The 55112-nt window shown below is 70.7% G+C and carries 53 protein-coding genes (1 of these 53 only partly in view); 27 read left to right on the top strand and 26 right to left on the bottom strand.

Translation table 11 applies throughout. The features are described 5' to 3' along the window. Window positions 1-985, bottom strand: the 5' portion of a protein-coding gene (locus ACX12L_RS15075) for an aldehyde dehydrogenase family protein (RefSeq protein ID WP_459263339.1). 473 nt of this gene lie to the left of the window's left edge; the window shows 985 of its 1458 coding nt (coding positions 1-985); its start codon is at window positions 983-985; its stop codon lies beyond the left edge, outside the window. Window positions 986-995: 10 nt separating this feature from the next. Then, window positions 996-2180 (bottom strand): iron-containing alcohol dehydrogenase family protein, encoded by a 1185-nt coding sequence (locus ACX12L_RS15070; protein ID WP_459263338.1) that lies wholly within the window; start codon window positions 2178-2180, stop codon window positions 996-998. 157 nt (window positions 2181-2337) lie between these two features. Between ACX12L_RS15070 and ACX12L_RS15065 the strand changes: the two genes are divergently transcribed. Further along, window positions 2338-3087, top strand: coding sequence for an IclR family transcriptional regulator (locus ACX12L_RS15065; RefSeq protein ID WP_459263337.1), 750 nt, complete (start codon window positions 2338-2340; stop codon window positions 3085-3087). Between the two features lie 8 nt (window positions 3088-3095). Then, window positions 3096-4139 (top strand): NAD(P)H-dependent flavin oxidoreductase, encoded by a 1044-nt coding sequence (locus tag ACX12L_RS15060; protein WP_459263336.1) that lies wholly within the window; start codon window positions 3096-3098, stop codon window positions 4137-4139. 330 nt (window positions 4140-4469) lie between these two features. Here the strand turns inward: ACX12L_RS15060 and ACX12L_RS15055 are convergent, their stop codons facing one another. Continuing rightward, entirely contained in the window at window positions 4470-4754 is a 285-nt protein-coding gene (locus ACX12L_RS15055; RefSeq protein ID WP_459263335.1) for a hypothetical protein, read from the bottom strand. Between the two features lie 55 nt (window positions 4755-4809). Next, complete coding sequence (locus ACX12L_RS15050; RefSeq protein ID WP_459263334.1) at window positions 4810-6345, bottom strand: YifB family Mg chelatase-like AAA ATPase; 1536 nt, start codon at window positions 6343-6345, stop codon at window positions 4810-4812. Between the two features lie 137 nt (window positions 6346-6482). Between ACX12L_RS15050 and ACX12L_RS15045 the strand changes: the two genes are divergently transcribed. Genes ACX12L_RS15045 through amt form a run of 3 tightly spaced genes read left to right on the top strand, consistent with a single transcriptional unit; the run spans window position 6483 to window position 8953 of the window. Further along, a complete protein-coding gene (locus tag ACX12L_RS15045) occupies window positions 6483-7214 on the top strand; it encodes a TorF family putative porin (protein WP_459263333.1) in 732 nt (243 codons plus the stop codon). 19 nt (window positions 7215-7233) lie between these two features. Then, on the top strand, window positions 7234-7572 hold the full coding sequence (locus tag ACX12L_RS15040) for a P-II family nitrogen regulator (protein WP_459263332.1): 339 nt from the start codon (window positions 7234-7236) through the stop codon (window positions 7570-7572). A gap of 22 nt (window positions 7573-7594) precedes the next feature. Further along, window positions 7595-8953: an ammonium transporter gene (gene amt, locus ACX12L_RS15035; RefSeq protein ID WP_459263331.1), complete on the top strand. Its 1359-nt coding sequence runs from the start codon at window positions 7595-7597 to the stop codon at window positions 8951-8953. An 18-nt stretch (window positions 8954-8971) separates the two neighbouring features. Here the strand turns inward: amt and ACX12L_RS15030 are convergent, their stop codons facing one another. Continuing rightward, window positions 8972-9892 carry a LysR family transcriptional regulator gene (locus ACX12L_RS15030; protein WP_459263330.1) on the bottom strand — a complete coding sequence of 307 codons (921 nt, stop codon included), beginning with the start codon at window positions 9890-9892 and terminating at the stop codon, window positions 8972-8974. Window positions 9893-10014: 122 nt separating this feature from the next. On the opposite strand from ACX12L_RS15030, the gene ACX12L_RS15025 reads away from it, so the two are divergent. Further along, entirely contained in the window at window positions 10015-11085 is a 1071-nt protein-coding gene (locus tag ACX12L_RS15025) for a YeiH family protein (RefSeq protein WP_459263329.1), read from the top strand. Window positions 11086-11444: 359 nt separating this feature from the next. Continuing rightward, the gene (locus ACX12L_RS15020; protein WP_459263328.1) at window positions 11445-12323 is read left to right on the top strand and encodes a LysR substrate-binding domain-containing protein; all 879 of its coding nucleotides are present in this window, start codon (window positions 11445-11447) and stop codon (window positions 12321-12323) included. A 73-nt stretch (window positions 12324-12396) separates the two neighbouring features. Here ACX12L_RS15020 and ACX12L_RS15015 read toward each other — a convergent pair whose 3' ends face one another. The 10 genes from ACX12L_RS15015 to ACX12L_RS14970 form a co-directional block, all read right to left on the bottom strand. Next, entirely contained in the window at window positions 12397-13272 is an 876-nt protein-coding gene (locus ACX12L_RS15015) for an NAD(P)-dependent oxidoreductase (RefSeq protein WP_459263327.1), read from the bottom strand. After that, the gene (locus ACX12L_RS15010; protein WP_459263326.1) at window positions 13269-14708 is read right to left on the bottom strand and encodes an NAD-dependent succinate-semialdehyde dehydrogenase; all 1440 of its coding nucleotides are present in this window, start codon (window positions 14706-14708) and stop codon (window positions 13269-13271) included. The genes ACX12L_RS15015 and ACX12L_RS15010 overlap by 4 nt, the downstream gene beginning before the upstream one ends. Before the next feature lie 8 nt (window positions 14709-14716). Beyond that, complete coding sequence (locus ACX12L_RS15005; protein ID WP_459263325.1) at window positions 14717-15697, bottom strand: Bug family tripartite tricarboxylate transporter substrate binding protein; 981 nt, start codon at window positions 15695-15697, stop codon at window positions 14717-14719. Window positions 15698-15728: 31 nt separating this feature from the next. Then, window positions 15729-16514, bottom strand: a complete 786-nt coding sequence (locus ACX12L_RS15000) for an N-acyl homoserine lactonase family protein (RefSeq protein ID WP_459263324.1) — start codon at window positions 16512-16514, stop codon at window positions 15729-15731. A 10-nt stretch (window positions 16515-16524) separates the two neighbouring features. Further along, window positions 16525-17751: an ABC transporter substrate-binding protein gene (locus ACX12L_RS14995; RefSeq protein WP_459263323.1), complete on the bottom strand. Its 1227-nt coding sequence runs from the start codon at window positions 17749-17751 to the stop codon at window positions 16525-16527. A gap of 161 nt (window positions 17752-17912) precedes the next feature. Next, a complete protein-coding gene (locus tag ACX12L_RS14990; protein ID WP_459263322.1) occupies window positions 17913-18803 on the bottom strand; it encodes an NAD(P)-dependent oxidoreductase in 891 nt (296 codons plus the stop codon). Beyond that, window positions 18800-19660, bottom strand: a complete 861-nt coding sequence (locus ACX12L_RS14985) for an alpha/beta fold hydrolase (RefSeq protein ID WP_459263321.1) — start codon at window positions 19658-19660, stop codon at window positions 18800-18802. The genes ACX12L_RS14990 and ACX12L_RS14985 overlap by 4 nt, the downstream gene beginning before the upstream one ends. Then, window positions 19650-20000, bottom strand: coding sequence for a hypothetical protein (locus ACX12L_RS14980; RefSeq protein ID WP_459263320.1), 351 nt, complete (start codon window positions 19998-20000; stop codon window positions 19650-19652). The genes ACX12L_RS14985 and ACX12L_RS14980 overlap by 11 nt, the downstream gene beginning before the upstream one ends. Before the next feature lie 82 nt (window positions 20001-20082). Continuing rightward, a complete protein-coding gene (locus ACX12L_RS14975) occupies window positions 20083-21150 on the bottom strand; it encodes an AbrB family transcriptional regulator (RefSeq protein ID WP_459263319.1) in 1068 nt (355 codons plus the stop codon). A 2-nt stretch (window positions 21151-21152) separates the two neighbouring features. Beyond that, window positions 21153-22502, bottom strand: a complete 1350-nt coding sequence (locus ACX12L_RS14970) for an MmgE/PrpD family protein (protein WP_459263318.1) — start codon at window positions 22500-22502, stop codon at window positions 21153-21155. A 154-nt stretch (window positions 22503-22656) separates the two neighbouring features. Between ACX12L_RS14970 and ACX12L_RS14965 the strand changes: the two genes are divergently transcribed. The 8 genes from ACX12L_RS14965 to ACX12L_RS14930 all read left to right on the top strand — a co-directional run bounded on the left by ACX12L_RS14965 (window position 22657) and on the right by ACX12L_RS14930 (window position 32208). Further along, window positions 22657-23811 (top strand): acyl-CoA dehydrogenase family protein, encoded by a 1155-nt coding sequence (locus tag ACX12L_RS14965; protein WP_459263317.1) that lies wholly within the window; start codon window positions 22657-22659, stop codon window positions 23809-23811. A gap of 23 nt (window positions 23812-23834) precedes the next feature. After that, window positions 23835-24809: a Bug family tripartite tricarboxylate transporter substrate binding protein gene (locus tag ACX12L_RS14960; protein WP_459263316.1), complete on the top strand. Its 975-nt coding sequence runs from the start codon at window positions 23835-23837 to the stop codon at window positions 24807-24809. Further along, window positions 24806-26881, top strand: coding sequence for an acetate--CoA ligase family protein (locus ACX12L_RS14955; RefSeq protein WP_459263315.1), 2076 nt, complete (start codon window positions 24806-24808; stop codon window positions 26879-26881). Before ACX12L_RS14960 ends, ACX12L_RS14955 begins: the two co-directional genes overlap by 4 nt. A 73-nt stretch (window positions 26882-26954) precedes the next feature. Further along, window positions 26955-28064 (top strand): glycolate oxidase subunit GlcE, encoded by a 1110-nt coding sequence (gene glcE, locus ACX12L_RS14950; RefSeq protein WP_459263314.1) that lies wholly within the window; start codon window positions 26955-26957, stop codon window positions 28062-28064. 2 nt (window positions 28065-28066) lie between these two features. Next, a complete protein-coding gene (locus ACX12L_RS14945) occupies window positions 28067-28840 on the top strand; it encodes a YoaK family protein (protein WP_459263313.1) in 774 nt (257 codons plus the stop codon). A 31-nt stretch (window positions 28841-28871) separates the two neighbouring features. After that, window positions 28872-30110 carry a glycolate oxidase subunit GlcF gene (glcF, locus tag ACX12L_RS14940; RefSeq protein WP_459263312.1) on the top strand — a complete coding sequence of 413 codons (1239 nt, stop codon included), beginning with the start codon at window positions 28872-28874 and terminating at the stop codon, window positions 30108-30110. 62 nt (window positions 30111-30172) lie between these two features. Further along, complete coding sequence (locus ACX12L_RS14935; protein WP_459263311.1) at window positions 30173-31015, top strand: ProQ/FINO family protein; 843 nt, start codon at window positions 30173-30175, stop codon at window positions 31013-31015. Window positions 31016-31032: 17 nt separating this feature from the next. Further along, window positions 31033-32208: an MFS transporter gene (locus tag ACX12L_RS14930; protein ID WP_459263310.1), complete on the top strand. Its 1176-nt coding sequence runs from the start codon at window positions 31033-31035 to the stop codon at window positions 32206-32208. Between the two features lie 3 nt (window positions 32209-32211). Here the strand turns inward: ACX12L_RS14930 and ACX12L_RS14925 are convergent, their stop codons facing one another. Beyond that, complete coding sequence (locus tag ACX12L_RS14925; RefSeq protein ID WP_459263309.1) at window positions 32212-33096, bottom strand: DMT family transporter; 885 nt, start codon at window positions 33094-33096, stop codon at window positions 32212-32214. 55 nt (window positions 33097-33151) lie between these two features. Next, window positions 33152-34429: a lysophospholipid transporter LplT gene (gene lplT, locus ACX12L_RS14920; RefSeq protein ID WP_459263308.1), complete on the bottom strand. Its 1278-nt coding sequence runs from the start codon at window positions 34427-34429 to the stop codon at window positions 33152-33154. A 140-nt stretch (window positions 34430-34569) separates the two neighbouring features. Between lplT and alr the strand changes: the two genes are divergently transcribed. Both alr and ACX12L_RS14910 read left to right on the top strand, forming a co-directional pair. After that, window positions 34570-35664, top strand: a complete 1095-nt coding sequence (gene alr, locus ACX12L_RS14915) for an alanine racemase (RefSeq protein ID WP_459263307.1) — start codon at window positions 34570-34572, stop codon at window positions 35662-35664. A 150-nt stretch (window positions 35665-35814) separates the two neighbouring features. Continuing rightward, the gene (locus tag ACX12L_RS14910) at window positions 35815-36834 is read left to right on the top strand and encodes a cytochrome-c peroxidase (protein ID WP_459263306.1); all 1020 of its coding nucleotides are present in this window, start codon (window positions 35815-35817) and stop codon (window positions 36832-36834) included. 78 nt (window positions 36835-36912) lie between these two features. Here the strand turns inward: ACX12L_RS14910 and ACX12L_RS14905 are convergent, their stop codons facing one another. Next, window positions 36913-37539, bottom strand: a complete 627-nt coding sequence (locus tag ACX12L_RS14905) for a glutathione S-transferase family protein (RefSeq protein WP_459263305.1) — start codon at window positions 37537-37539, stop codon at window positions 36913-36915. A 150-nt stretch (window positions 37540-37689) separates the two neighbouring features. Here ACX12L_RS14905 and radA point away from each other — a divergent pair, with 150 nt between their 5' ends. Beyond that, on the top strand, window positions 37690-39072 hold the full coding sequence (gene radA, locus ACX12L_RS14900) for a DNA repair protein RadA (protein WP_459263304.1): 1383 nt from the start codon (window positions 37690-37692) through the stop codon (window positions 39070-39072). 3 nt (window positions 39073-39075) lie between these two features. Here radA and ACX12L_RS14895 read toward each other — a convergent pair whose 3' ends face one another. Together ACX12L_RS14895 and ACX12L_RS14890 are read right to left on the bottom strand one after the other, a co-directional pair. Further along, window positions 39076-40062: a Bug family tripartite tricarboxylate transporter substrate binding protein gene (locus ACX12L_RS14895; RefSeq protein ID WP_459263303.1), complete on the bottom strand. Its 987-nt coding sequence runs from the start codon at window positions 40060-40062 to the stop codon at window positions 39076-39078. 24 nt (window positions 40063-40086) lie between these two features. Continuing rightward, complete coding sequence (locus ACX12L_RS14890; RefSeq protein WP_459263302.1) at window positions 40087-41511, bottom strand: amidase; 1425 nt, start codon at window positions 41509-41511, stop codon at window positions 40087-40089. A gap of 165 nt (window positions 41512-41676) precedes the next feature. Between ACX12L_RS14890 and ACX12L_RS14885 the strand changes: the two genes are divergently transcribed. From ACX12L_RS14885 to ACX12L_RS14855, 7 genes are all read left to right on the top strand, one after another. Continuing rightward, window positions 41677-42093 carry a glycerate kinase gene (locus ACX12L_RS14885; protein WP_459263301.1) on the top strand — a complete coding sequence of 139 codons (417 nt, stop codon included), beginning with the start codon at window positions 41677-41679 and terminating at the stop codon, window positions 42091-42093. A 44-nt stretch (window positions 42094-42137) separates the two neighbouring features. Beyond that, entirely contained in the window at window positions 42138-43076 is a 939-nt protein-coding gene (locus ACX12L_RS14880) for a branched-chain amino acid transaminase (RefSeq protein WP_013517213.1), read from the top strand. A 7-nt stretch (window positions 43077-43083) separates the two neighbouring features. After that, window positions 43084-43290 carry a zinc-finger domain-containing protein gene (locus ACX12L_RS14875; protein WP_013517214.1) on the top strand — a complete coding sequence of 69 codons (207 nt, stop codon included), beginning with the start codon at window positions 43084-43086 and terminating at the stop codon, window positions 43288-43290. 74 nt (window positions 43291-43364) lie between these two features. Next, window positions 43365-44717, top strand: coding sequence for an O-antigen ligase family protein (locus tag ACX12L_RS14870; RefSeq protein WP_013517215.1), 1353 nt, complete (start codon window positions 43365-43367; stop codon window positions 44715-44717). Next, window positions 44710-45825 carry a glycosyltransferase gene (locus ACX12L_RS14865; protein WP_013517216.1) on the top strand — a complete coding sequence of 372 codons (1116 nt, stop codon included), beginning with the start codon at window positions 44710-44712 and terminating at the stop codon, window positions 45823-45825. The genes ACX12L_RS14870 and ACX12L_RS14865 overlap by 8 nt, the downstream gene beginning before the upstream one ends. Next, entirely contained in the window at window positions 45822-46868 is a 1047-nt protein-coding gene (locus ACX12L_RS14860; protein ID WP_459263300.1) for a glycosyltransferase family 2 protein, read from the top strand. The genes ACX12L_RS14865 and ACX12L_RS14860 overlap by 4 nt, the downstream gene beginning before the upstream one ends. Further along, a complete protein-coding gene (locus ACX12L_RS14855) occupies window positions 46865-47839 on the top strand; it encodes a glycosyltransferase family 32 protein (RefSeq protein ID WP_013517218.1) in 975 nt (324 codons plus the stop codon). The genes ACX12L_RS14860 and ACX12L_RS14855 overlap by 4 nt, the downstream gene beginning before the upstream one ends. Window positions 47840-47907: 68 nt before the next feature. On the opposite strand, the gene ACX12L_RS14850 is transcribed toward ACX12L_RS14855, so the two are convergent. After that, complete coding sequence (locus ACX12L_RS14850) at window positions 47908-48972, bottom strand: NAD(P)H-dependent flavin oxidoreductase (protein WP_459263299.1); 1065 nt, start codon at window positions 48970-48972, stop codon at window positions 47908-47910. Beyond that, entirely contained in the window at window positions 48969-49835 is an 867-nt protein-coding gene (locus ACX12L_RS14845) for a LysR substrate-binding domain-containing protein (protein ID WP_459263298.1), read from the bottom strand. The genes ACX12L_RS14850 and ACX12L_RS14845 overlap by 4 nt, the downstream gene beginning before the upstream one ends. 55 nt (window positions 49836-49890) lie before the next feature. On the opposite strand from ACX12L_RS14845, the gene ACX12L_RS14840 reads away from it, so the two are divergent. Next, a complete protein-coding gene (locus tag ACX12L_RS14840) occupies window positions 49891-51120 on the top strand; it encodes a YbfB/YjiJ family MFS transporter (RefSeq protein WP_013517221.1) in 1230 nt (409 codons plus the stop codon). Between the two features lie 3 nt (window positions 51121-51123). Here ACX12L_RS14840 and ACX12L_RS14835 read toward each other — a convergent pair whose 3' ends face one another. The 4 genes from ACX12L_RS14835 to ACX12L_RS14820 form a co-directional block, all read right to left on the bottom strand. Continuing rightward, the gene (locus ACX12L_RS14835; RefSeq protein WP_013517222.1) at window positions 51124-51843 is read right to left on the bottom strand and encodes an MOSC domain-containing protein; all 720 of its coding nucleotides are present in this window, start codon (window positions 51841-51843) and stop codon (window positions 51124-51126) included. Further along, entirely contained in the window at window positions 51840-52406 is a 567-nt protein-coding gene (locus ACX12L_RS14830; RefSeq protein ID WP_459263297.1) for a redoxin domain-containing protein, read from the bottom strand. The genes ACX12L_RS14835 and ACX12L_RS14830 overlap by 4 nt, the downstream gene beginning before the upstream one ends. 82 nt (window positions 52407-52488) lie before the next feature. Next, a complete protein-coding gene (locus ACX12L_RS14825) occupies window positions 52489-52956 on the bottom strand; it encodes a MaoC family dehydratase (protein WP_459263296.1) in 468 nt (155 codons plus the stop codon). A 17-nt stretch (window positions 52957-52973) separates the two neighbouring features. Next, entirely contained in the window at window positions 52974-53945 is a 972-nt protein-coding gene (locus tag ACX12L_RS14820) for a tripartite tricarboxylate transporter substrate binding protein (protein ID WP_459263295.1), read from the bottom strand. Between the two features lie 153 nt (window positions 53946-54098). Here ACX12L_RS14820 and ACX12L_RS14815 point away from each other — a divergent pair, with 153 nt between their 5' ends. Next, window positions 54099-55028, top strand: coding sequence for a LysR substrate-binding domain-containing protein (locus ACX12L_RS14815; protein WP_459263354.1), 930 nt, complete (start codon window positions 54099-54101; stop codon window positions 55026-55028). Window positions 55029-55112 lie beyond the last annotated feature (84 nt).

Genomic DNA, 55112 nt, shown 5'->3' with positions numbered 1-55112 from the left:
GACCCATCTCCGTGGCGGGATCCTCGGGCGATCCGATGCGGATGGCATCGAGCCGCTGCTGCAGGCGGTCCAGGAACTCTTCACGGATGGATTGCTGCACCAGCAGCCGCGTGCAGGCAATGCACACCTGGCCCGAATTCTTGATGATGTCGCCCGCAGCCACCGCTACGGCTTTGTCCAGTGGCGCGTCCTCGAACACGATCAGCGGGGATTTGCCGCCGAGTTCCAACGTCACGCGCTTGACGTCGCTGGCTGTGGAGGCCAGGATGCGCGCGCCCGTGACCGTTCCGCCGGTGAATGACACACGGGACACCCGCGGATGCGTGACCAGCCGTTCGCCGACCGTGGCGCCCGGGCCGTTGACCACGTTGACGACGCCTGGGGGAAAGCCCGCTTCCTCGAACAACCGTGCCAAGGCCATAGTGGACAGTGGTGTCACCTCCGACGGCTTGAGGATCACCGTGTTGCCTGCCGCCAGCGCCGGCCCGAGCTTGTTGACGGTGAGCGTCATCGGGTAGTTCCAGGGCATGATCAGTGCACACACGCCCAGCGGCTCGCGGATGGTGAAGTTGAGCACGTCGGTATTGCCGACGGGAATCGTTTCGCCGCGCACGGCCGGGATGATGCCGGCGAAGTACTCCAGCGATGCAGGCATCGACTTGAGCGAATCCAGCGAGTGCGTGATGGGCTTGCCCACGTTCAGCGTCTCTATCCAGGCGATCTTTTCTCGGTCGCGCTCGAACAGCGTCGCCAGGCGGCGCAGCAGCCGGCCGCGTTCTGCCGGCGTGGTTTTGCGCCAGTACTTCTCATAGGCTTCGTGGGCCGCGTGCACGGCGGCATCCACATCGGCCTCGCCAGCCTCGTGTACCTGGGCCAACATTTGAGCCGTGGCCGGGTTGAGTGTGTCGAAGATGTGGCCCTCGGCACCTGCGCACCAGCGGTCGCCAATAAGCAGTTCATAGGGTCGAGAGTCGATGACGTTCATGGAAATCTCCTTATGCAGCCATCTGCAGATACAGCGACTGGATGTCCTCGAGCGTGAGAACACGCGGGTTCAGTGGTGTCGAAGCGCTTTGCAGCGCCTGGGAGGCCAACAGCTCAGCGTCTTGCCGCGACAGGTGCAAGTCAGTGAAGCGCAAAGGGATCTGCGCCAGTCCGGCCAGGGATTCCACGGCTTCGATCAGTGCCCGGGCATCGCTGCGCTCATCGCCCGTGTTGGCAATGCCCAGTGCTCGCGCTGCTTCGGCATAGGGCAAGGCCGCGGCCTCGGCCGTATAGCGCGACACCACGCTGAACACCGGCCCCAGCACCTCGGCATGGGCCATGTGTACGCGCGATTCAAGCGGGGTACACATGCTATGCACCGCGTCGACCTTGCTCAGACCTATCGCCACACCCGCCAGGTAGGCGCCCATCTGCATGTCAGCCCGGGCCCGCAGGCTGTCCGGAGCGCGCAGAGTGGCGGGTAGCGCTTGCATGCACAGCCGCAAGGCATGCATCGCCATGGCCTTTCCGACCGGCGAGGGATCGGTGTTGATCCACGCGCCTAGCGCGTGCAGCACGGCGTCGAAACCGCCTTGCGCCGTAGGCCGAAATGGCAGGCTCAGCGTCAACTCCGGCTGCAGCGCGACCAGCGCAGGTCGTGTGCGCACGGAGCGGTACAGACGCTTGCGTCCGTCGTCACCCTGGATCAGCGCGGCCGAGCTGCTTTCGCTGCCGGTTCCCGAGGTGGTGGGAACGGCAAGAAACAGCGGATCGTCAGCTGCAGCGGCGGCACCCAGCCAGGCCAGGCCACGTTCCGTTTGCAATTCCTCCACCTCCAGGCCACTGGCCAAGCAGGCCAGTGCCATCTTGGCCACATCCATGGCACTGCCGCCCCCTACCACAACCATGCTGGCGCAGTGCCGCTCGCGTGCCATGCGCAGTGCCTCGCGCACCTGCGCCAGCGTGGGGTTGGACATCACGCCGTCGTAGATCTCCCATCGCAACCCGGGTACAGCCGCAAGCACCGCTTGCACGACGGAACCAACAGCGCGCCAGACCACGGCATCGGTGACGATCAGGGGGTGGCGAAGGCGTGAACCGGCAGCCTGGACGGCGCGAGACAGCGCAGCAGTGCCCCAGTAACTGGTACCCGGCCACATGATCGAGCCATTGTTGGAATGGTCAGGGCTTGGCATGGATTGAGGTCGTTTTCGGTTTTATAATTTGCACAACGAATTATTAATTCGTATAATGAATTAATCATAGAAAGGTGGCATATTCATGTCAAGAGCTTCTGCGTCTGCACGCGGCCATGACCCGTCCGCAGAGTCGGCCGAACCTGATCGGCAATTCGTGACGGCGCTGGCGCGAGGGCTGGAAATCCTGCGCTGCTTCGATGCCGATCGGCGCATGCTGGGCACTACCGAGATCGCCCACTTGACGGGGCTGGCGCAGCCCACCGTCTGGCGGCTGTGCCACACCTTGCAGAAGATGGGTTTTCTGGCCAGCGTGCCTGGCAAGGAAAAACTGCAGCTGGGCGTTGCAGCCATCGCACTGGGTGGCGCGGCACTTGCGGGGCAGGAGGCGCTGGAGGTGATCCGTCCAATGCTGCAATCGATGGCGGATCGCTACCAGGCAGCAGTCGCATTGGGTCGCCGGGATGGAAACGACATCGTCTACCTGCTGCGCTGCCAGGCTGATTCGCCGCTGCTGATGAACCTGCGCGTGGGCTCACGCATACCGCTCTTCCATAGCGCGATTGGCTGGGCCTATCTGGCCTGCTGCACACCCGAGGATCGCGCTGATCTGCTCTCTCAAGCCAGTGGGAGTGACAAGGCAGGAGATGCCGCCAAGCGACAAGCCATGGAGCAGGCTCTGGGGCTGTACCCGGAGCGCGGCTTCGTGCTCCATGAGCGTCTGCGGCACCAGATCATTACGGTGGCAGCACCGATTGAGTTACCCGCTGGCGAGCGCTATGTGGTTAGCTGTGGTGGTCCCGCCTCGCTCCTGCCGCAGCCACTCATGCTGGATGAAGTGGGGCCCCTGCTGGCCCAGCTTGCCCGGAAACTGCAACCAGTCCTGCTGATGGGACGGCATATATGAGTGCGGGCATGAGGGAAAGCGCGTGTCACGCTTCGTGCGCCGAAGCGAAGTCGGCAATCCCGTTGCAATGGCCCACGCGTATCACCGAACTGCTGGGCATTCGCTGGCCTCTGCTGCTGGGCGGAATGATGTGGCTGTCCGATGCACGGCTGGTCGCTGCCATGGTGCGCGCCGGCGGCATGGGCTTCATCACCGCGCGCAGTTCGCGCACAGACGAGGCATTCCGGCAGGAACTGCGGGAGTGCCGTGCGCTGACGGGGGGCCAGGCCTTTGGTGTCAACCTCACGCTTTCGCGCCGTGCGGCGCACAACGACGGGATGCTGGCGCGCCTCAACATTGCATTGGAAGAAGGCGTGCGCATTTTCGAGACGGCTGGCCTGCCGCCAACGCCGCTGCTGCCTGCCATTCGCGAAGCCCGCGCGGTCGTGATCCACAAATGCGCCCATGTTCGCCATGCGGCAGCGGCGCAGAACATGGGCGTGGACGCGGTCACACTGGTGGGTATGGAGGAAGGCGGCCATCCGGGCAGCAACCCCTTGCCGACCTTCCTCAACGGAGCTTACGCGTTGGAGCAGTTGCGTATTCCGATGGCATTGGGAGGTGGCATCGGCCATGGCCGGCAGATTGCCGCCGCGTTGGCGCTGGGGGCGGATGCGGTGGTGATGGGCAGCGTATTCACCCCTGCGCTGGAAACGCCTGCCCACGATGCTTACAAACAACGCGTGGTTGCCGCTGATGCGCATGGCACGCGGGCCGTCCTCGGCAGCCTGGGAGACACCTGGCGCGTGCTCGACAACGATAACGCCCGCAAGGTTGTCGCGCTGGAACAGGCGGGCGCGCGTAGCTATCCGGAATTTGGCGACTTGATCAGCGGCGAGCGCACGCAAGCCCTGGCCTATGTGGCGGGACAGCATGAGGAAGGCATGTTGTCTATGGGGCCGGCAGTGGGTTTTGCACGCGCCGTGGAACCGGTGGCTAGCATCGTCGCCCGGCTGCAACGGGAATGCACCGAGGCCAGCGGCCGTTTTCAACGCATGCTCGATTCCATCTGATTAGCCCGCCGGGCTGATGGATCAAGCACTCCTTCGTATGCGATGACCACGCGTGCTTGAAGACGTTCCAGCGTGTGCTATGTAGCCGAAGGACCGGATTCGATATGCACGTCCAGCGGGCCCAGGCCGGCTCGGAGAGCATTCGCTCGGCCTCGGGTCTGGAGACCATGTCCGGTAGCCGCAGGATCCAGCCGAGCTTGAACATCTCCTCCATGTCCGGCTTGCATCTCACCAGCGGATGGTTCAGGTGCACGACCAGCCTATATTGCTGCCGCGTCATCAGCGTGCGGAAGGTGTGGGAAGACCGGTGCTGCATGCCGAAGCGCAAGGTCATGTCGAGCCTTCCTTGCTCGACCATGCGCACCAGCGTCGTAACTGTGCTTGCACCGCGGAGGACTGCACCAGCAACCTAGCCAGCACGGGCGTGACCACGTTGCCGAGCAATGGGGCGACGACACCGATCCGGATGCAGCTGCGCAGGGCAGTGGCCTCGCCTGCCATGTCCTGCAGCGTGGCCGTCGTCAGCTCGGCGAGTTCGCACGCTTGCGGATACAGCGTCCGGTTGGTGGACGTCAGCGTGATTCTGCGTCCGCTACGCACGTGCGGCAGACACATTCAATTTTGCGGCAAATAAACCTGTAACGCTTGTGGAGTAAGTGTTGAATGCTACTTAAAAAGTAGCGACCAACACTCGCCTGTACTGCACCGCCTCGGCCACGTGGGCCACGCCCACGCGCTCCGACGCCGCCAGGTCGGCGATCGTGCGCGCCACCTTCAGCGCGCGGTGCGTGCTGCGCGCCGACCAGGAGAGGCGCGCGGCGGCGGCTTGCAGGAAGCGCGCGGCGGCCTCGTCCAGCGCGGCCATGCGGTCGAGCTGCCGGCCCTGCAGCGCCTGGTTGGGCGTGCCCTGGCGCGCCAGGGCCAGCGCGTGGGCGCGGGCCACGCGCTCGCGCACGGCGCTGCTCGCCTCGCCGGCGGGGGCGTTCAAAAGTTCGTCGGCGGGCAGCTGCGGCACCTCCACGTGCAGGTCGATGCGGTCGAGCAGCGGGCCGCTCAACTTGCCCTGGTAGCGCGCCACCTGGTCGGGTGTGCAGCGGCAGGCGCGCTGGGGGGAGCCCGCGAAGCCGCAGGGGCAGGGGTTCATGGCGGCGACGAGCTGGAAGCGCGCCGGGAACTCGGCGCGCTGCGCCGCGCGCGAGATGGTGATGCGGCCGGTCTCCAGCGGCTCGCGCAGGGCCTCCAGGGCGCTGCGAGCGAATTCGGGGAATTCGTCGAGGAACAAGACGCCCTCGTGCGCCAGCGAGATCTCGCCGGGCCGCGGCGGCGATCCTCCGCCCACCAGGGCGACGGCGCTGCAGCTGTGGTGCGGGCTGGCCGTGACGCGCTGCATCCACTGCGCGCCCGTGAAGCGCCCGGCCAGGCTGGCGATGGCCGCGCTCTCCAGCGCCTGTTCAACGCTCATGGGCGGCAGCAGGCCGGCGAAGCGCTGCGCCAGCATGGACTTGCCCGAGCCCGGCGGGCCCACCAGCAGCAGCCCGTGGCCGCCGGCGGCTGCGATCTCCAGCGCGCGCTTGGCGGCGGCCTGGCCCTTCACATCGGCCAGGTCGGGGCCGTCCGCGTGGATGGCGGGGGGCGCGGGCTGCAGGCGCTGCCAGCCGTCGTCGCCGCCCTCCTGCGGCGGCGCGGCCGCGGGCAGGAACTGGCGCACCACGTCCAGCAGGTGGCGCGCGCGGTAGATCTCGGCGCCGGGCACCAGGGCGGCCTCCTCGGCGCTGCCCGGCGGCAGCACCGTGCGCACGGGCGGCTTCCCGGCGCGCAGCGCCAGGCTGGTGGCCAGCGCGCCGCGCACGGGCCGCAGCAGGCCCGACAGCGACAGCTCGCCCGCGAACTCCCAGCCCGCCAGGCGTTCTGCGGTGATCTGCCCGCTGGCGGCCAGGATGCCCAGGGCGATGGGCAGGTCGTAGCGCCCCGAGTCCTTGGGCAGGTCGGCCGGCGCCAGGTTCACGGTGATCTTCTTGTTGGTGGGGAACTCCAGTCCCGCGTTCTGCAGGGCCGAGCGCACGCGCTCGCGCGCCTCCTTCACCTCCACGTCGGCCAGGCCCACGAGCGCGAAGCTCGGCAGGCCGTTGGCCAGATGCACCTCCACGGTGACGGCGCTCGCCTGCAGGCCCAGCAGGGCGCGGCTTTGCACCAAAGCAAGACTCATCGCGTGAACCCTCCCCAATCTGGTGCACGGCCGCTGCGGCGGGGCTGTGCCCTGGCTGCCAAATGTACATGCATGGCGGCTGGCACGGTCCGTGCATTGGGGGTTGTGTCCGCTTTCCATACACAACCGGAGGAACCATGTCCCATGCATCCCTGAAGTCTCTGAGCCTGGCCCTGGCGGCCGCGGCCATGCCCGTGCTGGCGAGCGCCGAGCTGACGGCCAACGTGGCGCTGACCAGCAACTACAAGTTCCGCGGCCAGGACCAGGACGTGCACCGCATCAAGGCGGTGAACCCGGCCATCCAGGGCGGCTTCGACTACACATTCGGAGAAAGCGGCTTCTACGTGGGCAACTGGAATTCCAGCGTGGACTGGCTGCAGGGCAACTCGATCGAGTCCGACCTGTACGGCGGCTACAAATTCAAGGCCGGCGCGCTGGACCTGGACCTGGGCGCGCTCGCCTACGTCTACCCCGGCAACACTGCCGGCAACACCACCGAGCTGTACGGCGCGGCCACCTGGGGGCCGCTGACGGCCAAGTATTCGCACACCGTGTCCAAGGACTACTTCGGCTGGGCCGGCGCCAAGACGTCGGGCCTGCGCGGCCGCAACACGGGCTACCTGAACCTGGCGTTCGCCAGGGAGGTGGCGCCCAGCGTCACGCTCAAGGCGGCCGTGGGCTACACGCGCTTCGCTGGCGACATCCGCGACCTGGGCGTGCCCAGCTATGTGGATTACAGCGTGGGCGGGGCCTACGACTTCGGCGCGGGCCTGTCGCTGTCCGCGGCCGTCGCGGGCGCCAACAAGAAGGGTTTCTTCGGCGATGCCAACAAGGCGCGCCTGATCGTCACCCTGTCCAAGACCCTGTAAGCCAGCAAAGGAGCCGATCGTGAAAATGATCACCGCCATCATCAAACCCTTCAAGCTCGACGAGGTGCGCGAGGCGCTGTCGGACGTCGGCGTGCACGGCATCACCGTGACCGAGGTGAAGGGCTTCGGCCGCCAGAAGGGCCATACCGAGCTGTACCGCGGCGCCGAGTACGTCGTGGACTTCCTGCCCAAGGTGAAGATCGAGGCCGCCGTGGACGACGCGCTGGCCGAGCGCGTCATCGAGGCCATCGAGGGCGCGGCCCGCACCGGCAAGATCGGCGACGGCAAGATCTTCGTGGCCGACCTGGAGCAGGTCGTGCGCATCCGCACCGGCGAGACCGGCGCGCAGGCCCTTTGACCCCAGCCACGGAGAATCTGCCATGAGAAAACTGCTTGTCTTCCTGGTGCTGGGCCTTCACCTGCTGGTTGGCGGCGCCGCCCTGGCGCAGGCGCCGGCCGTGCCCGGGCCGGTCGCCGACGCCGCGGTCGCGGCGCTCGCCGCAGCACCCGCGCCCAAGGTCGATTCCGGCGACACCGCCTGGATGCTGACCTCCACGCTGCTCGTGATCCTGATGACCATCCCCGGCCTGGCCCTGTTCTACGGCGGCCTGGGCCGCGCCAAGAACATGCTGTCGGTGCTGATGCAGGTGTTCGTGGTCTTCGCCCTGGTCTCGCTGCTGTGGGCCCTGTACGGCTACAGCCTGGCGTTCTCGGGCGAGGGCCGGTTCGTGGGCGACCTGTCCAAGGTCTTCCTGCAGGGCGTGGGCCCGGAGACCTTCGGCGCGCTCGCGACCATCCCCGAGTACGTGTTCCTCGCCTTCCAGGGCACGTTCGCGGCCATCACCGTGGCGCTGGTCGTGGGCTCGTTCGCCGAGCGCATGCGCTTCTCGGCCGTGCTGATCTTCGCGCTGCTGTGGTTCACCTTCAGCTACGTGCCCATGGCGCACATCGTCTGGGGCGGCGGCCTGCTGGCGCAGGACGGCGCGCTGGACTTCGCGGGCGGCACCGTGGTGCACATCAACGCGGGCATCGCCGGCCTGGTGGGCGCCTACATGGTGGGCAAGCGCATCGGCTTCGGGCGCGAGGCGTTCACGCCGCACTCGCTCACGCTGACCATGGTGGGCGCGTCGCTGCTGTGGGTGGGCTGGTTCGGCTTCAACGCCGGCTCGGCCGGCGCCGCCAACGCCGCGGCCGGCCTGGCCTTCGTCAACACCGTGCTGGCCACCGCCGCCGCCACGCTGTCGTGGAGCGTGGGCGAGGCTGTGCACAAGGGCAAGGCCTCCATGCTGGGCGCCGCGTCGGGCGCCGTGGCGGGCCTGGTGGCCGTCACGCCGGCCGCGGGCTTCGTCGGGCCCATGGGCTCCATCGCCATCGGCCTGGTCGCCGGCCTGGTGTGCCTGTGGGGCGTGGGTGGCCTGAAGCGCCTGCTCAGGGTGGACGATGCCTTCGACGTCTTCGGCGTGCATGGCGTGGGCGGCATCGTAGGCGCCATCCTGACCGGCGTGTTCGCCGCGCCGGGCCTGGGCGGCACGGGCGGGGCCACGCCCGAGACCTTCGCCATGGGCGCGCAGGTGTGGATCCAGGCCAAGAGCGTGCTGTTCACCATCGTCTGGTCGGGCGTGACGTCCTTCGTCGCCTACAAGATCGCCGACCTGCTGGTGGGCCTGCGCGTGAGCGAGGAGTCCGAGCGCCAGGGCCTGGACATCGCCTCCCACGGCGAGACGGCCTACCACCGCTGATGCCGCCGCGGCCGTGGCTCAACCCGGCCGGCGCGGCTCCGGCGCGTGCAGGTGGCAGGCGCGCACGAAGGCGGCCAGCGCCGGCGACGGGTACCGCCCGGCGCGCTGCAGCAGCGAGAAGTGCCGCCACATGCGCGGCAGCGCCGTGGGCAGCACCACCAGCGCGCCGCTGTCCAGCAGCGGCTGCACCAGCACCCGGGGCAGGCAGCTGATGCCCAGGCCCTGCGCCACGCACCGGGCAATGGCCTCCGAGCTGCCCAGCGTGGCCGCCGCCGGCAGCTGGTGCAGGCGCGGCAGCAGCGCATGCTCCACCATCTCCCGCGTGCCCGAGCCCTGCTCGCGCAGCAGCCAGCGCGCCTGGCGCAGCGCCGCCACTCCCAGCGGCCGCTGGCCGGGCGCGGGCACCAGCGGGTCCCCCGGCGCGGCCACGATGACGAGCTCGTCCTTGAGCCAGGGCTGCACCTCCAGCCCGGCGCCATGGCTGGCGCCTTCGATCAGGCCCAGATCCGCGTGCAGCGCCTCCACCGCCTGGGCCACGTCGCGCGTGTTGCCGATCTGGAGGTCCACGCCGATCCGTGGATGGCTGCGCGCAAACGCGGCCAGCACCGGCGGCAGCACGTAGTTGCCGACAGTGGTGCTGGCGGCCAGGCGCAGGCGCACCGGCAGCCCCGCGGCGTGCGCGCCGAACGCCTGCTCGATGCCGCGCGCCTGCTCCAGCAGCGACAGCGCCTGCGGCAGCAAGGCGCGCCCGGCGTCGTTGAGCACGAGGTGCCGTCCCACGCGCTCGAACAGCCGCGTCCCCAGCGCCTGCTCCAGCTGCTGCAGGGCCGCGCTGGTGGCCGATTGGGACAGCGCCACCGCCTGCGCGGCCGCCACGGTGGAGCCGGTCTGGGCCACGGCACAGAAGATTTCCAGCTGGCGCAGCGTGAGATGCAGCATGGGGCGTATCCATCAACCTGTTTGGCAGGTAGGTTAAACAAAAACTATTCGTTATACAAATATAACCAGCGTATCTAAAGTGCCGCCAGGCCTGCAGGCCCTACTGCCTGCGGCCTTCCGACATGACCTCTGCCTCGCTTGTTTCCCCCGTTCCGAATTCCCTTGCGCTGCGGCTGCGCAGCGCGGCCCCCGGCCTGCTCATGAGCGCCGCGGTGGCCGCCGGCGCGCTGTGGCTCGCCGGCCAGCCGGTGTTCGCCAGCTATGGCTGGGGGGCGCTGACCCTGGCCATCGTGCTCGGCCTGGTGCTGGGCAACACCGTGTATCCGATGCTGGCCGAGCACTGCAGCGTCGGCGTGGGGCTGGCCAAGCAGCACCTGCTGCGCCTGGGCATCGTGCTGTACGGGCTGCGCCTGACGTTCCAGGACATTGCGCAGGTTGGCTGGACCGGCGTGGCCATGGACGCCATCGTGCTGGCCAGCACCTTCGGCCTGGCGTGCTGGCTGGGCCGGCGCTGGCTGGGGCTGGACCGCCGCACCACGCTGCTGATCGGCGCCGGCAGCTCGATCTGCGGGGCCGCCGCCGTGCTGGCCACCGCGCCGGTGGCCAAGGGCCGCGCCCAGGACGTGGCGGTGGCCATTGCCACGGTGGTGGTGTTCGGCACCGTCGGCACCTTCCTGTATCCGGCGCTGTTCCACTGGAATGCCGCTCACGGCTGGCTCGCCGCCGACACCCAGCAGTACGGCATGTACGTGGGTGCCACCGTGCATGAGGTGGCCCAGGTGGTAGCTGCGGGCGCTGCCGTCAGCCCCGAGGCGGCGGACATCGCGGTGATCGTGAAGATGGTGCGGGTGATGATGCTGGCGCCGTTCCTGCTGCTCCTGTCGTGGGGGCTGAACCGCATCGAGCGCGCCACGGAGGCCTCCGGCGCCCCGGCAGGAAAGGTCAGCGTGCCCTGGTTCGCGCTGGGCTTCGTGGCCATGGCAGGCATCCACTCGCTGGGCGTGCTGCCGGCCACGCTGGTGCAGGCGGGCGTGCAGCTGGACAACCTGCTGCTCGCCGTGGCCATGGCCGCCCTGGGCCTGACCACCCACGTGAGCGCGGTGCGCGCCGCCGGCATCAAGCCCCTGCTGCTGGCGACGGTGCTGTTCGCCTGGCTGCTGGGCCTGGGCCTGCTGCTGACGCGGCTGTTCTGATGCGCCCTTGCTCGTGCAGATCTGTCGCCTTCTGGATGTTTTTGCCTGCGCGCGCAGGTGCTCTTGGCGGCGCAACGTAGCAGGGCTCAACGGGCACTTCGCGGCGCAGGGGATCTGTGCGGGACAATCGCACGCATGCAACCGCACTGGACGCCTCTTGCCACCCCGCCCGCGCAACTGGGCGAATCGCCGTTCTGGCGTCCCCATGGCGCGCACCCGTACCGGGCGGACATCGCGGGCCGCGCCCTGCACGCGGTCCGTTGCTTTCGCAAGGCGCGACGAGGGTGGTGGGCAGGTGCTGCGCACACGCGTGGATGTGCCAGGGTTGCCCGTGGCGGGGTGCGGGGTCGGGAAGCGCCATGAAGGTTCCGCCGCTCAACCCGCTCAAGGTCTTCGAGGTCGTCGCGCGCACCGGCAACCTCACGCTCGCGGCCAGCGAGCTCAATGTGAGCCAGTCGGCCGTGAGCCGCCAGGTGGCGGTGCTGGAGGAGTACCTGGGCGTGCAGCTCTTCACGCGCGAGCGCGTGGGCGTGCGGCTCACCGAGGTGGGCGAGGGCTACGCGCGCCGCATCGGCCCGGCGTTCGGCGAAATCGCCGCCGCCACCGAGGCCATCACGCGCAAGTATTCGAACAACGTCATCCGCCTGCGCACCTACACCACGCTCACCGCGCGCTGGCTCATCCCGCGCCTGCCGCACTTCAAGGCGCGGCACCCGGAGGTGGAGGTGTCCATCCTCAACAGCACCGCGCCGCTCGATTTCGGTGCCGAGCAGTGCGACCTGGCCATCGTGCTCGGCGACGGCCACTGGCCCGGCGCCGAGGCCACGCTGCTGCTGGAGGACATCGTGGAGCCCGTCTGCGCGCCCGGCTTCATCGCGGAAGGAGCGCTGCCCGAGGCGCTGCGCGGCAAGCGCCTGCTGGTCTCCAAGTACCGCAAGGACGACTGGCCGCGCTGGCTCGCGCACGCGGGGCTGTCCGATCTGTTCGAGACGGCCGAGAAGATGGTCTTCAGCAGCTCCATCCTCACCTGGCAGGCGGCCGTGGATGGCCTGGGCATCGCCATCGGCCAGCAGCACATGCTGGAGGCGGACTTCCAGGCCGGACGCCTCGTGCGCCCGTTCGCCAGGCCGCTGCGCACGGGCAAGGGCCACTACCTCGTCACGCCGGCGCTGCAGCGCTACTCGGGCAAGATCGCGGCGTTCAAGGACTGGCTGATGGCGGAAGCTATGCAAAAGTGAGCTGCTGGCGCTCTCCAATAAAAGGTTTCAGCATGAAAACTGGCTGAAATCCTTTAGTGACAGGCGCGAGCAGCTATTGTTTTTTGACCAGCCGGTAGATCACCGGATAGTAGTTCATCGCATAGCCGCGCGCGCAGGCCGCATCGAGCAGCGCGGCCGTGGCCTGCGCCACGGCGGGCGTGATGCCCGAGGCCTGCGCCAGGCCCAGCGCCAGCTTCAGGTCCTTGAGCGCGTAGGCGGTGGGGAAGAGCTTCTCGGGGAACACGTCCGTCGCCAGCCGTTCGCCCGTGAGCTTGAGCGCGAACGAATCGGCCGAGCCCAGGCGCAGCACGCCGGCGAGCAGCGCCTTGTCCACGCCCGCCGCCTCGGCGATCGCCATCGCCTCGGCCAGCGAATTCACGGTGGAGAGCAGCACCATGTTGTTCATGATCTTCACCACCTGCCCCGCGCCCACGCCGCCGCAGTGGACCACGTCCGATCCCATGCAGCGCAGCCACGGCGCCACGGACTCGAACAGGTCGGCCGGGCCGCCCACGGTGATGAGCAGCGTGCCGTTGTTCGCGGCCTCGCGGCTGCGGGCCACGGGCGCGTCGAGGAAGCGCACGCCGAGCGCGGCCAGCCGCTCGGCCAGCGCGCGGGTGCGCGGCACGTCGCTGGTGCTCATGTCCACCACGGTCTTCACGCTGCCGCCGGGCGCGACGAGCGGGTCGGCGCCCAGGCAGACTTCCTCCACCTGGTCGATGGAGGGCAGCGAGAGGAACACCGTGTGCGCCGTCTCGCGCAGCGCGCGCACGCTGGAGGCCACGGCGCCCAGCGCCGCGAGGCGCGCCACGCTCTCGGCCTGCACGTCGGCCACGTGCACCGGCAGGCCGCACTTGGCGAGCAGGTTGCGGCACATGCCCTCGCCCATCACGCCGACGCCGACGAATCCCAGGACCGGACCGCTCATGCCTGCACCCCTTGGCGCACGCACTTCACGCGCAGGAACTCCATCAGGCCCTCGACGCCACCCTCCGAACCCAGGCCGCTGTCCTTGTGGCCGCCGAAGGGTGTCTCGGGCAGCGAGGCCTGCCATTCGTTGATGCAGACCACGCCGCTGTCGATCTCGCCCGCGAGGCGGTGGGCGCGCCGCACGTGGTTGGTGAACGCGTAGGCCGCCAGGCCGAAGGGCAGGCGGTTGGCCTCGGCGATGGCCTCGTCCAGATCGCCGAACGGGCTGATGAGCGCCACGGGGCCGAAGGGCTCGATGTTGGCCACTTCGTAGTCCACGCAATCGAGCGACGGCCGCACGATCACCGTGGGCCGGTAGAAGAAGCCCTCGGTGCCGATGCGCTCGCCGCCCGTGGCGATGGTGAGGCCCTGTTCGCGCGCGTCCTGCACCAGGCGATCGATGGATTGCAGGCGGCGCTGGTTCTTCAGCGGCCCCATCTGCGTGGCCGCGTCGAACGGGTCGCCCACCTTGAGCGCCTGCGCGGCCTGCACGAAGCGTTCGAGGAACGCGTCGAACACGCCCGCCTGCACCAGGAAGCGCGTGGGCGAGGTGCAGACCTGGCCCGCGTTGCGGTACTTGGTCGCCACGGCGGCGCGTGCCACGCGGTCGGCATCGGCGTCGTCGCAGACGATCACGGGTGCATGCCCGCCCAGCTCCAGCGTGGCTCGCTTCATGGTCAGCGCGGCCTTGGCGCCGATCTGCTTGCCGACCGAGGTGGCGCCCGTGAAGGTGACCATGTGCACCTGCGGCGAGGCGCAGAGCTGGTCGGCGATGGCGCCGGGCTCGCCGAACACCATGTTGACCACGCCATCGGGCACGCCCGCGTCCTGCACGGCCTTTGCGATGTGCAGCGCCACGCCGGCCGTCTCTTCCGAGGGCTTGATGACGATGGTGCATCCCGCCGCCAGCGCCCCGCTGATCTTGCGCGAGGGCGTGATGGCCGGCGCGTTCCATCCCGCGAACGCGGCCACCACGCCGATGGGCTCCAGCGCCACGGTCTGCGTGATGCCGGCGCCGCGCGGGGGAATGGTGCGGCCGTAGATGCGGCGCGCCTCCTCGGCGGCCCACTCGAACATCTCGGCGGCGGTCACCACTTCCTTTTGCGCCTCGCCCTGGGGCTTGCCCAGCTCGCTCGCGATCTGCGCGGCGATGGCGTCGCCGCGCTCGCGCATCAGCGCGGCCACGCGGCGCAGCAGGGTGGATCGCTCGCAAGCCGGCGTGCGGCTCCACGGGCGCAGCGCCTTGGCGGCCGCGTCGATGGCGGCCTGCACGTCCTCGGGCGTGGCGCAGGCGTAGTCGCCCAGCGGCTGGCCCGTGCTCGGGTTGATGACGGTGAAGCGCTCGGCGCCCGCGCCCTGGCGGAACGCGCCCGCGATGAATTGCGAATACTGCATGGCTTTGGTCAGTCCACCTGGATGTTCGATGCCTTGATGACCGACGCCCAGCGCTCGGTCTGCGACTTGATGTGGTCGGTGAACTGCTGCGGCGTGCCGGTGAAGGCATATTGCTCCATGGGCGCCAGGCGCGCCAGCACGTCCGGCCGGGCCATGATCTCGTTCACCGCGGCGTTGAGCCTGGCGACGATGGGCTCGGGCACGCCCTTCGGGCCCATGAGTCCGTTCCACGGCTCGGCCGCGAAGCCCTTGTAGCGCTCGCCCAGCGTGGGCACGCCCTCGCCGCCGCGCCCCGCCACGGCGCTGGCCGAGGCCAGCACGCGCATCTTGCCCGCCTTGACCTGCGGCAGCGCCACCGAGCCCGCGAGGAACGCGAAGTCCAGCCGCCCCGCGACGAGGTCGGTCACCGCCGCCGAGTCGCCCTTGTAGGGGATGTGCACGGCGTTGATCTTCGTCTCGTGCTTGAACCACTCGCCCGCGAGGTGGTTCACCGCGCCGTTGCCGGCCGAGCCGTAGCTCAGCTGCGAGCCGCTCGCGCGGCCCTGCTTGAGCAGTTCGTCGAGCGACTTGACGCTGGACGACGCGGGCGCGACGAGGAAGTACGGGTAGCTCGCCACCAGCGCGATCGCGGTGAAGTCGCGCAGCGGGTCGTAGGCGGTCTTCTGCAGCGTGGGGATGATGGACAGCGTGCTGCTGCTGCCGAACATCAGCGTGTAGCCGTCGGGCGCGGCCTGCCTGACGAGGTTGGCCGCCACGCCGCCGGAGGCGCCGGCCTTGTTGTCCACCACGAAGCTCTGCTTGAACTTGGCGGACAGCTGCTCGGCCACGATGCGCGCCACCACGTCGGTCGGGCCGCCCGCGGAAAAGCCCACCACGATGGTCACGGGCCTGGCGGCGGGCCAGTCGGCCGCGCCCTGGGCGAATGCGTGGCCGCCCAGGGCCAGGGCGGCGGCGCCCAGCACGAGGGCGCGTTTGCTCGAAGAAGTCATGTCGTCGTGTCTCCAGAAAAGAAAAAAAGAATCAGGCGATGCGGTATGCGTGCACGCCGGGCACGCCCGCGCTCTCGAAGCGCGTGCAGACGGCGGGGTCGTGGCCGGGAACGATCAGGTCTTCGCCATCCGCCAGCGCGCGGATGCGCGCGTAGCCGGCCAGCATGTCGGGCAGGCTGAAGATGGCGGGGAAGGGGTTCTGCAGCGCGAGGTTCTCGTAGTAGTGCGCCGCGTCGGAGGCCAGCACCACCCAGCCGCGCGCGGTGCGCACGCGCACCACCTGCAGGCCGTCGGTGTGGCCGCCCACGCGGTGCAGCTCGATGCCGTCGCGCAATTCATGGAACCCGTCGATGAGCCGCACGCTGCCCTGGTACAGGCGCCTGATGAGCACGGCCACGTCGTCGGTCGAGAAGAAATGGTTCTGCTTCGGGTCGCACATGCAGTCGCCCGTGGCGTAGCGCACCTCGCGGTCCTGCACCCACGCGGTGGCGGCGGGAAACTCGCCCACGTTGCCCGCGTGGTCGTAGTGCAGGTGCGTGACCACCACGTCGCGGATGGACTCGGGCGCGTGGCCCAGGCGGCGCAGCGATTCGGGCGGCGAGACCAGGTAGCGCCGCCCGCGCGCGATGGCCGACGCGGGGCTGAAGCCCGTGTCCACCAGCACCGCGCCGCCCGGCCCGTCGATGAGCCAGACGAAGAAGTCCAGCGCCATCGGCGCGTCGGGGTCGCCCGGCGCGGGGCGCAGGAAGTTGCTGCCCCGCGCGCGGTCCACCGTGGCGTACTTCACTGCCAGGATGCGGTAGAGGGGCGCGCTCATGGCGTGGCGCTCACTTCTTGAGCAGCGCGCACTTGCTCTCGGAGGCGGGGTGGAACGCCTGCTCGCCGGGCACCGTTTCCAGCACCGTGTAGTAGTCCCACGCGGCCTTGGACTCCTGCGGCGTCTTCACGCGCACGAGGTACATGTCGTGGATCATCTTGCCGTCGTCGCGCACCTTGCCGTTCTTGGCGAATGCGTCCTGGATGGGCATGCCCTTGATGGCCTTCACCACGTCTGCCACGTCGTCGGACTTGGCGCGCTCGATGGCCTTGAGGTAGTTCAGCGTGGCCGAGTACTGCCCGGCCTGCAGCGCGGTGGGCATGCGCTTGGTGCGCTCGAAGAACTTGCGCGAGAAGGCGCGCGAGGCGTCGTCCAGGTCCCAGTAGAACGACTCGGCGAACAGCATGCCGCCTGCGTCCTTCAGGCCCACGCCGTGCACGTCCATGATGCTCATGAGCATGGCCACGGTCTTCTGCCCGCCGCTGGCCAGGCCGAATTCCTTGCCCTGCTTGATGGCGTTCTGCAGGTCCAGCCCCGCCGTGGCGATGGCCACCGCGTTGGCCTTGCTGCCCTGGGCCTTGATGATGTAGGACGCGAAGTCGTTGCCCGGGAACGGGTAGCGCGACGAGCCCAGCACCTTGCCGCCAGCGGCCTCGATGAATTGCTTGCCGTCGTTCTCCAGCGAGTGGCCGAACGCGTAGTCGGCCGTCAGGTAGTACCAGGTCTTGGCTCCGGCCTTCACCACCGACTGCGTGCCCACCTTGGCGAGCGAATAGGTGTCGTACACCCAGTGCAGGCTGTTGGGCGAGCAGTCCTCGTTGGAGATGCGCACCGCGCCCGCGCCGGTCACGATGGCCAGGCGCCCCTTGTCCTGCGCGAGCTTCATCGCGGCCAGGGCCACGGCGCTGTTGCCCAGTTCCGTCACCGCGTCCACCTTGTCGCGGTCGAACCATTCGCGCACGCGGGTGGAGCCCACGTCGGCCTTGTTCTGGTGGTCGGCCGTGACCATCTGCACGGGGTAGCCCAGCACCTTGCCGCCGAACTCCTCGATGGCGATCTCGGTCGCCACGATGGAGCCCTTGCCCACGTTGTCCATGAACGGGCCGTTGATGTCGGTCAGCACGCCGATCTTGACGATGCCGTCCGAGATGCGCGCGCCCTTGTCCTGCGCGGGTGCTGTGAGCGCGGTGGCGAGCAGCGCGGCGCCGAGCGCCGCCTTCGTGGATGTGAAGGTCATGGTGGTTTGTCTCCTTGGAAAATTGATATCAGTTGCCGCATGAAACTGGCGCTACCCAGGCGAGGGCCGCCGTGCAAGGGCCGCCCCGCCGCACGGGCGGCGTCCCCCTTCCCGGCGAAGCCGAAAGAAGGGGGAAGCGGCGAAGCCGCTCAGGGGGATGTTCACAGCCGGACTGGGGGCTGTCCGTTGGACTCGGCCCAGAAATCGGTCATGCACGAGGTGTCCTGCCCGTCCTTGCCCGCGTGCCGCGCGAGCTGGAACAGGCTGCGCGCGAGGTTGCCCATGGGCAGCGACACGCCCGCGGACTGCGCGGCCTGGCAGGCCAGGGTCAGGTCCTTGAAGCCCAGCGCGATGTCGAAGCCCGGCGTGAGGTCGCCCTTGAGGACCTTCACGGGCCACTTCTCCTTGAGCTGCCCGTTCGACGCCGTGGTGCCCGTGAGCACGTCGAAGGTCTTGCGCGCGTCCAGCCCCAGCGCGCCGGCGAGCACCAGCGCCTCGGAGTTGAGCTGGCAGTAGCACAGCACCATGAGATTGTTGATGAGCTTCATGCGCGTGCCGCTGCCCGGCGCGCCGCAGTGCAGCACCGTGGTGCCCATCTTCAGCAGCAGCGGCTCCAGCGCGGCGCGGTCGGCATCGCGGGCGCCCAGCATGAACAGCGACTCGCCCCGGTCGGCGTGCGCGGCCAGGCGCCCCACGGGCGCGTCGGCGAAGCGCACGCCCTGCTTCTCGGCGGCGGCGGCCAGCGCGTCCACCGTGTCGGTGTCGATGGTGCTGAGCTCGACGAGGCAGCCGCCCTTGCGCAGCCCGGCCAGCACGCCGCCCTCGCCCAGGATCACCTCGCGCGACTGCTTGGGGCCGGGCAGCATGGTGAACACCACGTCCGCGCCGGCGGCCAGCGCCTGCACGCCGGCCGCGCGCGATGCGCCCAGGGCCACGAGCCTGTCCACGGGCGCGCTCTGGATGTCGTGCACCGCGAGCTGCACGCCGCTGCGCAGCAGGTGGGAGGCCAGGGCGAAGCCCATGCGGCCCAGGCCGATGAATCCGGCTTTCATGTATTTCCTTCGTTGGTGTGAATGCGTTGCAGCACGGGCAGCAGGTGCTGCAGGAACTCCTGCGGCGCCTCGCTCATCGGGAAGTGGCCCAGGCCCGGCATGATCTGGAGCTGCGCGCCGGGGATCAGGCGCGCGAGGTCTTGGCTGTCCTCCGGCGTGCACGAATAGTCGTACTCGCCCGTGAGCAGGTAGAGCGGGCAGCGCGCGGTGTCTATGCGCTGCACGCGCCCGCGCAGGTCGCCCTCGCCCGTGTAGAAGTGCAGGTCGCCCTTGAACACGCCGGGGCCGCCTTGCATGTAGTGCCACAGCGTCTCCCAGCGGTCGCGCTCGGGCGCGCCGGGGCCGACGAGGCCGGAGACGATGCCCGCGCAGACCTCGCCGCCGTGCACGTCGGGGCGGTGCAGCCAGTCCAGGTCGTAGTAGGGGTTGACGTGCGCGCCCGACTGCAGGCCGATCAGCGCCTTGAAGCGCTCGGGGCATTGCAGCGCCAGGTGCAGCACCACGCGCCCGCCGATGGAGCAGCCCATGGCGATGGGGCGCTCGACCTGCATCGCGTCCATGAAGGCCAGGATGGTCTGCACGTAGAGCGCGCTGGTCAGGCGGTATTCCTCCGTGTGCCAGCCCTCGGGCGGCGAGGACTTGCCGTGCCACGGCATGTCGAAGCAGATCACCTGGTGGCTGGCCGTCAGCTCGGGCGAGTTGAGCAGCGCGCGGTACTGGCGCGTGTCGCTGCCCGCCGTGTGCAGGCACAGCAGGGGCTGGCCGCTGCCGGCCGTCTCGTAGTAGACGCGGCACATGCGGCCCGCGATCTCGAAGTTCACGTAGCCGCCGGTCACGGCTTCTTTTTCAACGCGCATGGATGTGCCCTCCGAGCTGTTTCACCAGCGCCTTGAAATACAGCAGGTTGCGCATGAAGACCGTCATGTCGCCCTCGATGCGCAGCGCCTTGAAGCGCACCATGGCCATCAGGTCGTGGAAACGCGGCTGCGGCTCGGCGGCCCAGAAGCGCTCCCACGCGTCGTCGCCCGCGCTGAGCGCGAAGGTCCAGCACGGCATCACGTGCGGGCCGGGCGCGATGCGCTGCACGCGTCCGTCGCGCAGGGTGACGAGGTATTCGGCGTCGCCTTTCCTGAGCAGGAAGGTCACGTTGACCCAGTGGCCCTGGTGGGCCAGCCAGTCGTCGTTGGTGGTGTGCATGGCTGTATGTCTCCTGAAAGGAATCTCCCATAGCCCTCCCGCCGGGACAACCGACAATTTGGTGCGCAGGAATGAGCTTTGGTCATGGCTGCCGCGCCCAGAGCCGGTACGCCGGCCGCACGAGCACCAGCACCGCCACCAGCCGCGTCACCTGCAGCGCCGTGACCACGGGCACGCCCAGCTGCAGCACCTTGGCGGTGATGGACATCTCCGTCATGCCCCCGGGCGCCGTGCCCAGGATGGCGGTGGCCGGGTGCAGGCCCGTGGCCCAGGCCAGCAGCAGGCCGAACGCGGCGCAGGCCGCCAGCAGGCCCAGCGTGCCCAGCGCCACCTGCGCGAGCCAGCGCGGCGCGGTGTGCAGGAACAGCGGGCTGAAGCGCACGCCCAGGCTCACGCCGATGACGAGCTGCGCCGCGTTCGACAGCGGCGTGGGCACGCCCGAGGGCGCCGTGCCCGTGGCCGCCAGCCCTATGGCCACCAGCAGCGGGCCGAGGAACCACGGGTTGGGCAGGCGCCCGAGCTGCAGTGCCAGGCCCCCGGCGCCCGTGAACAGCGCCAGCCACGCGAGGCCCGCCGCCGCGAAGGGCGCGCTGGCCGGCGGGACGAGGTCCACCGCCTCCAGATTCCACCAGGCCTTGGCCAGCAGCATGCCGAAGGGCATGACCAGCACCACGATCAGCATGCGCAGGCTGTGCGATGCCGCCACGAGGTCGGTGCGCGCGCCCTCGCGCTCGGCCAGCAGCGTCATCTCCGACGCCGCGCCGATGGCGCCCGCGAAGTAGGCCGAGGGGCGCAGCGCCGCGTCGCTCACGCCGCGCAGCCGTCCCGCGCAGGAGCGGTACAGCCAGCGCCCGTAGGCCGCGCCCAGCGCCAGCGCCCAGACCACGGCCGCGAGCACGGCCCACCACAGGCCGACGAGCTGCGCCACGATGGCCGGCGTGAAGTACAGGCCCAGCGACGCGCCCATCATCCACTGCCCGAAGTTGCGCAGCCGCAGGCTGCTGCGCGTGGGCTGCCCGGCCATCGTGGCCAGCGCCGTGGCCAGCAGCGGCCCCAGCATCCACGGGATGGGCATGTGCAGGCGGCGGCAGCCCTCGGCCGCCGCCCAGGCCAGCAGCAGCGTGAGGAGCTTGGAGGCGGCGCTGCGCACCGTCAGAGATCCAGCAGGCTCTCGCGCGCGTCCAGCGCCCAGAGGTGGCCAAGCAGTGCGCGGGCGCGCGCTTCGCCCACCACCGGCGCGGCCAGTTCCATGAACTTGTCCGAGAGTTCCGCGTCGCTCAAGGGCTGCTCCGGGTCGCCCTTGCGCGTGGGCTGCAGGTATTCGCCCTGGCGGCCGTCCGCCGTGGCAAAGCGCACGCGCGCGGCGCGCTGGCCCGGAAAGCGCGCGTCCAGCGCGGGATCGACGGCCAGGCGGATGCGCGCCATGAGCGCGCGGATGTCGGCATCGGCGAGCCGTTCGGGCGTGAAGGCCGACAGGCGCACGCTGCCGTGGATCAGCGCCGTCGCCACGACGAAGGGGATGGAGAAGCGCGCCTCGGCGGCGGTGCGCGGGTCGGCGTTGCCCGCCACGGCGAGCGCGGGGCCGTAGGTGGCGACCTCCACGGCCTGCAGGTCCTGCCAGCGCACGCCGCCCATGCGCGCTTGCAGTTCCAGCGCGCCGTCGATGGGCGCGAAGGTGTGGCCGCAGCAGGCGTGGTTCTTGAACGTCATGTGCGTGATGTGGAAGTCCCGGCCCAGCGTGGCCGTGGCCGCGTGCCAGTCCGGCCCGTCGCTCATGGCGCGGCCCAGGCCCGCCTCGCCGTCGAGCACGTCGAGCGAGCCGGTCACGCCCTGCTCGGCGGCCAGCGCGGCCAGCACGCCGGCCTCGGCCGCGTGGCCCGCGTGCAGCGGCTTGGACATGGAGTCCATGCGGAACGCCTGCTGCAGGCCGGCCGCGAAGGTCGCGCCCGTGCACAGCGCGTGCGCGTGGCGCGCGGCGTCCAGCCCCAGCAGCGTGGCCGCGGCCGACGCCGCGCCGAAGGTGCCCGCAGTGCCCGTGTTGTGCCAGTGGCGGTAGTGCGCGCGCCCCAGCGCCGCGCCGATGCGCGTCGAGACCTCGTAGCCCGCCACCACGGCGCGGATCATCTGCAGCCCCGTGGCGCGCCGTGCCTGCGCCAGGGCCAGCGCGGCGGCGATGGTGGGCGCGCCGGGGTGGTAGATGGCCTCGCGGTAGATGTCGTCCACCTCTACCGTGTGCGCGGCCGTGCCGTTGATGAGTGCCGCCGCGCGCACCGTGGCCGCGCGGCCCAGGGCCAGGCGCGCGCCGCCGCGGTCCAGGTCGTCGGCCAGCGCGCGCTCCAGCAGCGTGGGCGGGGGCTCCACGGCGCCGGGCAGCAGCGCGGCGTACCAGTCGACGATGGCGCGCTTGGCGTGGTGGATGACTTCGGGCGCCAGCGGCGCGTCGTTCAGGGATGCGGCGAACGCGGCGAAGCGCTGCGCGGCGGTGGTGTCTTGGGTTGGCATGGTGTGGATGGTCGCGCGAGTGCGCGCCGCTGTGAACTTCGCAGATGTGGTGCTGGCATGAGTATTTGTTGGGGCAGGCGACGCAACGCGAAGTTCTCAAGCGCCGGAGGCCTGGGCACGATCCATGCCGACCGAACATTACCCAGGAACACGCATGGATTTCACACTCAGCGAAGAACACCAGGCATTCGCCGATTCGGTGGCGCGCTTTGCCCAGGACAAGCTCAAGGACGGCGCGCTGGCGCGCGCCCATTCGCCCCACTACCCCTGGGAGACGGCCGCGCTGCTGGCCGAGCAGGGGCTGCTGGGCATCGCCTTCCCCGAGGAGGACCACGGCCAGGGCGGCAGCCTGATGCACGCGGTGCTCGCCATCGAGCAGGTCGCCCTGGTCTGCCCGCGCAGCGCCGACATCGTGCAGGCGGGCAACTTCGGCCCCATACGCACCTTCGTCGAATACGCCACGCCGGAGCAGAAGCAGCGCTTCCTGCCCGACCTGCTCGCGGGCCGCAAGCTGATCTCGCTGGGCATGACGGAGCCCGACGCGGGCTCGGCCGTCACCGAGCTCAAGACCAGCGCGCGCCAGGAGGGCGACGGGTACGTCATCAACGGCAGCAAGATCTTCTCCACCCACAGCCCCGAGGCGGACCTGTTCCTCGTCTACGTGCGCTTCGGCCCCGGCGTGGGCGGCATCGGCTCGGTGCTCGTGGAGCGCGGCACGCCGGGCTTCCAGGTGGGCGAGCCCTCGTCGTTCATGAACGGCGAGCGCTGGTCGCAGCTGTATTTCGACGAATGCCGCATCCCGGCGGCCAACGTGCTGCTGGGGCCGGGCGGGTTCAAGAAGCAGATCTCGGGCTTCAACGTGGAGCGCCTGGGCAACTCCGCGCGCGCGCTGGCCCTCGGCCGCCATGCGTTCAACACGGCGCGAGAGCATGCGCTCACGCGCAAGCAGTTCGGGCGCGAACTGTGCGAGTTCCAGGGCATCCAGTGGAAGTTCGCCGAGATGGCGATGAAGCTGGAGCAGGCCCAGCTCATGCTCTACCGCGCCGCGCTCGAGGGCGAGCACGGCCTGCCCAGCGCGCAGAGCACGGCCATGGCCAAGCTGGCCTGCAACCTCGCGGGCTGGGAGGTCTCCAACGAGGCCCTGCAGGTCATGGGCGGCACGGGCTTCAGCCAGGAATGCCTGGTGGAGTACTGCGTGCGCCGCACGCGCGGCTGGATGATCGCGGGCGGCTCCATCGAGATCCTGAAGAACCGCATCGCCGAGGGCGTCTTCGGCCGCACCTTTTCGCAACGGCCCGCCAAGGGCTGACAAGAACACACGAGGAGACGAATATGAAACGCAGGATTCTTTCCCTGGCCGCGCTCGCGGCATGCGCATGGAGCATCGCCATGCCCGCCGCGGCCGATACCGCCTACCCCACCAAGCCCGTGCGCATCATCGTGGGCTATTCCGCGGGCGGCCCCACGGACGCGGTCGCGCGCCTGGTCGCCGCGCACCTGCAGGCCCGGCTGGGCCAGCCCTTCGTGGTGGACAACCGCGCGGGCGCGGGCTCCAACATCGCGTCCGAGGCCGTGGCGGCCGCCGCGGCCGATGGCTACACGCTGCTCGTGGCCGCCGCGCCGCTCACGATGAACAGCCACGTCTACAAGAACCTGAAGTTCGACGCCGTCAAGAGCTTCGCTCCCATCTCCAAGCTCTCGTCCGCGCCCGGCGTGCTGGCCGTGCGGACCGACTGGGGCGTGGGCAGCGCCAAGGAGCTCGTGGCCGCCGCGAAGAAGGAGCCCGGCAAGTTCACCTACGGCACCACGGGCCTGGGCGGCTCGCAGCACATGGCGACGGAGCTGTTCCAGCGCCTGGCGGGCGTCAAGCTCACGCACATCCCCTACAAGGGCGCGAGCAACGTGATGACCGACCTGATCGCGGGCCACGTGGACCTGGCCTTCATGACCGCCACCGGCGCCATGCCGCACCTGCAGGCGGGCAAGGTGAAGCCCCTGGCCGTCGCGGGGCCGCAGCGCCTCTCGGGCCTGCCGAACGTGCCCACGTTCGCCGAGGCGGGCTACCCCGCGATGATCTCCGACTCGTGGAACGGCCTGCTGGCACCCGCGGGCACGCCCGAGGCCATCGTGAAGAAGCTCCACGCCGCCGCCGTCGAGGCGCTGCAGATGCCCGAGATCCGCACCAAGCTCGAATCGCAGGGTGCCATCGTGATCGGCAACAGCCCCGAGGAATTCCGCGCCGACATCCAGCGCGAGGTTGCGCACTGGGCCGAGCAGTTCAAGGCCATCAAGATCGACATGCAATGAATCCAGACAACGACAACCGGCTCGCCCAGGCGCTGCTGCATCCGGCCAGCGTCGCGCTCTACGGCGCCTCCGACGACGTGGGCAAGATGGGCGGGCGGCCCGTGCAGTTCCTCAAGCGCACGGGCTTCGCGGGCCGCATCTATCCCATCAACCCGCGGCGCGGCGAGATCCAGGGCCTGAAGGCCTGGCCCAGCCTGCAGAGCCTGCCCGAGGTGCCCGACCAGGTCTTCGTGCTCACGCCCACCGACACCGTGGTCCCCGCCGTGCGCGAGTGCGCGGCTGCGGGCGTGAAGGTGGTCACCATCCTCGCGAGCGGCTTTTCCGAATCCGGCGCCGAGGGCGCGGCGCGCGAGGACGAGCTGCGCCGGATCGCCAGGGAGACGGGCATCCGCATCCTCGGCCCCAGCAGCCTGGGCGTGGTCAACCCGCGCACGGGGCTGGTGCTCACGGCCAACGCGGCGTTCGCGGAGCCGGACCTGCCGGCGGGCAAGGTGTTCGTCGCCTCGCACAGCGGCAGCATGATCGGCGCGCTGGTCTCGCGCGGCAAGGCGCGCGGCGTGGGCTTCGCGGGGCTGGTGTCGGTGGGCAGCGAGGTGGACCTGAACGTGGGCGAGATCTGCGCCGCCACGCTCGATGACCCGGCCATCGAGGGCTACCTGCTGTTCCTGGAGAGCCTGCGCCACGGCCCCGCGCTGCGCGCCTTCGCGCGCGCGGCGCATGCCAGGGGCAAGCCCGTGATCGCCTACAAGCTCGGCCGCTCGGCGGCGGCGGCCGAGATGGCCACCACGCACACGGGTGCCATCGCGGGCGAGGACGACATCGCCGACGCGTTCCTCAAGGACATGGGCGTCGCCCGCGTGGGCGTGCTCGAAGCGCTGCTCGAAACCTTTCCGCTCGCGCGGCGCATCCCTTTGGCAAGCGCCCCGAAGCGCGTCGGCGTGGTCACCACCACGGGCGGCGGCGCGGCCATGGCGGTGGAGCAGCTCGGCATCCGCGGCGTGGTCGTGGAGCCGCCATCAAACGACACCCTGAAGCGGCTGGAACAGGCCGGCCTGCCCTGCACGCCGGGCCGCGTGCTCGACATGACGCTCGCGGGCACGAAGTACGAGACCATGAAGGGCACGCTGGACGTCCTGCTCACCGCGCCCGAGTTCGACCTCGTGCTGGCCGTCGTGGGCTCGTCCGCGCGCTTCCAGCCGCAGCTGGCCGTCAAGCCCATCGTCGAATGCGCGGGCGGCCCCAAGCCGCTCGCCGCCATGCTGGTGCCCGACGCGCCCGAGGCGCTGGCCGCGCTCACCGCCGCGGGCGTGCCGTGCTTCCGCACGCCCGAGGCCTGCGGCGACGCCATCGCCGCCGTGCTCGCGCGCCGCCGGCCGGGGCCCGAGCCCGTGCTGCCCGCGCCCGGCCCCACACGCACCTTGAGCGAGGCCGAGGCCTACGGCGTGCTGGACCGACTCGGCGTGCCGCACGCGCCCGTGGCCCTGCACCGCTTCGGCGAGGCGCCCGCGCCGCTGCCCTTCGCCTACCCCGTGGTCGCCAAGGCCTGCTCGGCCGAGATCCCGCACAAGACAGAGGTCGGCGGCGTGCTGCTGAACATCGGCAGCGACGAGGAACTGGCGGCGGCCCTGGCGACGCTGCGCCGCAACCTCGACGAGCGCGCCCCGAAGGCCGCGTGCGACGAGGTGCTGGTGCAGCCCATGCAGAAGGGCTTGTCCGAGGTGCTCGTGGGCTACCGCGTCGATCCCGACGCCGGCCCCATCGTCATGCTCGCCGCGGGCGGCATCTGGGCCGAGGTCGCCAAGGATCGCAGCATCCGCCTCGCCCCGGTGACGGTGGAGACGGCGCGCGAGATGGTCGCCGAGGTCAATGCCCTGAAGCCCCTGACGGGCCTGCGCGGCAAGGCGCGCGGCGACCTGGAGGCGCTGGCGCGCGCGGTGAGCGCGCTCTCGCAGCTGGCGCTCAAGCCGGAACTGGGCATCGCCGAGGCCGAGGCCAACCCGCTGCTCGTCCTGCCCGAGGGGCAGGGCGTGGTGGCGGTGGATGCGCTGGTGTTCCAGCGCCCACCAGCCTGATTCACGCCGCGCGTTCAAAAAAATCAAACCCGCGGGAGCCTGCCTTTCGGGGCGCGGCAGTACCATCGCCGGCATGGAAGCAGCCCTTCGCCAGATCATCGACCGCGTGCGCGACAGCGCAGACCGCCGTGCCCCGCTGCGCATCCGCGGCGGCGGCACCAAGGACTTCCATGGCTCCGGCGCGCCGGACCATGCGGGCGAGCCGCTGGACATGCGGCCGCTCGCGGGCATCGTGAGCTACGAGCCCAGCGAGCTCGTGGTCACCGCGCTGGCCGGCACGCCGCTGGCCGAGCTGGAGGCGCTGCTCGCGCAGCATGGCCAGTGCCTGCCGTTCGAGCCGCCGCGCTTCGCGCCGGGCGGCACCGTGGGCGGCATGGTGGCGGCGGGCCTGTCGGGCCCGGCGCGCGCCAGCGTGGGCGCGGTGCGCGACTACGTGCTGGGCGTGGAGATCGTCAACGGCAAAGGCGAGCTGCTGCGCTTCGGCGGCCAGGTCATGAAGAACGTGGCGGGCTACGACGTCTCGCGCCTCATGGCGGGCGCGTGGGGGCAGCTGGGCATCATCACCGAGGTCAGCCTCAAGGTGCTGCCCGTGCCGCCGGCCGAGGCCACGCTGCGCTTCGACTGCGGCCAGGCCGAGGCGCTCGCGCTATTGCACGCCTGGGGCGGCCAGCCGCTGCCGCTCAACGCCAGCTGCTGGGTGGAGGATGGCGGCGCGGGCCGGCTCTATGTGCGCCTGCGCGGCGCGCGCGCGGCGGTCGATGCGGCCTGCAGCAGCATGGGCGGCGAGCTGCAGGACGCGCCCACGGTTGCGGGCGACTGGCAGGCCTGCCGCGACCAGTGCCTGCCCTGGTTCGCGGCGCGCGCGCCGGGCCATGCGCTGTGGCGCCTGTCGGTGCCGCAGACGGCACCCGCGCTGGCGCTGCCCGCGGGCGTGGCGCCGCCGCTCATCGAGTGGCACGGCGGCCTGCGCTGGGTGCAGGCGCCGCCGGAGGCGGGCGATGCGCTGCGCGCGCTGGCCGGGCAGGCGGGTGGTAACGCTTCGCTTTTCGCAGCTGCTGACGCTGATGGGACGGGCGCTGGGACCGGTTTTGGTGAAAACTCCGCGGCACTCGCCGCGATCCACCTGCGGCTCAAGCAGGCGTTCGACCCGGCCGGCATCCTCAACCCCGGCCGGCTCCTGTAGCCATGCGCCTGCTGCGCCATCTGACGGGGCGGTACCGCACCCCGGTCGCCAACCGCACGCTGGGCCTGCTGCTGGCCTTCAATGCGGGCGGCATCAATGCCGGGGGCTTCCTGGTGGTGGGCATGTACACCTCGCACATGACGGGCATCATCTCCACCGTGGGCGACAACCTGGTGCTGGGCAACATGGCGCTGGTGCTGGGTGCGCTGGGCACGCTGTGGGCCTTCATGTCGGGGGCGGGCAGCACCGCCATCATGGTCAACTGGGCGCGCCACCAGCACCTGCGCAGCACCTTCGCGCTGCCGCTGCTGCTGGAGGCCGTGCTCATGCTGCTGTTCGGCCTGATGGGCGCCATCACGCTCACCTGGCGCACGCCCTTCGCGGTGCCGCTCACGGTGCTGCTGCTGGCCTACCTCATGGGCCTGCAGAACGCCGTCATCACCAAGATGTCGTCGGCGGAGATCCGCACCACGCACATGACCGGCATTTGCACCGACATCGGCATCGAGATGGGCAAGGCCCTGTACTGGAACCGCAGCGGCAGGCCCGCGCGCGAGCAGGTGCGCGCCAACCACAGGCGGCTGCGCCTGTTCGGCAGCCTGCTGTCCATGTTCATGGCCGGCGGCGTGGTGGGCGCGGCCGGCTTCAAGTACGTGGGCTTCATCTGGGTGGTGCCGCTGGCCGCCGTGCTGCTGGTGCTGTCGCTGCCGCCGCTGGTGGCCGACTTCGACCGCCTGGCGCTGGCGTGGCGCAGGCGCTCTGCCCGCGACCAGTGAACCCCCGCGCCACCACGAAGAAGGCATCGACATGCAGACCCAACTCGCTCCCGAATACCAGGGCACGCCCGAAGGCCAGGAGGCCGAGGCCATCCTGCGCAAATGCGTGCACTGCGGCTTTTGCACCGCCACCTGCCCCACCTACCAGCTGCTGGGCGACGAGCTGGACGGCCCGCGCGGGCGCATCTACCTCATCAAGCAGGTGCTCGAGGGCCAGGCGCCCACGCGCAAGACCCAGCTGCACCTGGACCGCTGCCTGACCTGCCGCAACTGCGAGAGCACCTGCCCCAGCGGCGTGCAGTACGGCCACCTGGTGGACATAGGCCGGCGCATCGTCGATGAAAAGGTGCCGCGCCCGCGCGGCGAGGCGCTGGCGCGCTGGGCGCTCAAGGAGGGCCTGCCCTCGCCGCTGTTCGCGCCCGCCATGAAGGCCGGCCAGGCCGTGCGCGGCCTGCTGCCCGGGCGCCTGCGCGCCAAGGTGCCGCCGCGCCAGCAGGCCGGCAGCTGGCCCGCGCGCAGCCATGCGCGCAAGGTGCTGCTGCTCGAAGGCTGCGTGCAGCCGGCCATGGCGCCCAACATCAACGCCGCCACGGCGCGCGTGCTCGACGCCGCGGGCATACAGACGGTGGTGGCGCGCGAGGCCGGCTGCTGCGGCGCCGTCAAGTTCCACCTGAACGACCAGGAGGGCGGCCTGGCCCAGATGCGCGCCAACATCGACGCCTGGTGGCCCCACGTGGAGCGCGGCGAGGTCGAATGCATCGTCATGAACGCCTCGGGCTGCGGCGTCACCGTGAAGGAATACGGCCACATGCTGCGCCTGGACCCGCAGTACGCCGAGAAGGCGGCGCGCGTGAGCGCCTTGACGCGCGACCTGTCGGAGCTGCTGCCCGGCCTGGTGCCGCTGCTCAAGGACCGCGTGCGGCCCGCCGGCCGGGCCTTCGCCTACCACCCGCCGTGCACCCTGCAGCACGGCCAGAAGCTGCGCGGCGGCGTGGAGCGGCACATGGCGGCGCTGGGCTTCGAGCTGCGCGCGGCGCGCACCGAGTCGCACCTGTGCTGCGGCGCGGCCGGCACCTATTCCGTGCTCAACCCGGAGCTCTCCTACCAGCTGCGCGACCGCAAGCTGGGCGTGCTGGGCGCGGCCTTCGCGGACGAGCCGCCCGCGGCCATCCTGTCGGCCAACATGGGCTGCATCACGCACCTGCAAAGCGGCACGCAGATTCCGGTGAGGCACTGGGTGGAGCTGCTCGACGAGGCATTGCTGGCATGATGGCGGGTTTTGACCGCCGCGCCGGACGGGCCCCGCAGGGCCATGCCGCGCGCCCTTGAGCCATGAACGATTCCGTGAACGCACTCCAGCCGTCCTCCGCCGAAGCCGCGCCACCCGACCAGCCCGTCGCGCGCCCCGCTGCCGTGGAGGCCGCGGGCAATGACGCCGCGCCGCGCGAGCGCCGCCGCGGCGGGCGCCGCCGTTCCGGTGCCCGCCGCGAGCAGAACGCGCCGGCCGGTGCGGCGAACCCGGCGGGCCAGGCCGGCACGGCGCCCGCGCCGCGCCGCACGCACCCGCTGCTGGAGCAGCTGGCCGGCTGGTACCCGCACCTGTTCGGCGCGCAGTTCCTGCCGCTCAAGCGCGGCATCTTCCACGACCTGGTGGCCGCGCATGGCTCGGGCCTGGACAAGGACGCGCTCAAGCTCGCGCTGTCCATCCACACGCGCTCCACGCGCTACCTGAACGCCGTGGCCCAGGGCATGAAGCGCCACGACCTGCAGGGCCAGCCCGTGGAGGACATGGCGCCCGAGCATGTGCACCACGCGCTGCTGGAGGTGTTCCGCCGCCGCAAGCCGCGTGACGGCGAGGACTTGCAGGCCAGGCTGCGCAGCCGCATCGCCCAGGCCTTCGAGGCCTCGGGCCTCACGCGCGAGGCCTACGACGCGCTGGTGCGCGGCCGCGACGAAAAGGCCAACGCCCTGCTCGACGAGGCCTTTGCCGAAGTCGCCGAGCGCGACGCCAAGGCCGAGGCCCTGCTGCGCGCCTTCGAGGCCAGCGGCGCCGCGCCCGAGCAGTTCGCCGACATGTACGGCATGGACCGGCGCGTGGTCGCGCAGTCCCTGGCGCGGGCGCGCCGGCTGCGGGCGCCCGCCGCGCAGGCCGCCGCGCCGGGCGAGGCGCCGTAGCCCCACAGCCCTGCGCCATGGCCCGGCCCGCTGCCCCCCGCCGCGTGCTGCCGGTCATCGTGTTCTCGCAGTTCGCGGCCACGTCCCCGTGGTTCGCGGCCAATGCGGTGATGCCCGACCTGCAGCAGGCCTGGGGGCTGCCGGCCGGCGCCGTCGGAACGCTGACGGCCGCCGTGCAGCTGGGCTTCGTGGCGGGCACGCTGGTCTTCGCGCTGCTGATGCTCGCGGACCGCTTCCGCCCGACGCGCGTCTTCCTGGCCTGCGCGGCGCTGGGCGCGGCCGCGAATGGCCTCGTCGCCACGCTCCACGGGGGGCAGTGGACGCTGCTGCTGGCGCTGCGCTTCGCCGTGGGCTTCCTGCTCGCGGGCATCTACCCGGTGGGCATGCGCATCGCCGCCGGCTGGTACCGCGAGGGGCTGGGCGCGGCGATGGGGGTGCTGATCGGCGCGCTCGTGCTGGGCACGGCGCTGCCGCACGGGCTGCGTGCCGCCGGGGGGCTGGCGCTGCCCTGGCAGGGCGTGGTGCTGTGCGTGTCGGCGCTCACGCTGCTCGGCGGCCTGGCGACCGCGGCCCTGGTGCCCGATGCGCCGCGGCCCGCGCGCGGGCCCCGGCTCACGCCGCGCGGCCTGGCGGTGATCTGGACCGACACGCGCGTGCGCGCCTCGGTGTTCGGCTATTTCGGCCACATGTGGGAGCTGTATGCGTTCTACGTGCTCGTGCCGCTGATCCTGTCCAGGCATCTGGCGGGCGCGGGCCTGAGCCTGGCGGCCTTCGCGGTCATCGCCGCGGGCTTCGCGGGCTGCGCCGCGGGCGGCCTGGCGGCGCGGCGCCTGGGCAGCGCGCGGGTGGCCGCAGCGCAGCTGGCGATCAGCGGCCTGTGCGGGCTGGCCAGCCCGCTGTTGCTGGATGCGCCGCTGCCATGGTTCATGGCGTGGCTGGTGCTGTGGGGCGTGACGGTGGTGGGGGATTCGCCGCAGCTCTCCACCCTCACGGCGCACAACGCTCCGCCCGAGATGGTGGGCAGCGTGCTCACCTTCGCCAACGGCATCGGCTTCGCGATCACGGTGCTGAGCATCGAGCTGTTCGTGCGCGCCGCGCAGGTGCTGCCGCTGGCGCGGCTGCTGCCCTGGCTGGCCCTGGGCCCGCTGCTGGGCCTGTGGATGCTGCGCCCCCTGCTGCCGCGCAGGCCATGAGCGTCACCTGCGGGCGCGGGGCCGCCAGGCCGACCAGGCGGCGGCCAGCAGGATCAGCGCGCCGCCGGCCAGCGTGCCGGCCGTGAGCCGGGATGCGCCCAGCAGCACCGACGAGCCGCTGGCGAACACCACCTCCGACAGCATGACCACCGCCGTCGTGCCCGCCGCCAGGCGCGCCGCGCCGAACTGCAGGGCCCAGTTGCCCGCCATCAGCAGCAGCGCCAGCAGCGCGGCCACCGTGATCCAGGTGGCGTCGGGCGGCGGAAACGCGGTCACCAGGCCCACGGACCGCCCCAGGCCGGCCGCCAGCAGCGCCAGCAGCATGCAGCCGCCGAACATGGCGAACATGCGCGCCTGCCCCGGCACGGCGTGCAGGCGGCGCACCGTGACGTTGGTGAGCGCGAACATGAAGCCGCCCAGCAGCGCCAGCATGTCGGCCAGCGTCAGCGCGGAGAACAGGCGCCGCACGCCGCCCTCGGCGGGCCACAGCACCAGCAGCACGCCGCAGAAGGCCAGCAGCAGCCGCGCCAGCGCCTGCGGCGTGGGCCGCTCGCCCAGGATGCGCCAGGCCAGCAGTACCGCCCAGGCCGGCATCAGGTAGAACAGCAGGATCACGCGCACCACGTCGCCGATGGTGATGGCCCAGTTGAAGGCCACGTTGTTCAGCCCCGAGCTCAGCGCCAGCAGCCACAGGCCCGGGTGCGCGCGCAGCCGGGCCAGCACGTCGGGGCGCAGCGCCAGCATCGCCGCGAGGATGGCGCAGTACATCAGCGCCGTGGCCCACAGCGGGTGCAGGCCCGCGCCCTGCATCTGCCGGAACGGCCACCAGGACAGGCCCCAGACGAAGGCGTTGAACAGCAGGGCCAGTGCGGGAAGCGGTGAATGCATGCAAAAAGTGCCTGCAGCGCTCTCCAGTCGAGCGCAGGCAGCTATCGAAACGATATCAATGGTGGTCCCGGCGCGCCATCTTGCGCAGCTGCACCATTTCCTTGGGGTAGCGGCGCACGTTGTGGACATGCCAGCGCAGGATGGCCAGCATCACCAGCGCCACCAGCAGGCCGAACGCGGCGATGGCGCCATAGGCCGACAGCCCCAGCTTGGTGAACAGGCTGTAGAGCACGCCCATGCCCAGGATGGCCGCCTGCTCGTTGAAGTTCTGCACCGCGATGGAGCGGCCCGCGCCCATGAGGTTGTGGCCGCGGTGCTGCAGCAGCGCGTTCATGGGCACGACCAGGAAGCCGCCCAGCCCCCCCAGCACGATCAGGAAGGGCACGGCCAGCCAGATGCTGTGGATGGCGTTCATCAGGATCACCAGCAGGCCCATGGCGATGCCCAGCGGAATCACGCGCGCGGCGTGCTCCAGGCGCATGCGCATGGACGCCAGCACCGCGCCGGCCGCCGTGCCTATGGCCACCACGCCCACCAGCGCCGACGCCTGCGTGGTGCTGTAGCCCAGTGCGGCGGCGCTCCAGGCCAGTACGATGTAGCGCAGGTTGCCCGAGACGCCCCAGAACAGCGTGGTGGTGGACAGCGAGATCTGCCCCAGCCGGTCGCGCCACAGGCGCCGGTTGCAGGTCCAGAAGTCGGGCAGCAGCGCAACCGGGTTGCGCGGCATGGGGCGCATCTCCACGCCCGTGAGCGGGATGCGCAGGTTGAACCAGGCCGCCAGCATGTACACCGGCACCAGGGACAGGATGGCGGCCTCGGCCGGCAGGTCTATGCCCAGGTCCACGCCCGGCATGTCGAAGCCGAGCAGCAGGCCCGAGATGTGCGGCGCCACCAGCTGGCCGCCCAGCAGCACGCCCAGGATGATGGAGGCGATCGTCAGCCCCTCTATCCAGCCATTGGCCTTGACCAGCTGCGAGGCCGGCAGCAGCTCGGTCAGGATGCCGTACTTGGCCGGCGAATAGGCGGCGGCGCCCAGCCCCACCACGGCGTAGGCCAGCAGCGGATGCGAGCCGAACAGCATCATCAGGCAGCCCACTACCTTGATGGCATTGCTGATGAACATCACCCGCCCCTTGGGCATGGCGTCGGCGAACGCGCCCACGAAGGGCGCCAGCACCACGTAGAACAGCGCGAACATGGGCACCAGGGCGGCGCGCTGCCATTCGGGAGCGCCGCTGCTGCGCAGCAGCTCCACCGCGGTCACGAACAATGCGTTGTCGGCCAGCGAGCTGAAAAACTGCGCCGACATGATGGTGTAGAAACCGCGCTTCATCGGATGGCTGGTGGCTCCACCAGCGCAGCCGATGGATTGTGAGAATTCGAAACACTCCGTGGAGCGACGGGCGGTTATATCACGCAGGCCCGGCGGCCCGGTGCCAGAATGGCCCCCCACCGCTCCGTAGAAACACCCCCATGCCGCGCCCCATCCTCGCCACGATCCACCCCGCCGCCGTGCAGCACAACCTCGAGCGTGCGCGCCGCGCCGCGCCCGACGCGCGCGTGTGGGCCGTGGTCAAGGCCAACGCCTACGGCCACGGCATCGAGCGCGTGTTCGAGGGCCTGCGTTCGGCCGACGGCATCGCGCTGCTGGACCTGGCCGAGGCCGAGCGCGTGCGCGCCCTGGGCTGGCGCGGCCCCATCCTGCTGCTGGAGGGCGTGTTCGAGCCGCGCGACCTGGAACTGTGCTCGCGCCTGTCGCTGTGGCATGCCGTGCACTGCGACGCGCAGATCGACTGGCTGGCCGCCCACAAGACCCAGGCGCCGCACCGCGTGTTCCTCAAGATGAACTCCGGCATGAACCGCCTGGGCTTCACGCCCGCACGCTACCGCAGCGCCTGGGCGCGGCTGAACGCGCTGCCGCAGGTGGACGAGATCTCGTTCATGACGCATTTCTCCGACGCCGACGGCGCGCGCGGCATCGCCCACCAGGTGCAGGCCTTCCACCAGGCCACGCAGGACCTGCCGGGCGAGCGCTGCATCGCCAACAGCGCCGCCATATTGCGCCACGGCGGTCAGGCCCAGGTGCGCCTGGACTGGGTGCGCGCCGGCATCGTGCTGTATGGCAGCGCGCCCGACCATCCCGAACGCACGGCCGCCGGCTGGGGCCTGGAGCCGGCCATGACGCTGGCTTCGCGCCTCATCGCCGTGCAGCAGCTGCAGGCGGGCGACACCGTGGGCTACGGCTCGCGCTTCACGGCCGACGGGCCGCTCGCCATCGGCGTCGTGGCCTGCGGCTATGCCGACGGCTACCCGCGCCACTGCGACACCGGCACCCCGGTGCTGGTCAACGGCGTGCGCACGCGCACCGTGGGCCGCGTGAGCATGGACATGATCACCGTGGACCTCACGCCCGTGCCGGACGCGGGCCTGGGCGCCGAGGTCACGCTCTGGGGCCGCGCGGGCAACGGCGCCGTGCTGCCCATCGACGAGGTGGCGCAGGCCGCGGGCACCGTGGGCTACGAGCTCATGTGCGCGCTCGCGCCGCGCGTGCCCGTCTCGGTGGGCTGAGCTTGCGCGCCGCCGAGCGGCGGGCAAAACCATTTTGCAAAAATTGTCTTTGGATTTGTCTTGCATCAAGAGGGCAGACCGGGTTTCCCCGAAGAATGGACTCACAGCGTATCGACACAGTTCGCGACCAAGAAAGAAGTGGAGTCCCCCATGAAGCAGAAGTCCCCCTCCGTCCGCCATGCCGCACGCTTCGTGCTGGGTGCGGTGTCCATGGCCGCCCTGCTGATGGCCGTCCCCGCGCGTGCGCAGGAACCCGTGCAGCCCATCGCCAGCCCCAAGGTGACCAGCCCCGCCAAGGTCGAGCTGGGCAAGAAGCTGTGGTTCGACCCGCGCCTGTCGCGCTCGGGCTTCATCTCGTGCAACTCGTGCCACAACCTGAGCATGGGCGGCTCGGACAACCTCAAGACCTCCATCGGCGACAAGTGGCAGAAGGGCCCGATCAACTCGCCCACCGTGCTCAACTCCAGCCTGAACCTCGCCCAGTTCTGGGACGGCCGCGCCAAGGACCTGAAGGAGCAGGCCGGCGGCCCCATCGCCAACCCGGGCGAGATGGCGTTCACGCACGGCCTGGCCGTGGACATGCTGCGCTCCATCCCGCAGTACGTGGCCGAGTTCAAGAAGGTCTTCGGCCATGACAAGCTGAGCATCGAGGAAGTGACGGCGGCCATCGCCGCCTTCGAGGAAACGCTGGTCACCCCCAACGCGCGCTTCGACAAGTGGCTCAAGGGCGACAAGAAGGCCATCAACGCGCAGGAACTGCGCGGCTACCAGCTCTTCAAGGGTTCCGGCTGCGTGGCCTGCCACAACGGCCCCAACCTGGGCGGCAACTCGTTCCAGAAGATGGGCCTGGTCGAGCCCTACAAGACGGACAACCCGGCCGAGGGCCGCTCCGCCGTCACCGGCAACGACGCCGAGCGCTTCAACTTCAAGGTGCCGACGCTGCGCAACGTGGAGCTGACCTACCCCTACTTCCACGACGGCGCCGCCGACACCCTGGCCCAGGCCGTGGACACCATGGGCCGCCTGCAGCTGGGCAAGAAGTTCACCGAACAGGAGAACGCCGACATCGTTGCCTTCCTGAAGACGCTGACCGGCGACCAGCCCAAGATCGCCATGCCCATCCTGCCGCCGTCGAGCGACAAGACCAAGCGGCCCCAGCCGTTCGAGTGACGCGCTGCAACCCATGAAAGCCGGCCCGCTTGCGGGCCTTTCACAGGCCGGATCCTTGCAAGGGGTTCCGGCCTTTTTTCAAGCCAGGGCCTGCTGCACGGCGGGGCGCTGCGCCATGCGCTGGCTGTGCGCCTGCACCTTCGGGAACTCCGCGATGTCCACGCCGTCGCTCCTGAGCCAGCCGGCCACGGTGAACAGGTAGCCGTCGGCCACGCTATAGCGCTCGCCCAGCACCCAGGGACCCTGGTCCGCGTTGGCCAGGTAGTGGCGCTCTATCACCGCGAAGCAGTCGCGCATGTTGGCAGGCACCTTGCGCTGCATGGCGGCCTGGGCCTCGGGCTCGTCGGCCCAGCGGCTGGCGCGCGGGCGGTGGGCGTGGGCCACGTGCACGGTGGACGCCAGGAAGCTGAGCAGCTCCTGCATGCGGGCAAAGGCGAACGGGTCGTCCAGCGGCGCCAGCCGTGCCTGGGGGAAGCGCTGTGCCACGTAGGCCAGCAGCGCCGGTGTCTCCGTGAGCACGCCGTGCTCGGTGACCAGCGCCGGTACCCGCCCCTTGGGGTTGATGGCCAGGTAGGCGCTGCTGCGCTGCTCGCTCGCCGCGAAGTCCAGGCGCACCGCCTCGTGCGGGGCGCCGGCCTCGTGCAGCGCGATGCGCACGGCCAGGGCGCAGGTGCCGGGGGCGTAGTACAGGGTCAATGCAGCCATGGTGGTGCTCCTTCGATGAGAGCTGCTTGCGCAGCCTGGTTAACGGTTCAAGCCTGATTCGATTGCAAACGCCCATTTCCGGCGCGGCGCGCCGGGCGCGCGGGTGAGCGCATGTCCCGGGCCGATTGTCATCGTTATAGTGCCCACCCCATGGCCAAGGACAAAACCCTCTACACCTGCAGCGAATGCGCCGCCACCAGTCCGCGCTGGCTGGGCAAATGCCCGGGCTGCGGCGCCTGGAACACGCTCATCGAGACCGTGCCCGACGCCGGCCCCGGCAAGAACCGCCTGAGCGGCGCGGGCCAGTACGCCGGCCTGGCGCAGGCGCAGGCGGTGATGCCGCTGGCCGCCATCGAGGCCACCGAGGTGGCGCGCACGCCCAGCGGCATCGAGGAGCTCGACCGCGTGCTCGGCGGCGGCGTGGTGGAGGGCGGCGTGGTGCTCATCGGCGGCGACCCGGGCATCGGCAAATCGACCCTGCTGCTGCAGGCCATGGATGCGCTGCACCGCGTGGGCCTGCCCACGCTGTACGTGACGGGCGAGGAAAGCGGCGCGCAGGTGGCGCTGCGCTCGCGCCGCCTGGGGCTGGAGGGCAGCCAGGTGAACGTGCTGGCCGAGATCCAGCTCGAAAAAATCCTCGCCACCATCGAGGCCACGCAGCCGGCGGTGGCGGTGATCGACTCCATCCAGACCATTTATTCCGACCAGCTCACCAGCGCCCCGGGCTCGGTGGCCCAGGTGCGCGAGTGCGCGGCGCACCTCACGCGCATGGCCAAGGCCACGGGCATCGCCGTGATCCTGGTCGGCCACGTGACCAAGGAGGGCGCGCTGGCTGGTCCGCGCGTGCTGGAGCACATGGTCGATACCGTGCTGTACTTCGAGGGCGACACGCACTCGAGCTTTCGCCTGGTGCGCGCCATCAAGAACCGCTTCGGCGCGGTGAACGAGATCGGCGTGTTCGCCATGACCGAGCGGGGCCTCAAGGGCGTGGCCAACCCCAGCGCCATCTTCCTCTCGCAGCACAGCGAGCCCGTACCCGGCTCGTGCGTGCTGGTCACGCTGGAGGGCACGCGCCCGCTGCTGGTGGAGATCCAGGCGCTGGTCGATGGCGGCGGCCCGAGCCCGCGGCGCCTCTCGGTGGGCCTGGAGCGCGACCGCCTGGCCATGCTGCTGGCGGTGCTGCACCGCCACGCGGGCGTGGCCTGCGCGGACCAGGACGTGTTCGTCAACGCCGTGGGCGGCGTGCGCATCAGCGAGCCCGCGGCCGACCTGGCGGTGATGCTGTCCATCACCAGCAGCCTGCGCGGGCGCGCGCTGCCCAAGGGCTTCATCGCCTTCGGCGAGGTGGGCCTAGCCGGCGAGGTGCGCCCCGCGCCGCGCGGCCAGGAGCGCCTGAAGGAGGCCGCCAAGCTGGGCTTCACCGTCGCCGTGGTGCCCAAGGCGAACGCGCCCAAAAAGCCCATCCCCGGCCTGGAGATCCACGCCGTGGAGCGCGTGGACGAGGCCATGGCGGCGGTGCGCGGCCTGGGCTGAAACTCAGTCCTGGGCCTCGAAGCCCGAGGCCTTGACGATGGGGCTCCAGGCGGCGCGCTCCTTGAGCATGCGCTCGCGGGCCTCGGCGCCGGGCTTGCCCACGACCTCCAGGCCGAGGTCTTCGAGCCTGGCGGCCGTGGCCGGGTTGCGGGATGCCTGGATGAAGGCCTCCTGCAGGCGCGCCTTGACCGGCTCGGGTGTGGCGCCGCTCACGTAGGCGCCGTACCAGCTGGTGGCGTACTCGAACTGCCTGTAGCCCTGCTCGAACGCGGTGGGCACCTCGGGAAGGGCCTTGATGCGGCGCGTGCCGCTGACCCCCAGGAAATGCAGCTTGTTGCCCCGGTACAGCGGCATCATGCTCGCGACGGCATCCCAGCCCATGGAGACGTTGCCCGACACGACATCCACCAGCATGGGCGTGGCGCCGCGGTACGGCGTGGGCGTGACGCTCAGGCCCAGCTCCTTGCTCAGTGCGAAGGCGCCCAGGTGGCCGGCGCTGCCTATGGACGCCAGCCCCAGGCTGCCCTGGGCAGGGTGCTGCTTGAGCCACTGCACGTACTGGTCCATCGTCTTGTAGGGCGCGTTCACGGCGGTGGCGATGACGGTGGGCACGTCGGTCAGCAGGGCCACCGGCACCAGGTCCTTGTCGGGGTCGTAGCTGAGCTTCTTGTAGGTCAGGGGGAAGATGGTGAACATCGGCGAGGGGCCGATGAAGACGGTCTTGCCGTCGGCCGGCGCCTTCTTCACGTAGTCGAGGGCCAGGCGCGAGGATGCGCCCGGCTTGTTCTCGACCAGCACGTTGCCCAGGCCGTCCTGGCGCAGCTGCTCCGCGTAGATGCGCGCGAGCGAATCGGCCGCGCCGCCGGGCGCGAAGCCCACCACGATGCGCGTGAAGTCGCCCTCCTGGGCCTGCGCGGCCGGGCCGCATGCGAGGGCCAGGGCGGCCAGCGCGCCGGCGAGCACCGCGTGGCGGCGCGAGGATGTCGTCATAGGGGGTATCTCCATTCCTTGGGTTTATGGCATGTCAGGCCAGGCCTGCAGCAGGTTGAAAGAGGTCTCCAGGCAGGCTGCCGCCTGCAGCATCTGCGCATCGCAGAACATGGGCGCGACGATCTGCAGGCCCACCGGCAGCCGCTCGGAATCGAAGCCGCACGGGATGCTGACGGCGGGATGGCCCGTCATGTTGAACGGCATGGTCCAGGGGTACCAGTTCGCGCGGATGTCGCCCATCCCGGCGCCGTCGATCTCCATGCGGTCGAAGATGTCGGTGCCCAGCGGCAGCGCCGTGCGCGCGAGCGTCGGCATGACCAGGAAGTCCGCGCCGTCCAGCCAGCCCTGCACGGTGTGAAAAAGTCGGGAGCGCGCGAACATCGCGTTCTGGTAGTCGAGCGCGCTGTAGTCCTGCGCGCTCTCGATCTGGCGCCGGAACGTGGCGCTCAGGGCGTCGCCATGCTGCTGCACCAGCGGCGCGAAGCGGGCGCGCCAGACCGTGTGGTTCACCGTGCGCCAGAGGGGCTCGATGTCCAGCTGCGCCTCGAACGGCTCCACGCTTCCCCCCAGCGACTCGATGTGGCGCAGTGCCTGCCGGAACGCCTGCTCCACCTGCGCCGACACGCGGCGCCCGTGCGGCGCGACGTTGCAGCGGAAGCGCTTGCCGCGCAGGTCGCGCGCCGCCCGCACGGCCTGCACGTGATCGACGGCCGCGCGCCCCTGGGACCAGGGGTCGCACGGGTGGGGGCCGGCCATCGCGTCGAGCATCAGCGCCGTGTCCAGCACGGTGCGCGTGGTCGGCGTGACGTAGGTCTGGTTGCCGAAGAGATCCAGCGCCTGGCTGTGCGGCACCACGCCGATGGTCTGCTTGATGCCCACCACGCCGTTGCAGGCGGCGGGGATGCGCGTGGAGCCGCCGCCATCGGTGGCGACGGCCAGCGGCGCCATGCCGGCGGCGACGGCCACCGCCGCGCCCCCGCTGCTGCCGCCGCAGGTGTGGCGGGGGCTCCATGCGTTGGGCGTGGCGCCGAACAGCGGCGCGTCGGTGAAGCCCTTGGAGCCGAACTCGGGCGTCGTGGTCTTGCCGATCAGGATCGCGCCGGTGCGGCGCAGCCGGGCCACGCAGACGGCGTCCTCGGCGGGGACGTTGCCGCGCAGGGGGAGCGCCCCGAAGGTCGTGGCGACGCCCCGGGTGTTGACGATGTCCTTCACGGAGAACGGCACGCCGTGCAGCGCGCCCAGGGCGTCGCCGCGCATGACGGCGTCCTCGGCGGCCCGGGCCTGCGCCAGCGCCTGGTCCGCGCACACGGTGATGAAGCAGTTCCGCCGGGGCTGCTGCGCCGCCACGTGCGCGAGGATGGCGATGGTGGCCTCCACGGGGGAGATGCGCCTGCAGCGTATGGCGCGGGCCAGTTCGGCCGCGGGCCATTTCCACAATTCGGGGGGCATGGCCGAAGGCGGGGGGAGGTCGTTGTTCACTCTGTGTTGCCGCCGCGGCGGGTGCATCGTCTCCAGGGTCCGGGGATTATCGGCCGCGGGCGGACCGCGCCGCAATGCCGGTAACTACGCACGACCCGCAGCCGCGCCCCTGCGCGCGCATAGGACAATGCGCCCATGAATTTGCGCAAGATCCTCGTCCCGCTGGGCATCGTCGCCCTCGTCATCGCCGGCTATCGCACCTACGGCCTGCAGGGCATCCTCACCGTGAGCGGGGGGCTGGTCATGTGGGGGCTGCTGCATTACACGCGCCTCATGAACGTGATGCAGAAGGCACGGAACAACCCGATCGGCTACGTGGGCAGCGCCGTGATGCTCAACGCGAGGCTCAAGCCCGGCGTGAACCTGATGCACGTGGTCGCCATGACGCGCGCGCTGGGCGAGCAGCTGTCGGCCGAGGGCCAGGAGCCCGAGGTGTACCGTTGGACGGACGGCACGCAGTCGCACGTGACCTGCGAATTCGTCAATGGCCGGCTGGTGCGCTGGAACCTGGTGCGGCCGGCGCCGGGCGAGGACCCCGCCGGCGAATCGTAAAATAGCCGGCTTTGCGACCCACGCAGTTTCTGTAAAGGATCACCATGAGCCCCGTTGTTCCCTCCATGGCCGACCGTGACGGCAAGATCTGGATGGATGGCCAGATGGTGGACTGGCGCGATGCCAAGATCCACGTGCTGACCCACTCGCTGCACTACGGCTGCGGCGCCTTCGAAGGCGTGCGCGCCTACAAGACGGAGCAGGGCACGGCCATCTTCCGCCTGCAGGAGCACACCGACCGCCTGTTCAACAGCGCCAAGATCCTGCGCATGAAGCTTCCTTTCACCAAGGAAGAGGTGAACGAGGCGCAGCGGGCCGTGGTGCGGGCCAACAAGCTGGAATCGTGCTACCTGCGCCCGCTGACCTGGATCGGCTCCGAAAAGCTGGGCGTCTCGCCCAAGGGCAACAAGATCCACATGATCGTCGCGGCCTGGGCTTGGGGCGCCTACCTGGGCGAGGAGGGCATGGCGCGCGGCATCCGCGTCAAGACCAGCAGCTTCACGCGCCACCACGTCAACATCACGATGACGCAGGCCAAGGCGTCGAGCAACTACACCAACTCCATCCTGGCCAACATGGAGGCCACCGACGACGGCTACGACGAGGCCCTGCTGCTCGACAGCGCCGGCTTCGTCTCCGAGGGCTCGGGCGAGAACGTGTTCATCATCAAGGATGGCGTGGTCTACACGCCCGACCTGTCGGCCGGCGCCCTCAACGGCATCACGCGCAACACCGTGCTGCACATCTGCAAGGACCTGGGGCTGGAACTGGTGCAAAAGCGCATCACGCGCGACGAGGTGTACATTGCCGACGAGGCCTTCTTCAGCGGCACGGCCGCCGAGATCACGCCGATCCGCGAGCTCGACCGCGTGCAGATCGGCGGCGGCAGCCGCGGCCCGCTCACGGAGAAGATCCAGACGGCTTTCTTCGACATCGTCAATGGCCGCAATCCCAAATACGCCCACTGGCTCACCAAGGTCTGATCACGCCATGCCTCAAGCAATCGTCGAACTGCTCGCCAAGGACCTGGACGGCAATGGGGGCGTGCACTGCCCCAACCCCAAGGCGGACATGAAGCTGTGGAACGGCCATCCCAGGGTATTCCTCGAGATCGCCCACCAGGGACAGGCGCAGTGCCCGTATTGCGGCACGCTGTACCGCCTCAAGGCGGGTGAGATTGTTCACGCGGGTCATTGACACACGACCTCGCCCCGCAGCCGCGCAGGTTGCGGGACTTGAGCGATCGGCCCCGGGGTCGGCGTATTGACCACATGACCACCCTCGAATCCTTCCTGGGCGCGCCGCCCTGGCCTCGCCAGCTCGCCACCGCGGCGCTGTTCCTGCTTCCCGCGCTGGCCCTGACGGTGCAGTCCGGCTATTCCTACGGTGCGGCGCTGCTGCTGATCGGGGCGCTGTGCTCGCTGCGCCGCTGGCCTTTCGCCGCACAGGACCGGTGGACCTGGGGCTTTGCGGTCGCCATGGGCGGCATGGGCGTTTTCTGGTGGCTCCTGGCCAATCCGCAGGAAAGCCTGGGGGGAACGTGGGACCGTCCTTCCAAGTTCGCCCTCGGCATCGCATGCCTGCTCTTCGTGAGCCCTACCGCGCCCAGGCCACGGGCGCAGTTCTGGGGGCTGCTGGCGGGCTGCCTGGGCGCGGGCGCCGTGGCGTTGTGGCAGGTGCATGTGGAGGGTGCCCCGCGTGCTTCGGGGTTCCCGAGCGGGAAGACCAATGCCATCCAGTGGGGCAACCTGGCGCTGCTGCTGGGCACCATGCTGGCCGTGCAGGCGATCACGCTGCGCGAGCACCTGGGCCGCGCCGCCCTGGCGCTGGCGGGCCTGGCGGCGCTGATGGCACTCAACGCCTCGGTGCTGTCGCTGTCGCGCGGCGGCTGGCTGGCGCTGCTGCTGGCCAGTCCCGTGGGCCTGTACCTGCTGTGGCGCTTCGACCGGCGCGCGCTGTGGCGCATGCTGGGCGGCGCGGCCGTCGTGCTGGCCGTGCTGGGCGCGGCCAACCATGCGGTGCTGGCCGAGCGCTGGAACGTCATGGAAAAAGAGATGCTAGTCTATGACGCCGAGCGTGAGGCGGGCAACTCGGTGGGCCAGCGCCTGGAGCACTGGCGCTTTGCCTGGGAGGTGGGACTGGAGAAGCCCATCTTCGGCTGGGGCATGCGCGGCTACCTGGAGGAGAAGGAAAAGCGCGTGGCCGCGGGGCAGTACGAACCGTCCATCGTGGAGTACATCTACACCCATAACGAGCCGCTGGACATGTTCGTCAAGGCGGGCATCGTCGGCGTGGCCTGGCTGCTTCTGTTCTACGCAGTGCCGCTGTGCATGTTCTGGCCCACCCGCGCGCGCGTGGCGGCCTATGCGCGCCAGGGCGCCGAGGTGCGCGCGCAGATGCTGGCGCTGCGCTTGGGCGGCGTGTGCATTCCGCTGCTGTACGCGGGCTTCGGCATGACGCAGGTTTTCTTCGCCCACAACAGCGGCATCATGTTCTACCTGTTCATGACCATGCTCACCTGGGCGGCGGTGCTCGGCATGGACGCGCAATACGCGGGTGGCGCGGGCGCATCGTCGTCCTCTTTGCCGCGCCGTGGTCCATCCTCCCGCCAGTCCCGTGCCTGAGATCGCCCGCCGGCCCCGCGTGCTGCACTTCGTGACCGGCGGGTTTTCCGGGGCCACGCAGGTGGCGGTGGACCTGGTGCGCGCCCACGCGCTGTCGGGCCGCTGCGAGGCGCTGCTGGTGCTGCGCCGCAAGCGGCATACCCGCGGCGAGCGCGTGCAGGCCCTGCGCGACGAGGGCCTGGCCGTGGAGACCGTGGCCGGCTGGGCGCATGCGGCCACCGTCTGGCAGCTGGCCGCCGTCTGCCGGCGCTGGCGGCCCGACGTGCTCGTGGCCCACGGCTTCAGCGAGCACCTGTGGGGCCGCTACGCGGGGCTGGTTGCCGGCGTGCCGCGGCTGGTGCAGGTGGAGCACAACTCCCGCGAGCGCTACACCGCCTGGCGGCTGCGCCAGGCGCTGTGGCTGGCCGGGCGCACCGAGGCCATCGTCGGCGTCTCCGAGGGCGTGCGCCAGAGCCTGCTGGCGCGCGGCTTTCCGCCCGGCAAGACCGTCGCCATTCCCAACGGCATCCCGCTCGCGCCCTACGATTGCGCGGACGGGCATGACTGGGCCGGCCGCGTGCCCGGCATCGTCATGGCCGCACGCTTCGCGCGCCAGAAGGACCACGCCACGCTGCTGCGCGCCGTGGCGCTGCTGCGCCAGCAGGGGCTCACGCCGCCCGTGAAGCTGGCCGGCGGCGGCAAGGCGGGCGCGCGGCGCGCGGCGCGCAGGCTGTGCACCGAGCTGGGGCTGGACGGGCAGGTGGAATTCCTGGGCCATTGCAAGGACATGCCTGGGTTGCTCATGGGGCACCGCATTTGCGTGCTGTCCACGCACTACGAGGGCATGCCGCTGTCGCTGATCGAGGGCATGGCCGCGGGCTGCGCCGTGGTGGGCAGCCGCGTGGTGGGTGTGCAGGAGGTCATCGAAGACGGCCGCAACGGCCTGCTGGCCGGGCACGCCGACCCCCGGTCCCTGGCCGATGCCCTGGAGCGCCTGCTGACGCGCGATGACGAAGCCCGGCGCATGGCACGGGCCGCGCGGGACGACGCGCTGCGGCTCTACGGTCTGCAGACCATGACCGCGCGGTACGAGGACCTGCTGCTGCGTGGACTGGAGCACCCCCGATGAAGGATGCGGACGCTCCCTGGCTCAGCATCCTCGTGCCCGTCTACGACGTGCAGGACTACCTGGCCGAGTGCATCGGGTCGGTGATGGAGCAGCTGGCGCAGCTGCCTGACGGCGGCGCGGGCGTGGAGGTGCTGGTGCTCGACGACGCGTCCACCGACGGCTCGCGCGCCCTCATGGACGCGCTGGCCGCGCGCTGGCCCGGCCGCCTGGCCCTGATGCACCACGCGCGCAACCAGGGGCTGAGCGCGGCGCGCAACACCATGATCGGCGCGGCCCGCGGCGAGTACCTGTGGTTCCTCGACTCCGACGACAAGCTGCTGCCCGGCGCGCTGGCGGGCCTGCAGGCCGCCGTGCGGCGCCACGCGCCCGACGCGGTGCTGTGCGACTTCGCGGTCTGGCGCGAGCGCCCGCGCCTCAAGCACCGGCTGCGCGGCGAGGCGCACCGCGCCACCTTCGCCGGGCCCGCAGGCGGGCCGTTCCACGACCGGGCGGCGCTGCTGGCCGGGCTGTTCATGACGGGCCAGCTGCACGCCTGGTCCAAGATCACGCGGCGCGCGCTGTGGGGCGCGGACCTGCGCTTTCCGCCGGGCCGCTACTTCGAAGACATGGCCACCATGCCCCTGGCCCTGCTGCGCGCGCGCAGCCATTGCTACCTGCCCGAACCCTGGGTGGCCTACCGCCAGCGCGGCAGCAGCATCCTGGCCACCATGACGCTGCCCAAGGCGCTGGATCAGTCGCAGGCGCTGGGCGCGTTTGCCCAGGCCCTGCGGGCGGCCGAGGCCGCGGGCGAGATGCCCGCCCATGCGGATCTGCATTTCGCGCTGGCCCACCAATGCGCGCGCAGCCTCACGGGCGCGGCGCGCTTCCTGGAGCGGGCAGCGCTGCCCGTGGCCGAGCGCGAGGCCGCGGCGTGGCGGCTGCGCGACGACTTCGCTGCGGCATCGCCCCTGGCCGCGGAGGCGCTGCTGCGCGCCTATGCGCGGCGCGGCTGGTGGCTGCGCGCCCACCGGCTGCGGCGCGCCTGGAGCACCGTGTCCGCATGACGTCCGCCACGCCGTCCCTCCGCTGGAAGCACCGGGGCGAGCTGTGGCTGGCCCGCTGGCTGCGGCGCTGGTTCCGCCTGCGCCCGTTGTGGCTGGAGGGCGCACCCGCGCCCGAATTCACGCTGTATTCGACGGGCGCGGCCCGGGCACCCGCAGCGGCCATTCCCCGCATCATCTGGAGCTACTGGCAGGGCGGCACGCCGCCGCTGCTGGTGCGGCGCTGCTTCGACAACTGGCGGCGCCTGCACCCGCACTTCGAAATCCGCATCCTCGACGAGCGCGGCGCGCTGCAGTACCTGCCCGCCATTCCCCGCGCGCTGGACGGCGCATCGGCGGCCAAGCGGGCCGACTGGATACGCCTGGAGCTGCTGCGGCGCCACGGCGGCATCTGGCTCGATGCCAGCACCATCCTCACCCGTCCGCTGGACTGGGTGCTGGCCGAGCAAGCGCGCACCGGCGCCGATTTCGTGGGCTACTACCTGCAGCAGTACACCAGCGCCCCGGACCGCCCGGTGGTGGAGAACTGGTTCATGGCCGCGCCGCCGGCCAGCCCCTTCATCGAGGACCTGCAGCGCGAGTTCACCGGCGAGGTCATCGTCCGCAGCGGCGAGGAATACATCGCCCACCTGCGTGCCCAGGGCCTGTACGAACGGGCGCTGCAGCGCATCGACATGCCGGCCTACCTGAGCATGCACCTGGCGCTGCAGGTCGTGCTGCTGCGCGGCGGCGCCTACCGGCTGTGCCTGGCCCGGGCCGAGGCGGGGCCGTACCTCTACCACGTGCTGGGCCGCTGGCGCCGCACCGGGCTCAAGCTGCGGCTGCTGTTCGCGCGCGTGTGCGGGCCGCTGCCGCCCCTGATCAAGCTGCGCTCGCCCGACCGCCGCCGCCTCGACGACTACCTGGCGCGCGGCCTGTACCTGCCCGAGAGCGTGGCGGGGCGGTGGCTCATGGGTGACGAGGTGGCTCGCTGATTGCTATTTATTGAATAGCTCCTGGCGCTTTGTGGATAAGCGCTGGAGGCCAAAAACACGCAAAACATTCAAGCCTGCAGCCGCTGCAGCGCGGCCCGCCATTCCTGCGCCAGCAGCGCCACCAGCTCGCCCGCCGGCAGCGCGCGCGCCGCGCCCACGCCCTGGCCGGCCCACAGCGCGATGTGTCCGGCGTCCCCGGCTTGCGCGGCGGCGCGGCGGATGGGGCCCATGAGGGCGTTCTGCACGGGGTAGGCGGGGATGTCCGCCTCTTGCGGCTGCAGCGACCGCATCGCCTGGTTGAGGATGCCGCGCGCCGGGCGGCCCGAGAAGATGCGCGTCAGGCGCGTGTCCGTGGCCTGGGCGGCGGCCATTGCGGCGCGCTGCGCGGGGACTATTGATGACTCGGGGCAGGCGAGGAAGGCCGTGCCCATCTGCACCGCCTGCGCGCCCAGCGCCTGCGCGGCGGCGATGCCGCGCCCGTCCATGATGCCGCCGGCGGCGATCACGGGAATCTTCAGCGTGTCCACGCAGGTCGGCACCAGGGGCAGGGTGCCGATCAGGCTGCCTTCCCAGTCGCCCTGGAAGGTGCCGCGGTGGCCGCCGGCCTCCATGCCGCTGGCGACCACCGCATCCGCGCCCACTTCCTGCCAGGCCAGGGCCTCGGCCGGGGTGGTGGCCGTGCCGATGACGAAGCTGCCGGCTTCGCTCTGGATGCGGCGCACCTGGGCCGCGCTCAGGATGCCGAAGGTGAAGCTGGCCACGGCGGGCCGGGCTGCGATGAGCGCATCGAACTGCGCGGCGAAGTCTTCGCACCAGCGCGCCGGCGCCTCGGGCGGGAGGCCGAACCTGGCGTACAGCGGCGCCAGCCTGTCCATGGCGGCGGCCACTTCGGCAGCGTCGGGCCGGGGTGTTTCCAGCACGAACAGGTTCATCCCGAAGGGCTTGCCGGTGGCGGCGCGCACGGCGGCCGCCGCCTGGGCCATGGCCTCGGGCGAGCGCATGCCGCAGCCCAGCATGCCCAGGCCGCCGGCCTGCGACACGGCGGCCGCCAGCTGCGGCGTGTCGGAGCCCGTCATGGGGCCCTGGATGATGGGCAGGGAGATGTCCAGGCGTTGCAGCAGTGTGGTGGTCATGGTGTGTCTCGGTCGGAAAAAAGGGCGCCGCGCAGCGCGGCGAGGGCCGGCGTGGCGTAGCCGGGGCGGTGCAGGAGCATGGTGTCGCAGCTGCCCAGCGGCACCCAGTGCAGCGGGGGCGGCGTGCGCAGCAGCTGGAGCACCGATTGCGGCACCACGCCCGCGCAGCGGCCGGCGGCCACGCAGGCCAGGATGGCGGGGTAGGACGCGAGCTCCAGCACCTCGGCCGGGGCGCCGCCCTGGCGCATCCAGTCCTCGCCGATGCGGCGGTAGGTGCAGCCCTGGGCGAAGGCGGCGAGCAGGCGCACGCGCAGGTCGGCCGGCGTGGCGACGGGCGGGTGGCTGGCGGGCAGGGCGAGCAGCAGCGATTCGGTGAACACGGGCGTGCGCTCGATGGGCGCGTCCGCCTCCAGCCCGGGCGGCGGCCACGCGACCAGCGCGCAGTCGATCTGGTGGGCCAGCACCTGGTCCGCCAGCTGGCGCGAGGGCGCGGTGCGCAGCTCCAGCGACAGCGCGGGCCACTGCGCGTGCAGCCGCGCCAGCGGGCCGGGCAGGCGCGCGGCGGCCGTGCTCTCCATCGCGCCTATGCGCAGGCGGCCCGTGGGCTCGCCCGGGTGCAGGGCCTGGCGCGCCTCCTCGGCCAGGGCCAGCAGGCGGTCGGCATAGGCCAGCAGTGTCTCGCCCTCGGGCGTGAGGCGCATGCGCCTGCCCTCGCGCAGGAAAAGCGGCACGCCGAGGTCCTCCTCCAGCTGCTGCACGCGCGTGGTGGCGTTCGACTGGGCGCGGCCCAGCCGCTCGGCCGCGCGCGTCACGCTGCCTTCCGCCGCGACGGTGCGAAAGATGTCGAGCGCCACCAGGTCCATTTTCAATCCGTTTATGAGATGATTAAAAGAAAATTCATCTTAAAACAGGATTCGTATGCGCGCTACCCCCTCCTGGTCCGAGCAGCCCCGCGCCGTGACCTGGGCCGGCATGCTGGCGCTGGCCGTCGCCATGGGCGTGGGGCGCTTCGCCTTCACGCCGCTGCTGCCCATGATGCTGCACGACGGCGTGCTCACCCTGGCCGAGGGCAGCTGGCTGGCCACGGCCAACTACGTCGGCTACCTGGCGGGCGCGCTGGCCTGCATGGCGCTGCCCTGGGTGGCGCCCGCCGTGTACGAGCGCTGGCACCCGGCGCGGCTGGCGCGCGCGGGGCTGGTGGCCACGGTACTGCTGACGGTGGCCATGGCGCTGCCGCTGCCCGGCGCCTGGCCGCTGCTGCGCTTCGCTGCCGGCGTGGCCAGCGCCTTCGTGCTGCTCAACGTGGCGGCCTGGTGCATGGTGCGCCTCACGGCGCTGGGCCGCCCGTCCATGGGCGGGCTGGTCTTCTGCGGGCCGGGCGTGGGTATCGCGCTCACGGGCCTGGCGGCCAGCGCCATGGTGGCCGCGCAGTGGCGCGCGTCGACGGGCTGGGTGGTGTGCGGGCTGCTGTCGGTGCTGCTGTGCGCGGTGGTCTGGCCCGTGGTGCGGGGCCGCGCGGCCCAGGCCCGGGCGGGCGCGCCGCACCCGCACGCGCCGGCGCGCGCGCCGGGCGGGGGCACGGTGCTGGCGCGCGGCGTGCACGCGCTGGCCTACGGGCTGGCGGGGCTGGGCTATATCGTCACCGCCACCTTCCTGCCGGTGATCGCGCGGGCCGCGCTGCCGGCCGGCTCGCTCTGGCCCGACCTGTTCTGGCCCATGTTCGGCGTGGGCGTCACCGTGGGGGCCGCCCTGAGCACGCGCGCGAACGCGGCGTGGGACCGGCGCTGGCTGCTGTGCGCGACCTATGGCATGCAGGCCCTGGGCATCGCGCTGGGCCTGTGGTGGCCCACGCCGGCGGGGTTCGCGCTCAGCAGCTGCCTGGTGGGCCTGCCGTTCACCGCCATCACCTTCTATGGCCTGCAGGAGGCGCGGCGCCTGTGGCCGCAGTCTGCCGACAGCTTTGCCAGCCTGATCACGGCGGTCTACGGCCTGGGGCAGATCATGGGTCCGCCCATGGTGGCCTGGCTGCTCGCGCGCGGCGGCCAGGCGCAGGGCTTTGCCCAGGGGCTGGCGCTGGCCGCGGGGGCGCTGGTGGTGGGGGCGGCCATGTATGCCGCATCGGCCTGGCGCTGGCCCTTGGTGCGCTGAGGCTCAGGGCTGCCTGCCGACCAGCCGGGAGGTCCAGTCCTCTGCGCTGGCGTTCTCCAGCCGGCAGCTGAACAGCTTGTGCCACGAGGGCGGCAGCGGCAGGGCCAGGATCTGGCGCAGCGTCGCGGGCGTGCAGTCGCGCTCGGCAATGGCGCGCAGCAGGCGCGTGATGGGCCACTCGGGGTAGGGCCTCGCCAGCAGCCACACCTGGTCGCCCGCCTGCACCTGGCCGCCCTGCAGCACGCGCAGGTACCAGCCGGTGCGCAGGCTGCTTTGCACGCGCAGCGCCATGTCGGGCACGCCGAAGCGGTCGTTCAGCTTCCAGCAGGGCTGGCGGCCCTGGCTGACCTCGAAGCGCGCGCTGCCGATCTGCCACTGGTCCGCGATGCAGACCTGGGATTCCTGCAGGTCGTCCAGGCTGAAGTTCTCGCCGAACGCGCCGGGCTGCTCCAGCAGGGCTTGCGCCGCGGCGTTGCCCGCAAGCTCTTGCCGCCAGGGCGCGTACTGGGCCCAGGCGTAGCAGTGCACGGCCTTGTCGGGGCCGCCGTGCACGCGCGGGTCGCCCTGCTCGTCGCCATCCAGGCCCAGCGGGCCAGCGCCGACCGGGCCGCCGCGCGCCTGCTTGGCGATGGCGCTGCGGCTGCCGGGGCGGGTGTAGGGCAGGGCGCGGCCGGTGAGCACGGCGCGCAGCCGGCCCAGGGGCTGTGGGGGCGTGGCGTTCATGGCGGGGGCATGTCGGGGCGCGGGCAGCCGTTGTCGTCGCAGCCGGCGGCGGCCTGGGCCGGCGTGGCGGCGGCAGGCACGGGCTCGGCCAGCAGCTGGCCCAGCAGCGTGCCCAGGCGCAGGTCGTCCAGGTGCCCGAAGTGGTGCAGGCGCACGCGGCCCTGCGGGTCCAGCACCACCAGGCTGGGCGTGCCCTGCAGCGCCAGGCTGTGCATGGTGCGTGGAATGGTGCGCTGCGGGTCGGGCTGGTCCAGGCCGATGGGAAAGCGCAGGCGGTATTCGTGCATGAAGGCCTGCAGCGCCGCCGCGCCGCCCTGCACGCCGTGGTGCTCGAACACCGTGTGCAGGCCGATCACGGCGAGCCGGTCCTGCGGGAACGTTTCGTGCACGCGCCGCGCCTGCGGTATGCCGTGCTCCACGCAGCCCGGGCACAGCATCTGGAACGCGTGCAGCACGACGACGCGCCCGCGCAGCGCCTCCAGCGTGAGCGGCTGCGGCGTGTTGAACCATTGCGCCACCTGCAGCGGCGGCGCGGGCGGGAAATAGGGCGTGGCGGTGGACATGGGCGGGCCTTCCAGGAGGAAGGACCATCCTAGCCCGCCGGGAAAGCCCACGGAGAGCCTGCCGGCTCCGCCGGACCGCTCACTACTGGCCCGGGTGGCGCTTTCTCAGGAGGTATTTCTGAAAGCCATCCATCACCACCTCGCCCTTCTGGTTCTTCACTTCGGTGCCGAGGGTGAGCACGCCCGTGGTGTTGCCGGGCTTGAGCTCCGACACGGTGAGCGTGCAGTACAGGGTATCGCCCACGAACACCGGGTTCAGGAAGCGGCTGCCTTGCTCCAGGAAGCCCTTGAGCGACTCCTCCACCATGTGCGGGAACAGCCCCGCCCCCGCGGCGGTCTGGATCACCACCTGGTAGCCATGGGCCAGCATGTGGGGCATGCCATGGGCGCGGCAGTATTCCACGTCGTAGTGCACGGGGTGGTTGTCGCCGCTGGCCAGCTGGAAGGCGGCGAACAGCGCGTCCGTCATGGTGCGCGAGGGCAGCAGGAATTGCTCGCCCAGCTCGAAATCCTCGAAATAGCGCTGCGGGCACATCTGGTGCTTGATCATGGCTCGTCCCATCCAGGTCAGTTCGCCGTCATTTTCGCGGCCCTGGCCACCTGGCCCCACTTGGCCAGCTCGCCGTCGAGGAAGGCGGCCAGCGCCTGCGGCTGGGGGTTCTTCTCCAGTACCAGGCCCATGTCGTAGGCCTGCTTTTGCAGGCCGGGGTCCTGCAGCGCTTCCTTCAGGCTGGCGTTGAGCTTTGCAACCACCGGCGCCGGGGTCTGTGCCGGGGCGAACACCGCGTTCCAGGTGTAGGCCTCGTACCTGGGCACCGCCTCTGCCACGGCCGGCGTGTCGGGCGTCTGGGGCAGGCGCTGCCCCATCGTCGTGGCGATCAGGCGCACCGTGCCCGCCTTCACCTGGGCCAGGCCGGTGGGGGCGCTGTCCATCATGAAGGCCAGGTGCCCGCCGATCACGTCCTGCATGGCAGGCGCGCTGCCGCGGTAGGGTACGTGCTCGGTCTTGGAGCCGGTCATGTAGTTCAGCAGTTCGGCGCCCAGGTGGGGCGCGCTGCCGACGCCTGCCGATCCGTAGTTCACCTTGCCCGGGTGTTCCTTGATGTAGCCGATGAAGTCCTGGAGGTTCTGCGCCGGGAAATTCTTGTTCACCACGATCACCAGCGGCGCCTTTGCCGCCATGCCCACGGGGGCAAAGTCCTCCACGGTCCTGTACGGCATCTTGTCGTGGATGCTGGGGTTCACGGCGTGCGCCACCGTGGTCAGCAGGATGGTGTAGCCGTCGGGCTGGGCCTTGGCCACGACGTCGGTGCCCACCAGCGTGCCGGCGCCCGTGCGGTTCTCCACGACCAGCGCCTGCCCCAGCTTCCTGCCCCATGCGTCCGCCAGGGCGCGGGCGAAGGTGTCGGTCGGGCCTCCGGCCGCGTAGGGCACAATCAATTTCACGGGGCGTGCGGGGTAGCTCTGCGCATGCGCTGCGGCCGACGCCAGGGCCAATGCGCCAACGATGGCGGTGCAGATCGATCGACGTGTCACCATGGGGTCATGTCTCCTGTCTTGTTCGAGAAAACCAAAAAGAGGGGTGTCCGAAAACTATAGGAAGCAGGCCGCCGCGCTTCCAGTCGAATGTTTCTTGGCGCTTTTAGAAACCTTCTAAACACAAGCATCCACGCGCCCTGGGGAATGATTTCCATGCGATACGAGCTGACCGACCTCAAGGTGTTCCTTGCCATTGCCGCCGCGAGAAGCCTCAGCGGCGGCGCGGCCGACATGCACCTCACCGCCCCTTCCGCGAGCTACCGGCTCAAGAATCTGGAGCAGGCCCTGGGCACCACCCTGTTCGAGCGCACGTCCAAGGGCATGCAGCTCACGCCGGCGGGCCTGACCGTCAGGCGCTATGCGGAGGCGATCCTCGGCAACGTCGAGCGCCTGGGGGCCGAGATGCAGCGCCACACCGATGGCGTCGTCGGCCATATCCGCGTGTTCGCCAACAGCAGCACCTTGAATGGCCTGGCGCCGGCGCTCAGCCGCTTTCTGGCGGCCTATCCCAACGTCAACGTGGAGCTGGAGGAGCATCTGAGCGCCACCGTCGTCAAGGCGGTGCAGGACGACGCAGCCGACATCGGCCTGGCCGCGGGCGACATCGACTTCGGCGGCCTCACGGCCCTTCCCTATGCGCGCGACGAGCTCGTCTTCGTCACGCCGCCCGGCCACCCGCTGGCCGAATACCCCATCGTCCCGCTGGACATGGCGCTCGCCCACGACCTGGTGGGCATAGGCAAGAAGTCCAGCAACTTCGTCTTCCTCGAAGCCATGGCGCACAAGCTCGGCGTCGCCCCGCGCGTGCGCGTCCATGCGCCCTCGTTCGCCGACGTGCTCGCCTGCGTCAAGGAGGGCGTGGGCATCTCGCTCGTGCCCCATTCCATCGCCGCCGCGTTCATCCAGAGCGGCCAGGTGCAGAAGGTGCGCGTGGACGAGCCCTGGGCGCAGCGGCAGCAATGCATCGTGCTCAAGTCGCCGCACAGCCTGCTGCCGCACGAGCAGGCCTTCGTCCGCTACGTCGTCGAGACCAACGCCGGCGCCCTGGCCGATGCGGCCGCGCCGGCGATTCGAGGATCTTGAACGCCGCTTCCAAAATCTCGACTGGCTGCGCCGCGGGCGCGTTCCTAGAATTTTTGCAGGCCCATGCATCCCGGCGATGCATGG

The organism is Alicycliphilus sp. T452, from assembly GCF_054512775.1.
The sequence above is the reverse complement of the archived record's forward strand: the minus strand, read 5'-3'. Positions and strand labels throughout refer to the sequence as shown.

Bases quoted from the DNA above. Each gene is read 5' to 3' on its own strand.
- ACX12L_RS15070 (WP_459263338.1), bottom strand. From the start codon at position 2,180: ATGCCAAGCCCTGACCATTCCAACAATGGCTCGATCATGTGGCCGGGT.
- ACX12L_RS15060 (WP_459263336.1), top strand. From the start codon at position 3,096: ATGAGGGAAAGCGCGTGTCACGCTTCGTGCGCCGAAGCGAAGTCGGCA.
- ACX12L_RS15055 (WP_459263335.1), bottom strand. From the start codon at position 4,754: ATGTGTCTGCCGCACGTGCGTAGCGGACGCAGAATCACGCTGACGTCC.
- ACX12L_RS15050 (WP_459263334.1), bottom strand. From the start codon at position 6,345: ATGAGTCTTGCTTTGGTGCAAAGCCGCGCCCTGCTGGGCCTGCAGGCG.
- ACX12L_RS15045 (WP_459263333.1), top strand. From the start codon at position 6,483: ATGTCCCATGCATCCCTGAAGTCTCTGAGCCTGGCCCTGGCGGCCGCG.
- amt (WP_459263331.1), top strand. From the start codon at position 7,595: ATGAGAAAACTGCTTGTCTTCCTGGTGCTGGGCCTTCACCTGCTGGTT.
- ACX12L_RS15030 (WP_459263330.1), bottom strand. From the start codon at position 9,892: ATGCTGCATCTCACGCTGCGCCAGCTGGAAATCTTCTGTGCCGTGGCC.
- ACX12L_RS15025 (WP_459263329.1), top strand. From the start codon at position 10,015: ATGACCTCTGCCTCGCTTGTTTCCCCCGTTCCGAATTCCCTTGCGCTG.
- ACX12L_RS15020 (WP_459263328.1), top strand. From the start codon at position 11,445: ATGAAGGTTCCGCCGCTCAACCCGCTCAAGGTCTTCGAGGTCGTCGCG.
- ACX12L_RS15015 (WP_459263327.1), bottom strand. From the start codon at position 13,272: ATGAGCGGTCCGGTCCTGGGATTCGTCGGCGTCGGCGTGATGGGCGAG.
- ACX12L_RS15010 (WP_459263326.1), bottom strand. From the start codon at position 14,708: ATGCAGTATTCGCAATTCATCGCGGGCGCGTTCCGCCAGGGCGCGGGC.
- ACX12L_RS15005 (WP_459263325.1), bottom strand. From the start codon at position 15,697: ATGACTTCTTCGAGCAAACGCGCCCTCGTGCTGGGCGCCGCCGCCCTG.
- ACX12L_RS15000 (WP_459263324.1), bottom strand. From the start codon at position 16,514: ATGAGCGCGCCCCTCTACCGCATCCTGGCAGTGAAGTACGCCACGGTG.
- ACX12L_RS14995 (WP_459263323.1), bottom strand. From the start codon at position 17,751: ATGACCTTCACATCCACGAAGGCGGCGCTCGGCGCCGCGCTGCTCGCC.
- ACX12L_RS14990 (WP_459263322.1), bottom strand. From the start codon at position 18,803: ATGAAAGCCGGATTCATCGGCCTGGGCCGCATGGGCTTCGCCCTGGCC.
- ACX12L_RS14985 (WP_459263321.1), bottom strand. From the start codon at position 19,660: ATGCGCGTTGAAAAAGAAGCCGTGACCGGCGGCTACGTGAACTTCGAG.
- ACX12L_RS14980 (WP_459263320.1), bottom strand. From the start codon at position 20,000: ATGCACACCACCAACGACGACTGGCTGGCCCACCAGGGCCACTGGGTC.
- ACX12L_RS14970 (WP_459263318.1), bottom strand. From the start codon at position 22,502: ATGCCAACCCAAGACACCACCGCCGCGCAGCGCTTCGCCGCGTTCGCC.
- ACX12L_RS14965 (WP_459263317.1), top strand. From the start codon at position 22,657: ATGGATTTCACACTCAGCGAAGAACACCAGGCATTCGCCGATTCGGTG.
- ACX12L_RS14960 (WP_459263316.1), top strand. From the start codon at position 23,835: ATGAAACGCAGGATTCTTTCCCTGGCCGCGCTCGCGGCATGCGCATGG.
- ACX12L_RS14955 (WP_459263315.1), top strand. From the start codon at position 24,806: ATGAATCCAGACAACGACAACCGGCTCGCCCAGGCGCTGCTGCATCCG.
- glcE (WP_459263314.1), top strand. From the start codon at position 26,955: ATGGAAGCAGCCCTTCGCCAGATCATCGACCGCGTGCGCGACAGCGCA.
- ACX12L_RS14945 (WP_459263313.1), top strand. From the start codon at position 28,067: ATGCGCCTGCTGCGCCATCTGACGGGGCGGTACCGCACCCCGGTCGCC.
- glcF (WP_459263312.1), top strand. From the start codon at position 28,872: ATGCAGACCCAACTCGCTCCCGAATACCAGGGCACGCCCGAAGGCCAG.
- ACX12L_RS14935 (WP_459263311.1), top strand. From the start codon at position 30,173: ATGAACGATTCCGTGAACGCACTCCAGCCGTCCTCCGCCGAAGCCGCG.
- ACX12L_RS14930 (WP_459263310.1), top strand. From the start codon at position 31,033: ATGGCCCGGCCCGCTGCCCCCCGCCGCGTGCTGCCGGTCATCGTGTTC.
- ACX12L_RS14925 (WP_459263309.1), bottom strand. From the start codon at position 33,096: ATGCATTCACCGCTTCCCGCACTGGCCCTGCTGTTCAACGCCTTCGTC.
- lplT (WP_459263308.1), bottom strand. From the start codon at position 34,429: ATGAAGCGCGGTTTCTACACCATCATGTCGGCGCAGTTTTTCAGCTCG.
- alr (WP_459263307.1), top strand. From the start codon at position 34,570: ATGCCGCGCCCCATCCTCGCCACGATCCACCCCGCCGCCGTGCAGCAC.
- ACX12L_RS14910 (WP_459263306.1), top strand. From the start codon at position 35,815: ATGAAGCAGAAGTCCCCCTCCGTCCGCCATGCCGCACGCTTCGTGCTG.
- ACX12L_RS14905 (WP_459263305.1), bottom strand. From the start codon at position 37,539: ATGGCTGCATTGACCCTGTACTACGCCCCCGGCACCTGCGCCCTGGCC.
- radA (WP_459263304.1), top strand. From the start codon at position 37,690: ATGGCCAAGGACAAAACCCTCTACACCTGCAGCGAATGCGCCGCCACC.
- ACX12L_RS14895 (WP_459263303.1), bottom strand. From the start codon at position 40,062: ATGACGACATCCTCGCGCCGCCACGCGGTGCTCGCCGGCGCGCTGGCC.
- ACX12L_RS14890 (WP_459263302.1), bottom strand. From the start codon at position 41,511: ATGCCCCCCGAATTGTGGAAATGGCCCGCGGCCGAACTGGCCCGCGCC.
- ACX12L_RS14885 (WP_459263301.1), top strand. From the start codon at position 41,677: ATGAATTTGCGCAAGATCCTCGTCCCGCTGGGCATCGTCGCCCTCGTC.
- ACX12L_RS14880 (WP_013517213.1), top strand. From the start codon at position 42,138: ATGAGCCCCGTTGTTCCCTCCATGGCCGACCGTGACGGCAAGATCTGG.
- ACX12L_RS14875 (WP_013517214.1), top strand. From the start codon at position 43,084: ATGCCTCAAGCAATCGTCGAACTGCTCGCCAAGGACCTGGACGGCAAT.
- ACX12L_RS14870 (WP_013517215.1), top strand. From the start codon at position 43,365: ATGACCACCCTCGAATCCTTCCTGGGCGCGCCGCCCTGGCCTCGCCAG.
- ACX12L_RS14860 (WP_459263300.1), top strand. From the start codon at position 45,822: ATGAAGGATGCGGACGCTCCCTGGCTCAGCATCCTCGTGCCCGTCTAC.
- ACX12L_RS14855 (WP_013517218.1), top strand. From the start codon at position 46,865: ATGACGTCCGCCACGCCGTCCCTCCGCTGGAAGCACCGGGGCGAGCTG.
- ACX12L_RS14850 (WP_459263299.1), bottom strand. From the start codon at position 48,972: ATGACCACCACACTGCTGCAACGCCTGGACATCTCCCTGCCCATCATC.
- ACX12L_RS14845 (WP_459263298.1), bottom strand. From the start codon at position 49,835: ATGGACCTGGTGGCGCTCGACATCTTTCGCACCGTCGCGGCGGAAGGC.
- ACX12L_RS14840 (WP_013517221.1), top strand. From the start codon at position 49,891: ATGCGCGCTACCCCCTCCTGGTCCGAGCAGCCCCGCGCCGTGACCTGG.
- ACX12L_RS14835 (WP_013517222.1), bottom strand. From the start codon at position 51,843: ATGAACGCCACGCCCCCACAGCCCCTGGGCCGGCTGCGCGCCGTGCTC.
- ACX12L_RS14830 (WP_459263297.1), bottom strand. From the start codon at position 52,406: ATGTCCACCGCCACGCCCTATTTCCCGCCCGCGCCGCCGCTGCAGGTG.
- ACX12L_RS14825 (WP_459263296.1), bottom strand. From the start codon at position 52,956: ATGATCAAGCACCAGATGTGCCCGCAGCGCTATTTCGAGGATTTCGAG.
- ACX12L_RS14820 (WP_459263295.1), bottom strand. From the start codon at position 53,945: ATGGTGACACGTCGATCGATCTGCACCGCCATCGTTGGCGCATTGGCC.
- ACX12L_RS14815 (WP_459263354.1), top strand. From the start codon at position 54,099: ATGCGATACGAGCTGACCGACCTCAAGGTGTTCCTTGCCATTGCCGCC.